Annotated in this window: 39 protein-coding genes (1 of these 39 running past the window's edge); 16 read left to right on the top strand and 23 right to left on the bottom strand. The window is 61.8% G+C overall.

Annotated elements, in window-relative coordinates:
* Positions 1–246, top strand: the final stretch of a protein-coding gene (locus tag GIB19_RS11325; RefSeq protein ID WP_274885990.1) for a diiron oxygenase. The gene continues 681 nt to the left of window position 1, outside the view; the window shows 246 of its 927 coding nt (coding positions 682–927); its start codon lies off the left edge, out of view; the stop codon is at positions 244–246.
* On the top strand, positions 243–1,430 hold the full coding sequence (locus GIB19_RS11320) for an MFS transporter (protein WP_374707408.1): 1,188 nt from the start codon (positions 243–245) through the stop codon (positions 1,428–1,430). Before GIB19_RS11325 ends, GIB19_RS11320 begins: the two co-directional genes overlap by 4 nt.
* An 8-nt stretch (positions 1,431–1,438) precedes the next feature.
* Here the strand turns inward: GIB19_RS11320 and GIB19_RS11315 are convergent, their stop codons facing one another.
* Both GIB19_RS11315 and GIB19_RS11310 read right to left on the bottom strand, forming a co-directional pair.
* A complete protein-coding gene (locus GIB19_RS11315; protein WP_274885989.1) occupies positions 1,439–1,954 on the bottom strand; it encodes a DUF4880 domain-containing protein in 516 nt (171 codons plus the stop codon).
* Positions 1,955–2,389: 435 nt separating this feature from the next.
* A complete protein-coding gene (locus GIB19_RS11310; RefSeq protein WP_027592789.1) occupies positions 2,390–2,701 on the bottom strand; it encodes a DUF6124 family protein in 312 nt (103 codons plus the stop codon).
* 88 nt (positions 2,702–2,789) lie between these two features.
* Here GIB19_RS11310 and GIB19_RS11305 point away from each other — a divergent pair, with 88 nt between their 5' ends.
* Positions 2,790–3,488 (top strand): LexA family transcriptional regulator, encoded by a 699-nt coding sequence (locus GIB19_RS11305; protein ID WP_033693983.1) that lies wholly within the window; start codon positions 2,790–2,792, stop codon positions 3,486–3,488.
* A gap of 192 nt (positions 3,489–3,680) precedes the next feature.
* Here the strand turns inward: GIB19_RS11305 and GIB19_RS11300 are convergent, their stop codons facing one another.
* The 4 genes from GIB19_RS11300 to GIB19_RS11285 are packed head-to-tail and all read right to left on the bottom strand — an operon-like array spanning position 3,681 to position 9,239.
* Positions 3,681–5,633, bottom strand: a complete 1,953-nt coding sequence (locus GIB19_RS11300) for an acetyl/propionyl/methylcrotonyl-CoA carboxylase subunit alpha (RefSeq protein WP_274885988.1) — start codon at positions 5,631–5,633, stop codon at positions 3,681–3,683.
* On the bottom strand, positions 5,630–6,445 hold the full coding sequence (locus GIB19_RS11295; protein ID WP_099454772.1) for a gamma-carboxygeranoyl-CoA hydratase: 816 nt from the start codon (positions 6,443–6,445) through the stop codon (positions 5,630–5,632). The genes GIB19_RS11300 and GIB19_RS11295 overlap by 4 nt, the downstream gene beginning before the upstream one ends.
* 3 nt (positions 6,446–6,448) lie before the next feature.
* On the bottom strand, positions 6,449–8,056 hold the full coding sequence (locus GIB19_RS11290) for a carboxyl transferase domain-containing protein (RefSeq protein ID WP_186703726.1): 1,608 nt from the start codon (positions 8,054–8,056) through the stop codon (positions 6,449–6,451).
* Between the two features lie 19 nt (positions 8,057–8,075).
* Entirely contained in the window at positions 8,076–9,239 is a 1,164-nt protein-coding gene (locus GIB19_RS11285; RefSeq protein ID WP_027592784.1) for an isovaleryl-CoA dehydrogenase, read from the bottom strand.
* A gap of 239 nt (positions 9,240–9,478) precedes the next feature.
* Between GIB19_RS11285 and GIB19_RS11280 the strand changes: the two genes are divergently transcribed.
* Entirely contained in the window at positions 9,479–11,155 is a 1,677-nt protein-coding gene (locus GIB19_RS11280; RefSeq protein WP_274885984.1) for an AMP-binding protein, read from the top strand.
* Positions 11,156–11,275: 120 nt separating this feature from the next.
* Here GIB19_RS11280 and GIB19_RS11275 read toward each other — a convergent pair whose 3' ends face one another.
* From GIB19_RS11275 to GIB19_RS11260, 4 genes are all read right to left on the bottom strand, one after another.
* On the bottom strand, positions 11,276–11,509 hold the full coding sequence (locus GIB19_RS11275; protein WP_099428781.1) for a hypothetical protein: 234 nt from the start codon (positions 11,507–11,509) through the stop codon (positions 11,276–11,278).
* 69 nt (positions 11,510–11,578) lie between these two features.
* On the bottom strand, positions 11,579–19,960 hold the full coding sequence (locus tag GIB19_RS11270; RefSeq protein WP_274885983.1) for a Tc toxin subunit A-related protein: 8,382 nt from the start codon (positions 19,958–19,960) through the stop codon (positions 11,579–11,581).
* Positions 19,961–20,338: 378 nt separating this feature from the next.
* Positions 20,339–20,614 (bottom strand): hypothetical protein, encoded by a 276-nt coding sequence (locus tag GIB19_RS11265; RefSeq protein ID WP_099428783.1) that lies wholly within the window; start codon positions 20,612–20,614, stop codon positions 20,339–20,341.
* Positions 20,615–20,704: 90 nt separating this feature from the next.
* Positions 20,705–20,866 (bottom strand): hypothetical protein, encoded by a 162-nt coding sequence (locus tag GIB19_RS11260; RefSeq protein WP_003251307.1) that lies wholly within the window; start codon positions 20,864–20,866, stop codon positions 20,705–20,707.
* Between the two features lie 141 nt (positions 20,867–21,007).
* Here GIB19_RS11260 and GIB19_RS11255 point away from each other — a divergent pair, with 141 nt between their 5' ends.
* From GIB19_RS11255 to glgB, 3 genes are all read left to right on the top strand, one after another.
* The gene (locus tag GIB19_RS11255; protein WP_274885980.1) at positions 21,008–23,026 is read left to right on the top strand and encodes an alpha-1,4-glucan--maltose-1-phosphate maltosyltransferase; all 2,019 of its coding nucleotides are present in this window, start codon (positions 21,008–21,010) and stop codon (positions 23,024–23,026) included.
* Between the two features lie 213 nt (positions 23,027–23,239).
* Complete coding sequence (gene treS, locus GIB19_RS11250) at positions 23,240–26,557, top strand: maltose alpha-D-glucosyltransferase (RefSeq protein WP_274885979.1); 3,318 nt, start codon at positions 23,240–23,242, stop codon at positions 26,555–26,557.
* On the top strand, positions 26,558–28,768 hold the full coding sequence (gene glgB, locus GIB19_RS11245; RefSeq protein WP_274885978.1) for a 1,4-alpha-glucan branching protein GlgB: 2,211 nt from the start codon (positions 26,558–26,560) through the stop codon (positions 28,766–28,768).
* 53 nt (positions 28,769–28,821) lie between these two features.
* Here glgB and GIB19_RS28390 read toward each other — a convergent pair whose 3' ends face one another.
* From GIB19_RS28390 to GIB19_RS11195, 10 genes are all read right to left on the bottom strand, one after another.
* Positions 28,822–29,655: an RHS repeat-associated core domain-containing protein gene (locus GIB19_RS28390; RefSeq protein WP_446731376.1), complete on the bottom strand. Its 834-nt coding sequence runs from the start codon at positions 29,653–29,655 to the stop codon at positions 28,822–28,824.
* 208 nt (positions 29,656–29,863) lie between these two features.
* Positions 29,864–30,940: an autotransporter domain-containing protein gene (locus tag GIB19_RS11235; protein ID WP_085272610.1), complete on the bottom strand. Its 1,077-nt coding sequence runs from the start codon at positions 30,938–30,940 to the stop codon at positions 29,864–29,866.
* A 317-nt stretch (positions 30,941–31,257) separates the two neighbouring features.
* Positions 31,258–32,052 carry an endonuclease/exonuclease/phosphatase family protein gene (locus GIB19_RS11230; RefSeq protein ID WP_085272611.1) on the bottom strand — a complete coding sequence of 265 codons (795 nt, stop codon included), beginning with the start codon at positions 32,050–32,052 and terminating at the stop codon, positions 31,258–31,260.
* A gap of 64 nt (positions 32,053–32,116) precedes the next feature.
* Positions 32,117–34,270 (bottom strand): glycogen debranching protein GlgX, encoded by a 2,154-nt coding sequence (gene glgX, locus GIB19_RS11225; protein WP_085272612.1) that lies wholly within the window; start codon positions 34,268–34,270, stop codon positions 32,117–32,119.
* Positions 34,271–34,423: 153 nt separating this feature from the next.
* The gene (locus GIB19_RS11220; RefSeq protein WP_099428789.1) at positions 34,424–34,672 is read right to left on the bottom strand and encodes a DUF2934 domain-containing protein; all 249 of its coding nucleotides are present in this window, start codon (positions 34,670–34,672) and stop codon (positions 34,424–34,426) included.
* A 14-nt stretch (positions 34,673–34,686) separates the two neighbouring features.
* Positions 34,687–37,461, bottom strand: a complete 2,775-nt coding sequence (locus GIB19_RS11215) for a malto-oligosyltrehalose synthase (RefSeq protein WP_274885976.1) — start codon at positions 37,459–37,461, stop codon at positions 34,687–34,689.
* Positions 37,458–39,527 carry a 4-alpha-glucanotransferase gene (gene malQ, locus GIB19_RS11210; RefSeq protein WP_274885975.1) on the bottom strand — a complete coding sequence of 690 codons (2,070 nt, stop codon included), beginning with the start codon at positions 39,525–39,527 and terminating at the stop codon, positions 37,458–37,460. The genes GIB19_RS11215 and malQ overlap by 4 nt, the downstream gene beginning before the upstream one ends.
* Positions 39,524–41,266, bottom strand: coding sequence for a malto-oligosyltrehalose trehalohydrolase (treZ, locus tag GIB19_RS11205; RefSeq protein ID WP_274885974.1), 1,743 nt, complete (start codon positions 41,264–41,266; stop codon positions 39,524–39,526). The genes malQ and treZ overlap by 4 nt, the downstream gene beginning before the upstream one ends.
* A 14-nt stretch (positions 41,267–41,280) precedes the next feature.
* Positions 41,281–42,840: a glycogen synthase GlgA gene (gene glgA / locus GIB19_RS11200; protein ID WP_099428793.1), complete on the bottom strand. Its 1,560-nt coding sequence runs from the start codon at positions 42,838–42,840 to the stop codon at positions 41,281–41,283.
* Between the two features lie 545 nt (positions 42,841–43,385).
* The gene (locus GIB19_RS11195; RefSeq protein WP_172960344.1) at positions 43,386–43,553 is read right to left on the bottom strand and encodes a DUF6026 family protein; all 168 of its coding nucleotides are present in this window, start codon (positions 43,551–43,553) and stop codon (positions 43,386–43,388) included.
* 204 nt (positions 43,554–43,757) lie between these two features.
* Between GIB19_RS11195 and gnd the strand changes: the two genes are divergently transcribed.
* From gnd to GIB19_RS11160, 7 genes are all read left to right on the top strand, one after another.
* A complete protein-coding gene (gnd, locus tag GIB19_RS11190) occupies positions 43,758–44,741 on the top strand; it encodes a phosphogluconate dehydrogenase (NAD(+)-dependent, decarboxylating) (RefSeq protein WP_274885973.1) in 984 nt (327 codons plus the stop codon).
* Positions 44,738–46,243 carry a glucose-6-phosphate dehydrogenase gene (gene zwf / locus GIB19_RS11185; protein WP_027592766.1) on the top strand — a complete coding sequence of 502 codons (1,506 nt, stop codon included), beginning with the start codon at positions 44,738–44,740 and terminating at the stop codon, positions 46,241–46,243. The genes gnd and zwf overlap by 4 nt, the downstream gene beginning before the upstream one ends.
* Positions 46,244–46,391: 148 nt before the next feature.
* On the top strand, positions 46,392–48,188 hold the full coding sequence (locus tag GIB19_RS11180; protein WP_274885971.1) for a glycoside hydrolase family 15 protein: 1,797 nt from the start codon (positions 46,392–46,394) through the stop codon (positions 48,186–48,188).
* Complete coding sequence (locus GIB19_RS11175; RefSeq protein ID WP_274885970.1) at positions 48,181–48,456, top strand: HigA family addiction module antitoxin; 276 nt, start codon at positions 48,181–48,183, stop codon at positions 48,454–48,456. Before GIB19_RS11180 ends, GIB19_RS11175 begins: the two co-directional genes overlap by 8 nt.
* A 62-nt stretch (positions 48,457–48,518) precedes the next feature.
* Positions 48,519–48,875, top strand: coding sequence for a VOC family protein (locus GIB19_RS11170; protein WP_099454755.1), 357 nt, complete (start codon positions 48,519–48,521; stop codon positions 48,873–48,875).
* Positions 48,875–49,495, top strand: a complete 621-nt coding sequence (locus GIB19_RS11165) for a TetR/AcrR family transcriptional regulator (RefSeq protein WP_027592763.1) — start codon at positions 48,875–48,877, stop codon at positions 49,493–49,495. The genes GIB19_RS11170 and GIB19_RS11165 overlap by 1 nt, the downstream gene beginning before the upstream one ends.
* Positions 49,496–49,497: 2 nt before the next feature.
* The gene (locus tag GIB19_RS11160; protein WP_274885969.1) at positions 49,498–49,893 is read left to right on the top strand and encodes a DUF4440 domain-containing protein; all 396 of its coding nucleotides are present in this window, start codon (positions 49,498–49,500) and stop codon (positions 49,891–49,893) included.
* Positions 49,894–50,034: 141 nt separating this feature from the next.
* Here GIB19_RS11160 and preA read toward each other — a convergent pair whose 3' ends face one another.
* The 3 genes from preA to hydA form a co-directional block, all read right to left on the bottom strand.
* Positions 50,035–51,309 (bottom strand): NAD-dependent dihydropyrimidine dehydrogenase subunit PreA, encoded by a 1,275-nt coding sequence (preA, locus tag GIB19_RS11155; RefSeq protein WP_085272989.1) that lies wholly within the window; start codon positions 51,307–51,309, stop codon positions 50,035–50,037.
* Positions 51,310–52,677, bottom strand: a complete 1,368-nt coding sequence (locus GIB19_RS11150) for an NAD(P)-dependent oxidoreductase (RefSeq protein ID WP_085272990.1) — start codon at positions 52,675–52,677, stop codon at positions 51,310–51,312. It lies immediately after the preceding gene.
* A 107-nt stretch (positions 52,678–52,784) separates the two neighbouring features.
* Positions 52,785–54,224 carry a dihydropyrimidinase gene (hydA, locus tag GIB19_RS11145; protein WP_265967913.1) on the bottom strand — a complete coding sequence of 480 codons (1,440 nt, stop codon included), beginning with the start codon at positions 54,222–54,224 and terminating at the stop codon, positions 52,785–52,787.
* 625 nt (positions 54,225–54,849) lie between these two features.
* Here hydA and GIB19_RS11140 point away from each other — a divergent pair.
* Positions 54,850–56,340 (top strand): NCS1 family nucleobase:cation symporter-1, encoded by a 1,491-nt coding sequence (locus tag GIB19_RS11140; RefSeq protein ID WP_274885967.1) that lies wholly within the window; start codon positions 54,850–54,852, stop codon positions 56,338–56,340.
* A 31-nt stretch (positions 56,341–56,371) separates the two neighbouring features.
* Positions 56,372–57,655, top strand: a complete 1,284-nt coding sequence (locus GIB19_RS11135) for a Zn-dependent hydrolase (protein ID WP_274885965.1) — start codon at positions 56,372–56,374, stop codon at positions 57,653–57,655.
* Positions 57,656–57,671: the final 16 nt, after the last annotated feature.

Here is a 57,671-nt window from a genome sequence, read left to right as displayed (position 1 = left end):
GACTATATAGTGCAAGTGATAATTCAGGTGCTGGCTGAATTCGGTCGGCCCGATATAATATTTCTGCACTTGGTTTTTAAAAGTCGGCCTGATATTGGAGTGAAAGTTGCTGATGGCCTAGAGGCTAATTGGGTAAAGCGAATGCCCGAGATTTCTGAAATGACGCTTCGAGCAATTCAGGCTACGGATTTACTAGATGATGAGATCTATTTTTCGAAATTCAACGCTGCGGGATTGGTTTTTTGAAGCGGGCTATGGGCTCGGCCAATAATTTTTTTCACTTGATTTTATTGGTTATGTTGTGTCTCTTAGGCGTGTTTCCGTTGGATGTGATCCTTCCATCATTTCCCGCGCTAGCGGATGAGTATCGCGTCGAACCGAAGTATATAGCTTATTCCGTGAGTTTTTTCGCCTTTGGTGTTGCTTTGTCGCAGCTGGTGATAGGCCCATTGTCGGATGTGATGGGGCGTAAAAATTTGTTGCTAGCTGGCCTGGGGATATCCATTCTGGGAGCGGTCGGCTGTATTTTTTCTACAACTTATGAGACATTCATAACGTTCCGCCTAGTACAGGCTGTTGGTTGTGGTAGTTTCGTTTTAGGTCAGGCCCTGGTGCAGGATCTATATGTGGGTAAACGGCGCAACGCCATGCGTATTCTCTTGACGAGCGCAAGTGGGCTGTTTATCTCGTTATCACCAATTGCAGGGGCCTTTATCCAACAGTCTTTTGGTTGGGAAGGTGGTTTTACAGTGTTCGTAGTTATTGCGGTTATTGTTTCATTTCTGTCATGGGTGCTGTTGAACGACACATCAATACTCTGTAGGCGTGCGCTATGCTTACGCATCTTTATTATAATGTTGAGTGACTCGAAATATCTTGCGAATTCAATGCTTTCAGGTCTTGCATTTTCCTGTCACTTTTCCTTTATTGTGATCGCGCCTTTGTTACTAATGGACCTAGTCGGTCTGACGTCTTATCAGTTTTCGATTGTATTTATCGCTTATGGGCTGGCGTACGTAGCCGGAGGAGCAGGTGCGGCTTTCTTGAATAGACGTGTCAGCCCGCAAGCTCAAATCAGAATGGGGTTCATGCTTATCGGCGCTGCGGGAATCATGATTTTGTTTTGGGAGAGAGTGGCAGGGTTAACGGTAGCGGGAATTATGTTGCCGATGATCATATGCACTACCGGGACAATTTTGGTGCGCCCGGCTGCCACTACTCAAGCCTTGGCTCGTTACCCTGAGCAGGCAGGTGCAGCCGCATCACTGAATATGACATTGCTATTCGCAAGTGGCGGCTTTGCTGGCAGTCTCGTTGCATCTGGCCAGAGTGCGCTTCCGATAAGCTTGGGGCTGTTGTTCTTGGCCTGCACAGTAAGCGCATGGCTACTGCTTTTATGCATTAAGGGCGATGAGGTTCAGCGTTGTTAATCGGTTGATTAAGCCCATAAGCCAAACAGCACCAACGCCGCAACACCCAGCCCAACCGCAATCGAACACCCACCCAACGACAGTGCCGCCCGGCCTTGCCGGTACCAACCGTCATGGCCCAGCTGCCGTGCTGGGGCCAGCAGGCTGCGCCAGCGCAGCTCTGTATCGTGAAACGCCTGCAAGTTAGCCTGGTCCGCATCCAGCCAACGGCGAAAGTCGATTCGCTCGCAGGCCGTCACCTGGGGGCTTTGCAATCGCACATACCATTGCCCGGCAACACTCGCCAACACATCGCGGCGGGAGCGGCCTGCTTGCAGTGCCTGGTCCATATGCCGCTCGATGCTTGCCAAGGGCAAATCGAGCCGGGCAGCGATGCTGGCAAAGTCCAGTTGGTCGAGGCGGTTGAGCAGGAACACTTGCTGGACACGCCGAGGCAGCCGTTTCAAGGCGTGCAACAGTTCATTGTCGGCATCGTGCTCTGTGGTTGGGGATTCGTGCTCAAGGGGCAGCAGCAGACGGGTCATGGACAGCTCCTTGCTCAAAGGGGGAGGGATGGGGGCATCTTCCTTGATGCGTAATCAGCGTAGTGGAAACGAGATTGATTCTCAAGTGCTGATTCCGCAAAGTTTTGTAATGAGCGTTCACGGTCTGACACACTTTTGCTATCATGCCGGCCATTCACGATCTTCATTAGCCTGAAGAGCCAAAAAAAAGACCCGGCAAAAAGCCGGGTCAAAAACCGTGATTAGCCTGATGAGGAGATAATCTGAGAGCGACCTAAGCTCCAGGTTATCCAGCAGATCTCGCGATCAGCTGAGTGCAATAATAATCGTTATCATTTGCCAGTCAAATGATATTTCGCTAATTCGGTAAAAAAGTTTTACCGATGCGCTTCCTTGTCCCGGCAATCGGGGCCATTGCCGTTACCCGGCCGTCACGTCTCTCCCTTCCTTTTTTACCTACAGACCCGTCTGCACGGTGCGTTTGTGCTCCAGCAGTGCGCGTGCCATGTCCATCATGTGCATCAAGGCGAAGGTCAGCTCGCGCTGCGTACCGTGCTGGTGCACGGCGGTTTCTTGTGCGGTGGCGGCGGCGCAGCGGAGCAGGGCGATGGCGTGCTCCTGGGCTTGGTCACCGGTTACGCCTTCGTGCAGGGTCCAGATTTTGTTCTCGATGGTGGGGCGTGGCGGGTTGGGGTTGAGGTAGTAGTCGAGGGCGCGGCGGGCCGCTTCGCTGTCGAGATCTGTTTCTTCGTTTTTCGGTGGTTTCATCCTGATACCTGCAAATGCCAATAGGGAAAAGGTTCAGGTCGATACTAATACCTTAAGTATTTTCGTGCTTTCTGATAAATAATACAGGATGTTTATTGAGCGCTTGAAGGCAGTCCGTATCGTGCCAGCGATGAATATGGATAAATGGATTGCCCTCGTCCGTGACCGGATGGAGGAGCTTGGGCTCACCCAAGAGCAGCTAGCCGAACGCGTTGGCGTGTCTCAAGGCAGCGTGGGGCATTGGGTGAACAAACGGCGCCAGCCGAAGATCGAGTCGATGAACCGCACGTTCGTCGAGATTGGCATGCCCCACTACAACGTCAGCTTGCAACTGCGCATTGTGGGCCAGGTAGGCGAGGACCGCGGCAGCTATGACATGGATGACACCGACGATGACCTGGACCTCATGCAATACATCGTGTGCTTCCGCTACCCGGTGCTGGGCTGGGATGAGCTAGAGGGGGCAGAGGCGAGCGTATTCGAGCAGACGGACTACCTGGCCAAGGGCAAGGCTTTCTGGCTGACCGTTGAGAATGAAGCGATGAGCGCCGCCAGTGGCCGCAGTGTGCCGCAGGGGATGCGGATGCTGGTGGACCCTGGGGTGGAGGTTGAGCCGGGGCGTTTGGTTATCGCTCGGCAGCCGGGCAAACCGGCGATTTTCCGTGAGCTGGCTGAGGAAGGTGGGCAGCGGTATTTGAAGGCATTGAACAGCAATTACCCAACGCTGTTGTGCGAAGACGGCTGTGAGTTTTTGGGGGTGGTTGTGCGGGTGCATGGCAGCTTCTAGCGTACTAGGGCTGCTTTGCAGCCCTTTCCGACCGGCCCGGTGCCCTGGCAAGGCCGCTATTGGATGCACGGCTGGGTTGTCGTGGCGCCTGTGAGATCGAGCGCCGCCCGCGCGGCGCTTCGCAGCACAAGGCTGCTCCTACAGGTGTTTCGGGCCAATTATTCCTGTGGCATGGGCGCGCGGCCCCTTGGTTCACTCCACCAGCTCGACCAGCACGGTCCCTTCGCTGACCATATCCCCTTCCTGGCAGAATAGCGCCTTCACCGTGCCGGCATGCGGCGCACGAATGCTGTGCTCCATCTTCATGGCCTCCAGCACCACCAGCGCTGTGCCGGTTTCTACCACTTGGCCCGGCTCGACCAATACCCGCACGATGCTGCCGTTCATGGGCGCGCCCAGGCCGCCTTGGTGGCTGTGGCTGGCCTCGGCTTCGGCGATGGGGTCGAAGGCTTCGATGGCATGCATTTCACCTTCCCAGCGCAGGTACAACGTGCCTCTGCGGCGTATCGCCAGGTGCTGGCGGCGCACCCCCGCCTGGTCGTGCACCAGTTGCTCGCCGTTGAGTTGCCAGGTGGATGTCGCGCTACGTTCCAGTGCCACCGCCTGGTCTTGCCCGGCGCTGGTCAGGTGCAGGCTGCTGCGCGCGGGCAGGCCCAGGCGCAGGCCATTGCGTTCAGCCCACGGCGAGCGGTTGTCGTCGTCCCGTTGCTGGCCGGCCTGGCCTTGCAGCCATGCTTCTGCGGCGGCTTCCCAGAAGGGCGCTGGCAGCGCTTGGGGGGCGGGCAGCAGAACGTCCTGGTGACGTGGGATAAACCCGGTGTCGAGCTCGGCGTCGGCAAACGCTGGGTGCGCGAGGATACGCCGCAGGAAGGCGATGTTGGTTTTCAACCCGCCGATGGCAAACTCATCGAGCATCGCCAGCAGGCGCAGGCGTGCCTGCTCACGGTCTTCACCCCAGGCAATCAGCTTGCCCAGCATCGGGTCGTAGAACGGCGACACCACGTCCCCCTCGCTGACCCCGCTGTCGACCCGGCGCCCTTCGCCCGGCGCCGACTCGCGGTACAACGTCAGCGTGCCAGTGGCGGGCAGAAACTCGTTGGCTGGGTCCTCGGCATACAGGCGCACCTCGATGGCATGGCCAATCAGCGGTACCTGGTCCTGCGTGATCGGCAACGCCTCGCCACAGGCGACGCGGATCTGCCAGGCCACCAGGTCGAGGCCGGTGATGGCCTCAGTGACCGGGTGCTCGACCTGCAGGCGGGTGTTCATCTCCATGAAGAAGAACTCGCCACGGGCATCGAGCAGGAATTCCACCGTGCCCGCACCCACATAGCCGATGGCCTGGGCGGCGCGCACCGCGGCCTCGCCCATGGCCCGGCGCAACTCGGGCGACAGGCCGGGGGCGGGGGCTTCTTCGACCACCTTCTGGTGGCGGCGCTGGATCGAGCAGTCACGTTCGTTGAGGTACAGGCAGTTGCCGTGCTGGTCGGCGAACACCTGGATTTCTACGTGGCGGGGCTTGAGTACGTACTTTTCAACCAGCATGCGGGCATCGCCGAACGACGATTGCGCCTCGCGCTGCGCCGAGGCCAGGGCGTCGGCCAGTTGGCTTTCGTCCTCGACCACTTTCATGCCCTTGCCACCACCACCGGCGCTGGCCTTCAGCAGTACCGGGTAGCCGATACGTTCGGCGGCGGCGCGGAAGGTTTCCAAATCTTGAGCTTCACCATGGTAGCCCGGTACCAGGGGCACGCCGGCAGCTTCCATCAGTGCTTTGGCCGCTGACTTGCTGCCCATCGCGTCGATGGCGCTGGCCGGTGGGCCGAGGAAGATCAGCCCGGCGTGTTCGATGGCGCGGGCAAAGCCTGCGTTTTCTGAAAGAAAGCCATAGCCCGGGTGGATGGCCTGGGCGCCGCTGGCTTTGGCGGCGGCCAGCAGTTTGTCGACCTGCAGGTAGCTTTCGGCGGCCTTGGTGCCGCCGAGGTCGACGCGGATATCGGCTTCGCGGCTGTGCCGGGCGTCACGGTCGGTGGCGCTGTGCACGGCGACGGTGGTCAGGCCCATCGCCTTGGCGGTGCGCATCACCCGGCAGGCGATTTCACCGCGGTTGGCGACCAGCAGGGTGGTCAACGGGGTGCGGCTCATGGGCGCGGCTCCTTGTTGTCGTCGGTTTGCCAGGCAGGGCGGCGCTTTTCGAGGAAGGCGCGTAGGCCCTCCTGGCCTTCGGCGCTGACGCGGATGCGGGCGATAGTATTTTCGCAGTAGCGGCGCAGGGCAGGGCTCAGCTCGCCGTCGTCGACCTCGCGTAGCAGGTCTTTGCTGGCGCGCAGGGCTTGCGGGCTGTTGAGCAGCAGGTTGGCGACCCAGGCCTCGACGTGGGCATCCAGCTCGTGGGCGGGGTACACCTCGGCCAGCAGGCCCAGTTCACGGGCACGCACGCCGCTGAAGCGCTCGGCGGTGAGGGCGTAGCGGCGGGTGGCGCGTTCGCCGATGGCCTTGACCACGAATGGGCTGATCACGGCCGGGGCCAGGCCGATGCGCACTTCCGACAGGCACAGTTGGGCGTCTTCGGCGCCGATGGCCATGTCGCAGCAACTGATCAGGCCCAGGGCGCCGCCAAAGGCCGCGCCTTGCACCACGGCCAGGGTCGGCGCCTTGAGCCGGTGCAGGGCGTACATCAGCTCGCCGAGCTCGTGGGCGTCATCGAGGTTGGTGTTGAAGTCCAATTGCGCAGACTGCTGCATCCAGGCCAGGTCGGCGCCGGCGCTGAAGTGCCGGCCACGGCCACGCAGCAGCAGAAAACGCAGGCTGCTGTCTTCGGCGATCTGGCCGAGGGCGACGATCAGTTCCCGGATCATCTGTGCGTTGAAGGCGTTGTTCTTGTCTTCGCGGCTGAGCCACAGGGTGGCGAAGCCGCGAGGGTCCTTGACCACTTCTAGGGTGCTGAAATCGCTCATGGGTCACATCCGGAAAATGCCGAAGCGGCTCTGTTCGATCGGGGCGTTCAGCGCGGCAGATAACGCCAGGCCGAGCACGTCGCGGGTTTGCGCCGGGTCGATAACGCCGTCGTCCCACAGCCGGGCGCTGGAGTAGTAAGGGTGGCCCTGGTGTTCGTACTGATCGAGGATCGGCTGCTTGAGCTTGGCTTCGTCTTCGGCGCTGAACGGCTGGCCGCTGCGCTCGCTTTGTTCGCGCTTGACCTGGGCCAGCACGCCAGCGGCTTGTTCGGCACCCATCACGCCGATGCGTGCGTTGGGCCACATCCACAGGAAGCGGGGGTCGTAAGCGCGGCCGCACATGCCATAGTTGCCGGCACCGAAGCTGCCACCGATGATCACGGTGAACTTCGGCACCTGGGCACAGGCCACTGCGGTTACCAGCTTGGCGCCGTGCTTGGCGATGCCGCCTTCTTCGTACTTTTTGCCGACCATGAAGCCGGTGATGTTCTGCAGGAACAGCAGCGGGATGCCGCGCTGGCAAGCCAGTTCGATGAAGTGCGCGCCTTTTTGCGCGGCTTCGGCAAACAGAATGCCGTTGTTGGCCAGGATCGCGATCGGGTAGCCGTGCAGGTGGGCGAAGCCGCACACCAAGGTGGTGCCGAACAGTGCCTTGAACTCGTCGAACACCGAGCCATCGACCAGGCGGGCGATGACCTCGCGCACATCGAACGGTTGCTTGGCGTCGGCCGGCACCACGCCGTACAGCTCATCGGCAGCGTACAGCGGGGCGATGGGCGCCTGGCACTGCAGTTTGCCCAGCTTGTGCCAGTTGAGGTTGGCCACGCTGCGCCGGGCCAGGGCCAGGGCATGTTCGTCATTGTCGGCGTAGTGGTCGGCCACGCCGCTGATGCGGCAGTGCACGTCAGCGCCGCCGAGGTCTTCGGCACTCACCACTTCACCGGTCGCGGCCTTCACCAGCGGCGGGCCAGCCAGGAAGATGGTGGCCTGCTGGCGCACCATGATCGCTTCGTCGGCCATGGCGGGCACATAGGCGCCACCGGCGGTGCACGAGCCCATGACCACGGCGAGCTGCGGGATGCCCAGCGCGCTCATGTTGGCCTGGTTGAAGAAAATGCGCCCGAAGTGCTCGCGGTCGGGGAACACTTCGTCCTGGCGGGGCAGGTTGGCGCCGCCGGAGTCCACCAGGTAGATGCACGGCAGGCGGTTCTGCAAGGCGATGGTCTGCGCGCGCAGGTGCTTTTTGACGGTCAGCGGGTAGTACGAGCCGCCTTTGACCGTGGCGTCGTTGGCCACGATCATGCATTCCACACCTTCTACCCGGCCAATGCCAGCAATCACGCCGGCGGCCGGCACGTCTTCGCCATACACCTCGTGGGCCGCCAGCTGGCCGATTTCAAGGAAGGGGGAGCCTGCGTCCAGCAGGCGGTCGATGCGTTCACGCGGCAGCAGTTTGCCGCGTGAGGTGTGCCGATCCTGGGCCTTGGGGCCGCCGCCCTGCGCAATGTGCGCGAGCAGGCCACGCAGGGCCTGGACCTGTTCGAGCATGGCCGCGCTGTTGCCGGCGAATTCCGCCGAACGCGGGTTGATCTGGGTATGCAAGGTAGCCATGTGCGCCCGTCCCTTGTGCTCAGCGGGTTTCGTTGAACAATTCGCGGCCGATCAACATCCGGCGGATTTCGCTGGTGCCAGCGCCGATTTCGTACAGTTTGGCGTCGCGCAGCAGGCGGCCCGCCGGGAACTCGTTGATGTAGCCGTTGCCGCCCAGAATCTGGATCGCTTCCAGGGCCATTTGCGTGGCGCGTTCGGCGGTGTACAGGATGACCCCGGCGGCGTCCTTGCGGGTGGTTTCGCCGCGGTCGCAGGCCTGGGCCACGGCGTACAAGTAGGCGCGGCTGGCGTTGAGCTGGGTGTACATGTCGGCGATCTTGCCTTGGATCAGCTGGAACTCGCCGATGCTTTGGCCAAACTGCTTGCGGTCATGGATGTAGGGCACCACCAGGTCCATGCAGCTTTGCATGATGCCGGTCGGGCCGCCGGACAGCACCACGCGCTCGTAGTCCAGGCCGCTCATCAGCACGCGCACGCCGCCGTTGAGTTGGCCGAGGATGTTTTCTTCCGGTACTTCGACGTCATCGAAGAACAGCTCGCAGGTGTTGGAGCCACGCATGCCCAGCTTGTCGAACTTGTTGCTGCGGCTGAAGCCTTTCCAGTCGCGTTCGACGATGAACGCGGTAATGCCGTGCGCGCCCTTGTCCAGGTCGGTCTTGGCATAGATCACGTAGGTGTTGGCGTCGGGGCCGTTGGTGATCCAGGTCTTGCTGCCGTTGAGCACGTAGCGGTCGCCGCGTTTTTCGGCGCGTAGCTTCATCGACACCACGTCGGAGCCGGCATTAGGTTCGCTCATGGCCAGGGCGCCGATGTGCTCGCCGCTGATCAGCTTGGGCAGGTACTTGAGCTTTTGCTCATGGGTGCCGTTGCGGTTGATCTGGTTGACGCAGAGGTTGGAGTGGGCGCCGTAGGACAGGGCGACCGAGGCCGAGGCGCGGCTGATTTCTTCCATCGACACCACGTGGGCCAGGTAGCCCAGGCCGGCGCCGCCGTACTCTTCCGACACGGTGATGCCCAGCAGGCCCATGTCACCGAACTTGCGCCACATGTCGGCAGGGAACAGGTTGTCGTGGTCGATCTGCGCGGCGCGCGGCGCCAGTTCGGCGGCGACGAAGGTGCTGACCTGGTCGCGGAGCATGTCGATGGTTTCGCCCAGGGCGAAGTTCAGGGAGGGGTAATGCATGCGGGGGCACCTTCTTGTTCTTGAAATTGGGTAACACCGTAGCTCATGGACTTTTCATCGTCCCCTGTGGGAGCGGGCTTAGGTCGATAGATGCGATGTCGTTCTCACCTTTACGTTAACGTAAACCTGCTAACAGGCACTGTCAATCGCCTCATCACCTTTACGTAAACGTAAATCTGCGCCAGAGTATCTCCCGCTTGCTTCAGTCGTGCCCAGAACAACCACAAGAAGGGACACCCATGAGTCAACCGAGCTATACCCGCGGTCGCCAGGACCGGCCCTTGCTGACCCAAACCATCGGCCAGGCCTTCGATGCCACCGTGGCCCGCTGCGCCGATGGCGAAGCGTTGGTGGCGCGCCACCAGGGCCTGCGCTACAACTGGCGGCAGTTGGCCGAACAGGTCGATGTGCACGCCCGCGCCTTGATGGCCCTGGGCGTGAACACCGGCGACCGCGTGGGCATCTGGTCGCCCAACTGCGCCCAGTGGTGCATCCTGCAACTGGCCAGCGTCAAGGTTGGCGCGATCCTGGTCAACATCAACCCGGCATATCGCGTCGGCGAGCTGGAATACGTGCTGCGCCAGTCCGGCTGCCGCTGGCTGGTGTGCGCCGATGCCTTCAAAACGTCGGATTACCACGCCATGGTCCAGGGCCTGGTGCCGGAGCTGGCCAGCGTTGCCCCCGGTGAATTGGCCAGTGAAGGCCTGCCTGAGCTGCGCGGGGTGATCAGCCTGGCTGCCCAGCCGCCGCAGGGCTTCTTGCCCTGGCAAGCGCTGGCCGAGCGGGCAGGGCAGACCACGCTCGAGGCCTTCATGGCCCGCCAGCAAAGCCTGCAGTTCGACCAGCCGGTGAACATCCAGTACACCTCCGGCACCACCGGCGCGCCCAAGGGCGCCACCCTCAGCCACTACAACATCCTCAACAATGGCTTGATGGTCGGCGAAAGCCTGGGCCTGACCTCGGCCGACCGCATGGTGATCCCGGTGCCGCTGTACCACTGCTTCGGCATGGTCATGGCCAACCTCGGTTGCATCACCCACGGCAGCACCATGGTCTACCCCAACGACGCTTTCGACGCCGAGCTCACCCTGCGCGCCGTGGCCGAAGAACGCGCCAGCATCCTCTATGGCGTGCCCACCATGTTCATCGCCATGCTCGACCACCCGGCCCGTCAGGCCATGGACCTCTCGAGCCTGCGCAGCGGCATCATGGCCGGCGCCACCTGCCCGATCGAAGTGATGCGCCGGGTTATCGACCAGATGCACATGGCCGAAGTGCAAATTGCCTATGGCATGACCGAGACCAGCCCGGTGTCCCTGCAAACCGGCCCGGACGACGAGCTTGAGCTGCGCGTGACCACGGTCGGGCGCACCCAGCCGCAGCTGGAGAGCAAGCTGGTGGACGCCGACGGCTGCATTGTTGCCAGGGGCGAAATCGGCGAGCTGTGCACGCGGGGCTACAGCGTGATGCTCGGGTATTGGGACAACCCGCAGGCCACGGCAGATGCCATCGACCCCGCTGGCTGGATGCATTCAGGTGACCTGGCCGTGATGGACGAACAAGGGTATGTGCGTATCGTCGGGCGCAACAAGGACATGATCATCCGCGGCGGCGAGAACATCTATCCGCGCGAGTTGGAGGAGTTTTTCTATACCCACCCGGCAATCGCGGATGCCCAGGTGATCGGCATCCCGTGCAACCGTTACGGCGAAGAAATCGTGGCCTGGATCAAACTGCACCCCGGGCACAGCGTCACGGTCGATGAGCTGCAGGGCTGGTGCAAGGCACGCATCGCGCACTACAAGGTGCCGCGGCATATCCGCTTTGTTGACGAGTTCCCGATGACCGTTACCGGGAAGGTGCAGAAGTTCAGGATGCGGGAGATCAGCGTTTCGGAAATCAACAGGACCTGTTGATTCAAGGCACCCGTCTTGTTCATAACAGCTAATGCGAGCATGAACCGACGTTGACCCTCCGTGCACCAGGCTGCGTACACACTGAAACCACTTAGTGTGTACGCAGCCTGGTGCACGGGGCTATTCAGTCTCGTTTATCCTATTCAGCAAGTTACCAACGGTCTCAAGTTCGGACAGTTCACTATGGGAAATGTTGAGCCCGTTGAACCCTCTCGCCAGGGCCTTGGCCCATCTATTTCCATCTCCATTAATGTCAAAGAGCGATGTTGCCTCGTCGATGTCGTCTTTATAGCCTAGATGCTCTTCCAGGAACGCTTGGAATGTCTCAAGCGTTGTGTTTTCTGTTGTGCTCATTGTGGTGTCCTTGTGTGGGTTAAAATGCAAAATCTGTTTACGGCCCGGGGCTGTTAGCATTACAGGTTCTCAGTCAAGGGGCACGTCTGTTATGGGGAGTGTGTAGCTTTCGTTATTGACCTCGCTTTTTAATGTGAACGTATTATTTTTTTTGTCGATACTGATCAGGGTACCACGGGTGTAATAGGCGTTGCCGTTCCCTGTCCATCGGGGGATTCTGATTTCCTTGTTCATGTTTTTTTCCAGGTACGCAATCTTCTTGGTGATCAGGTCAGCCTCTTGATCTTTTTTAAGCCTGTAAGCGTCTTCGGCTTCCTTGCGGGCGTCGGCGGCTTTTTTCGCTGCGGCTTTTGCCTCGTCGGCCGCGCTTTTGGCTTCCACCGCCGCTTTTTCTGCGTCATCCGCTGTTGTTGCGTTGTCGGCTTTTTCTCTGGCAGTCTTGGCTTTGCTGGCTGCGGTTTTGGCTTCGGTTGCCGCTGTATTGGCCGTCGCCAGTTGATCTGCAGCTTCGGTGGCTTTGAGTGCATCGGCGTTGGCGTCGTCCTGCGCGGCCTGACTCCACGCAGCGGCCTCCTGATCAGCCTTCATGGCCTCGGCCAAGGCGCTAGCTCGGCGCTGGATTTCAAGACCCTGCGCAGCCAGGCTTGCAGCGACTGCGTCAGCGGCTGCTTTGAGTGCTTCGTCTCTCGCCGTTTCTGCTTTGGTGGCTTCGGTATTGGCTTCGTTCACCTTGCCAGAGGCCGACGCCGCTTCGGTTTTTTCTCTGGCTGTTGTGGCTGCTTTGGCAGCGTTCTGCGCAGCAGTGACCGCCTGCGTTGCTTTGAGCTTCTCGCCCGCTGCCACAGAGGCAGTCAACGCGGGGGCAGCGGCAGCGGCCTCGGCGGCGAGCATTGCTGCGATGGCCACCTGTTCGGCTTTCTTGGCGCTGACAATTGCATTGTGGGCATTGCCAGTCGTTTCCGATGGATTCTCAGTTGTTCCAGATGGATTTTTAGTCGAGGCGGGGATGTCGGCGACGTTGACACCGGTTTGCTGCAGTAAAGTTTTTACAGCCTTACGAAAGTCGGCCGAGCCGTCCAGCGCGGAGTAGATGACATGCACTTTAATATCCTCGAGCTTACAGGTGTCACCCTCAAGCAAACTGGAGTTATTTTTCGCGCCACGCGGAAATTCGAGCCTCCAGCTGGAAAGCAATCCGGTGCCTTCGAATGGCTGGTAGCGAGACTTATCGGGAATTGAGGGTTGTAGGTCATAGCTGATGAATTCTTTTTTAGTTGCCCAGATGGCAATCTTCTGGCCAGGGTTCAGGTTTAGCAATACGTTTTTTGGGTTGCCACCTTCGACGCCGTAAAGGTAATTTGCGCCGTCGGAATCATCTTTTAGCAACACCCTGTTGGCTGTCTGGTAGAGCATGCCCGAGGGCGAAGTGGGTACAGTGCCCTTACGGTATGTGAACGTGAGAAAGATGTGCTCGATCCTGCGCATATAATGGCCGGGGAAGTGCTTGTCGAAGTGGTGGGGGGCCAGTTCGAAAAGAATCTCATCTTTTTCCAGTGCTTTTTGAAGTGTCTCCTTGCTGAAGCCGAGGTCCTTCACCAGGGAGAGCTCAGCGTGAATATCCAGTGGCCGATGGTTCTCACGAATGGCGGCTAAGTCCATCTCCATCAGATCGCGCTCCAGTGCCTCGCCGGCGAGCATGCCACGCCAGTTGTCGAGCCAGCTGTCGGTTCTGATCCAGGTTGTGCTGAAGTCGCCCAGTTCGTACTGCAGGCAAGATTCGGCCATCAGGCACAACGAGAGGGTGGCATCGTAGGCGCTGCTGTAGATATCCGCCATGCGTCCGATCAGCCAGAGATACGTCGGGTAGCTGGTGAATACGGAAGTCATAATTTCATGTTCGGTGCGGTGAGCCGCTAGGCGGGTGCGGGCCTCTTCCATGGCGATGGAAGCGGCGCGGACACGGATGTCACCCTCTCGTAGTTGCTTGTCGATGACCTTCAGCTCGAATGACGCCTGGTCAGCTTCAAACTGCCATTGCTGAGAGCGCAGTTGGTATCCGGCGCGCAGGCGCAAGTCGTCGCCCACCAATTCCGATATCTTGCCCAGCGCTTCGAAAGTTATCGCCATCCTGGCCATCCCTTGATTAGGCTGGGCGTTGCCGAACGCCATGCCGAAGATTTTGGGAATCGTGTCTAGGATACCGGCCTTGTACTGGAATGGAATCGAGGTTGCATAGCATCCTTGGGCTACACCGCCGAGTGCCATGGCCGCGGTTTCCAGCTCGGTGATGCCTTCATTCACCAGCCCTTGGTAGTAGGCTTGCTTTTTCAGCACCATCTGCTGACTCGCCATTACGGTATCCCGCTCGCGCTTTGCCAGTTCCAGCGCCTGCTCTTGCAGGCGGCAGGGGAATTCCAGCAGCTTGATGATATGTTTCTTGCTGGCCAGGGCGAGTTTTTGTGCCGCCTCACTTTCATAGAGCCGCAGCTGTGTCTGCCCCAGCTCGATCAACTGCAACACGGCCTCTCCTGCGCATTTGCGTACCTCCTCGTAACGGCAGGGTGGCACCACCCGGGCAACGGTCACCGTGCTGCTTTGGTCCTGCTCTGCGTTGCCATGGCCTAAGGCGAGCAGACCGATGACGTTGGGGTCGAGCATGATCGAGGCCGGCTTGCCATCCAGGGTCAGGCCGTGGCGCAGGTTGAATAGGCGATTACGCAGCAAATTGCGTAGCTCGACGAGTTTGTTGTTGAGCGGTGGTGTGAAGGCGTCTGTGCAGGCATCGGCCAGGGAGGGTGCTTGGGTGGGTGCGCTCGATAGGTTCTCCGGCAGCACGCCGATTAAGCGCAGGGCTTTGTCGTAACACAGGGCAGCCTCGACCAGTGAGTCGGGGTTGAGCATGCGGTACTGGTCGTCACCCTGGCGTTGCCAGTTTTCCACCACGAACAGGTGCAGTGCCTTCCGGTATCTCTCCGGTTCGGCGTAGGCCAGCAGGTAGGGGTCGTTTAATTTGTCGGCGGTTGCATAGGTGTTGAGGTCGAGCAGTGGTTCGGTGAGCCAGTGCCGTGGTGGGTTATCATCGTCGGGTACCCAGGTACGGTACGGGTCGAACAGGTGGCGGGTGCACGAATGCCAAGCCAGGCGGTATTCGCGGTTCTGGCGTTGCAGCCAAGCGATCAGGAACGGGACGTGGAAGAACAGTTCCCAGAAGTAGAGGCCATTGGCGCTGCGGAAGTCGACTGTGGTGGCCGAGCTGCCGGGTTCCAGGCGTGGCTCTGTCAGATGCTGGGCTTTCCACGAGAGGGCCTGCTCAAACGACTGCGTGGCCAAGGCTACCAGTTGCTTACCGAACAAGGTGTTGAGGCGCAGGCTTTGGACGCTCAGTTTGTGCTCTGTGACTGCTTTCTCATTGGCTTCAGACAGGTCAAGATACAGTGCCTGCTGGTCGTTACGCCTGATGAACACGCTGGGCACAGAATCATCCCGTTTGCTTACCAAGGTGTAAACTTCTTGCACAGAGGCGAGCGATTCGTCGTCGAACGCTTCATCAAAGACTTCAAGTTTGAGCGTGAGTTCAGTGATATCCCGATTAATTGGGTATTGGCAAAGGGCCTGGGATTGGTCATTTTTTAGCAGCACGTCCTCGAAGACCATGATGTGTGTGGGGTCGAGGTAGAGCAGGATTCTGAGGCAGCTTTCAGGGTGGTAATGCCGTAACCGAAGCGCAGCCTTTAACAGGTTTTCTGGCAAGGCACTGTCTGCCTGCTTTATTTCCTCGACTTCTTTGCTGATAAAAGCGGTGATAGCGTCGGCCGCACTGCTGAGCGTTGATTTTCGAGCCCGGGCAATGGCTTCGCCATAGGCCAAGCGGCCTTGGTCATTGGTGTTTTCGGATATGCCGAGTTGTGAGTAGTATTCGGGCAGCGTCGTGTAGCGGGTTTTTAATAGTGCCTGCTTTAAAGAATTGAAGAGAGTTGGGTTTTGGCTGGGGAGAGTGTTGAGTTGGCTAAGCGCAGGGGTTTTGAGCCGTTGCAAATCTTCTTTAGGTAGGGTCCAGGTTGCATGGGGTGCATTGGAGGGTGAAATGGTTAGTTTCGACCTTAGACGTGAGAAAGCAGTTTGTTTGTATGATTTTGTTATAAGTTCTGCGCTGCTAAGTACGGAATGATTTGTGGCAGGATTATGTATACTGTATTTTAAATAATTGATCGTATGAAGTTTTTGAGCGATTTCTTTATCTATGGTTTCGTGGAGCTCTTGTTGAGCTAGAGTGCTTTCAAGTGAAAACACAGTTAGTGTGGTGTAACGTGCTGTGAATAGTGTGTCTCTTGTGTCTCTTGTGTCTGTTGGCAGCTTAGAAATGTAAAGCCTTATTTCATTGGATTTATAGCAGCTTTTTGATAGGAAAGTTGCCTTTGTGATAAGTTTGTACTGCTTCGTGTTGCCGGCTATTTCGTGGAGTTCGATTGTGATAGTTGCAATTTTTTCACCCTTATTTTTAAGTTGATCTTCATGGTCGTATCTGATGACTGTAAAGGGCTCTGAGATAAAGAGTGTTGCAGGTAACCATGTATCCTGCATTTCGGCCGAAATGTTGATGTGTTTCTGATCGTTGGATAATGGGGCTTTAATGTCTATTGTTCCTAAGGATGGAATACCATATTTCTCGGTCAGGGTGTCCTGTTTCGAGGCGGTGAGCCACGACAGTTGCTTCTTGGTATTGTCCTTCGGTTGCAGCTCGATAAGTGGGCCTTTGTACGGGTGCTGAACCGTTCGTGGGTCGTTAAACAAGTCAAACCAATTTTTTGCTAAATTTTCTTGGATGGGTTTTTTTTCGTTGTCAATGTCTAGCGATTTGCTTTCCAGTAACAATAGGTCCTTCATCACAATAAAGTAATTGTCATCTTTTATGGCGCGCGAGGAGGCATTGAATAATAGTACGGTCAACCAGGGATCATCCAGTCGATCACCTTCAATGTTAACCATGACCATCAGGCCAGGTTTGAACTCTTTGGTCTTTAGATATTTGTTTTCCGATAATTTGAATTCGAATTTTCCCTTGTCATCATGCCCATCCAGGCATAACAGTTCATTGGTAGGGGTCCACATACCGTCTGTCTGCTGGTAGCTGAAACAGACCCGCAGGGCGTAGTAGTCGCTAGCTTTGCTGTCGTCGCCCATGGGAATTGCGCTGTTATCGCGCTCCACCCAAACGGCATAGCGACGCCCTGCGATAACAACCGGGCGAACCAGGTCGATATAACCACGCTGGTCCTCCGTAATCCGTTCTTGCGTGGCGTCAAACGCTCGCTCGTTAGCCTTCTCTTCCTCATCAGAGCCTTTTCCTTTGACATATTTCGAAGCTTTGGGAAGTGGGGTTACTGCCATCTGCCCGTTGACCGTAAATGTGATTTTTTCCCACTCGCTCCACGCCAGCATGCTTGGCGCACTTGTGGCGTCCTTCTTGTCGCGTTTGGACATATCCAATGTTCGCCAGTAATACTCGGTAGGCTCGACGTTGGTCTTGCCGATGAAGTGATAAATATCCTTCAACGGTGAAGTGCCGTTGGCATACACCGAAATCGGCTGAATATTGCTGACCTTCTCAAAGGAACTGAGGTAATCCAGCATCGCAATATTGACTTCATCCTCCGTGCACTTGCCCTGGGAGAGTGCGGTTTCCAGGTCTTTGAACGCGGTGGTCTTGCGCTGGCGACGGGTGGGGTCGATGAAGTTTTGCGGTTCGTTTTGCGCGTCCTTGCGCAGCTTCCAGCGTTCGTAACTGCTGCTGAAATTTTCCCACTCGTCATGTTCATCTCTGGTGATCTCGGTGTTGCGGTAGCCGTTTTCCAGGTGCGAGTGAATCTGATGCAGGTAGCGCTGCAGGCTGGCGGTGGCCGAAAGTGTGCGAGTAGTGAGCGGTTCGTGGGACACCTGCAGGTCGATCAGCAGGTAGTCGGCCAGGGTCTGCGGGCTGATGACCCAGTCACGCGCGACGTCCTTAGGCGCCCAATGGACGATCATCCATTGCATCAGCGCGTCACGCCAGGCGATGCTCAGTTGTGCGTCGAGTGCCTTGCGCTGCTTGTTGGAACAGCCCTTGCGAAGGGCGATGGCAGCTTGCTCGAAAGGCGCGTAGTCCTTGGCCTTGGGAAGTGTGCCCAGTTCGAGCAGGGTGTCTACCGCAAGGTGGTGCTTTTTCGCCTGTTCAAGTAGGCGCAGTAGCCGATCAAGTTCCTGCAGCGTCGAGGGCGGCGCCGTGCCTGCCAAGGCGGTAAGCGCGCCGCTGGGTTGGCCGAGCAGCCGTTCCAGCGCGCTCCAGGCGTTATTGCCCCGGGTGCCCTCCAGCGGGCCGCCGGTCTCGGTGTCAAACTCGGCCAGGTATTTCAACACATCGGGCTCCCCCTGACCCGGTGCCAGCCCGGCCAGCAGAGCTTTGTAGCGACTGAATTGATAGACGGTGGTGAGGTCGAGGGGGCGCCAGGTGTTCTTCTTCTTGCCTTTGAGGGCGAACCAGCCAGGGTTCAGCGAGACTTGCATGAGCATCTTGGCGCTGAGGTTGAACAGCTTCATCACGTCGCTGTGGCGCTGCAGCGTGGACCACTGCAGATAGTCGCTGGCCGTGAAGCAACTGAGTGCAGTGGAGCCCTTGGGGCATTGCTGGGCAATGGCTTTGATCCTGTCAGTCAGTGCTTGGGGGTCGATCTTTGCCCAACGCAGCAGGGGCTCTACAAGGTCCTTGGCCTCAAGCCCCAGCGCGTTGCGCAGTGCCTCGTGCAGGGCGTCGAGGCTCTGGGTAGTGTCGGTCCTGAATGCGTTTTCCCATGCGCTCGAAAGGTAGGGAACCTGTTGACTCAGCAGCCTGGCCAGTCGCTGGGTATCCATCCCTTGCTGCTGCACCCACTCCATGGCCTGGGTCACGCCGGTGATCACGTCGACGATGTCCGCTTGGCCGGTTTCCCCCAGTAAGCTCGGCTTGCCGGCCAGTTGCTGGCGGTAGATGGGTTGTTCGTCCATCAACAGCTCAAGCAGGCACAGCCCTTGCTGGGTGGAGGTGCCGAACACGCGTGCCAGGGCAACGATCCGGTAGCAGGCCGAAACCACCGCCAATGACCGTGTTGGCTTCGCCAGGCCCTGGGCGGTGGTGACCCAGCCGAGGATTACACGCAGCAAGGCGTCGTCCAGGTTCAGCGCCAGGCAGAGCTGCTTCACGGTCAGCCCGTCGTCACCGCTGGTGGCCAGGGGATCGAACTCACTGTCGTCGAGGGACAATATAGGCGCTGCGGGCTTGATCTCGTCATTGTTGGCCGGTGCGAACAGCTGGTCGTAGAACGACGCCTGTCGGTCAGTAGCGTAGGGCGAGATGGCATCGATGAGCGCGGCATATTGCCAGGGGGTGACCTGGTATTTCTGTTGCAAATGGCGGAATTGGCCCAGGGCGCGCAGGGTGTTGCCAGTCAGGTGGTAGTCTGCCTGCTGACCCTCTGCGCGTAGCGCGGCCATTACCAGCCCATCGCACTCTGCGGCGCTCAGGCCCAGGGCACGCTGTACGCGCAGGATGCGTAGCATGCGGTCAAGGTGGGCGTCCGTGAGGCCGGTGATTGCCACGGTCTTCTTCGCCGACGGCTGCGCTGACTGCGACTCGCTGAGGTACAGCGGTGTGCCTGCATTGTTGATGAATGTCGCGCCGTGCACCGCGCTCGATGCAGCGGCTGCCGAGGCAACATAAGCGCTGCCTTTCACGGTGGTATTGCCCTCACCGACAGCGTCTACGGCCAACAGCTTGCGCAGCTCTCGCCGGGTAAGCCCCAGCGCTTTGGTCAGCTTCTGTGTGGTATCGATGGACACCAGTGTCAGGTTGTCCTGACTTTTTTGGCTCAGCAAGAGCGCCTGCAGTTGTGGTGCGCAGCCGTTGCTCAGCAGGGTGGCGGAGCGCAGGGTCGCCAGGGCGAGGTTGTCGAAGATGAAGGCGGGGTAGCCTGCATCGGGGCTGTTCAACACGTCCAAAAGCAGTAGGTTTTTGGCTGCCAGGGTGGCCTTGATCGACTCCCAGGCATAGTGGAAGGGCACGTTGGCGTTGTACACCCCCTTGGCAACCGTCGGCTGCAGCGATTGCTTCGCAGTCAGGGCCTCTTGAGCACGGCTTTCCAGCAGGCCCAACACAAGACGTACCTTGGGCAGGATTTTACGGGTGGTCTTGTCGTCGAGTGTTAACGCCAGCAGGTCAGGGCGCCGCTTGAGCAGGGTGATCGGCTCGCTGGCCTTCGCCCGCACCTCGAACGCCAGGATCAATTCCTTGAGATGGACTAGATAGGCCAGCCGGCTGTTGTTAGCCATCAGCGCTCCGGGGGCACAGCGGGTCTGGTCATCCGTGAACAGGCCCATGTAGGTAGCGGCGTCTGGACGTTTAGCGGGGGCTGAGTTGCTGCTTGCCGAGGTGATGTCGTTCATGGCAGTGACCTTGACGTTCCGTGCAGAGGTCCGGACAGGACCGATGACCCGAATCTACTCGCGGTCGAGAACGTGCACACCTGGCAAAAATGCTAGTTTTGATGGTGCATTCGAAGGCCATAACGGCTTTCAGTGGCTTGGCTTTCTGGGCGCGTATCGCCCACTTGAGGGTGCCGTGGTATTTGGGTTTTGTTGATGAGTATCCGGTGACGGTGACGGGAAGGTGCAGAAGCTTAGGATGCGGGAGATCAGTTTGGCGCAGATCTCAACGCTACCTGCGGGTTGATGTGTTGGCCGAACTGGCCTTTTCGCGGGTAAACCCGCTCCCACAGGTACATCACCGCTTACATGGGCTGTGATGTATCTGTGGCAGCGGATTTATCCGTCAAGGGGGCAGTGTAATTGCCTCTTTGTCACTGCCGACCACAGCGCTTCTGCCAACAAACCAACGGTCATATTTGAGTTTTGGCTGAAACTGGTTTCAAAGGCATGGCGCAGCTCCCTTAGCGCGTCTTCAAGGACGTCTTGATCAAACGCCTCAAGCACAGTGGATGAGACAAGCAGAGCCGCGTCGGCCTTGGCACCCCGAAGGCTTTTCAGAACGTAGGCCTCATACTCTGCCCGCTCAGCGGGTGACATGACGTCTGCTTCCATGGGGAGTCTCCTGTTCTGGTTGGAGTCTCATCATCGAAGCAGCGTGCAGACACCGCTACTGGCAAAAATATCAGTAGCGGTGGTCTACCCTTAAGCCTTCACCGGTGGCTCCTGGCTCGGCGGGTCGCCCACCGTCGGCGGCACGGTCGGCTTGATCGGCAGCTCGTCCGGGTCCTCCTCCGGCACGGGTGGCGGCAAGCTGGGGTCGTCGATGTTCGGATCGGGGGTTTCCGGTGGAATGGGAATGTTCATGGCCTGACCTCGCGTGGGTGAATGAAGAGGTGCTGCAGGCTCTGACTGTCAGGGGCTGCCGTTCGCTCAATTTATTTGAACCCCTACGCCCGCGCCCGGCTCTGAACCCTTACCGCCACCAGCCTAAGGGAGCAAGGTCCGATGTCACGAAACGAGCCCTTCGAAAGCGTGCCCATGGCGAACGATCACCCAGACCAGGCCATCAGCCTGGCCCAGGCGCTGCTGGCGCCGCGCATCGTGATCGAAAGCACGCAACCTGCGCTCGACGGCGGCACGTTCGCCACCAAGGCCATCAGCGGCCAGGCGGTCGCGGTCAGCAGCAAGGTTTACAGCGACGGCCATGACCGCCTCGCTGTGATGCTCAACTGGCGCCAGGCCCACAGCCGACGCTGGCACTACGTGCCTATGCATTCGCCCGGCAATGACCTGTGGCTGGGCGAGTTCACCCCAACTGAGCTGGGCCCGCACCTGTTCAGCATCGAGGCGTGGATCGACCCGTTCGCCACCTATTGCCACGACCTGGAGAAGAAGTACCACGCTGGGGTCGAGGTCAAGCTGGAGCTTGAGGAAGGCCGTCTTCTGTTGGGCAAAGGCGCAGAACGCAGCGAGGGCTTCTTGCGTGAACAGATCGAAGCCTTGCAGGCACGGCTGCCGGCACTGCCGGAGGATGACCAGGTGGCGCTGTTGCTGGGCCCCGAAGCCACACGGCTGATGACCGAAGCCGAGCACCGCAGCTACCTTACACGCAGCAGTGAGTTCCCCGTCGACGTCGACCGCCCGGCGGCGCAGTTCGCCAGCTGGTATGAATTGTTCCCGCGCTCGATCACCGACAGCCCCGAGCGCCATGGCACCTTCAACGACGTGCACGAACGCCTGCCGATGATCCGCGACATGGGCTTTGACGTGCTGTACTTCCCGCCCATTCACCCAATTGGCAAAAAACACCGCAAGGGCCGCAACAATGCCTTGCAGGCAGAGCCCAATGACCCAGGCAGCCCTTACGCCATCGGCAGCCCGGAAGGCGGCCACGACGCCATTCACCCAGCGCTGGGCACCCGCGAAGACTTCCGCCGCCTGGTGGCCGCCGCCGCAGAGCATGGCCTGGAAATCGCCCTGGACTTCGCCATCCAGTGCTCGCAAGACCACCCTTGGCTCAAAGAACACCCCGGCTGGTTCAGTTGGCGCCCCGACGGCAGCATCCGCTATGCGGAAAACCCGCCGAAGAAGTACCAGGACATCGTCAACGTCGACTTCTATGCCCCAGAGGCCGTGCCTTCGCTGTGGTTGGCCCTGCGTGACGTGGTGGTTGGCTGGGTCGAGGAGGGCGTGAAGACCTTCCGCGTCGATAACCCGCACACCAAACCGTTGCCGTTCTGGCAATGGCTGATCGCCAATGTGCGCAGCCAGCACCCGGACGTGATTTTTCTGGCCGAGGCCTTCACCAAGCCGGCGATGATGGCGCGCTTGGGTAAGGTCGGTTACACCCAGAGTTACACCTATTTCACCTGGCGCAACAGCAAGCAGGAGCTGCGCGAGTTTTACGAAGAGCTCAACCAGCCGCCGTGGAGCCTGTGCTACCGGCCCAACTTCTTCGTCAACACGCCAGATATCAACCCGTTTTTCCTGCACACCTCGGGTCGGGCGGGTTTTCTTATTCGCGCGGCCTTGGCGACCATGGGCTCGGGGTTGTGGGGTATGTATTCGGGCTTCGAACTGTGCGAAGCCACGCCGCTGCCCGGCAAAGAGGAATACCTGGACTCGGAGAAGTACGAAATCCGCCCGCGTGATTTCACCCAACCCGGCAACATCATTGCTGAAATCGCCCAGCTCAACCGCATTCGCCGGCAGAACCGCGCCTTGCAGACTCACCTTGGGGTGGCGTTTTTCAATTGCTGGAACGACAACATCCTGTACTTCGCCAAGCGTACGCCCGAGCGCGATAACTTCATTTTGGTGGCGATCAGCCTCGACCCGCACAACGCCCAGGAAGCCAGCTTCGAGCTGCCGCTGTGGGAGTTGGGCCTGGACGACAACGCCGACACTGTTGGCGAAGACCTGATGAACGGCCACCGCTGGACCTGGCATGGCAAGACCCAGTGGATGCGCATCGAGCCTTGGCATCAGCCGTTTGGTATCTGGCGTATTGAAAAGGCCCGTTAGGCCTTCAAACCGGGGGCCGCTGTGCGGCCCATCGCCGGCAAGCCGGCTCCCACAGGGGCCGGCGTCGGCTGCAAGCTTTTGCAGACAAATGACAGGCCCGGTGCTGCCTGTGAAACCAGCACAAAACCTGTGGGAGCTGGCTTGCCGGCGATGGGCTGCGCAGCAGCCCTAAAACCAGGTAGCGCGCATCCGCAGAATTGAAAGGAGTCACCCATGGCCAAGCGTTCCCGACCAGCAGCCTTCATCGATGACCCGCTGTGGTACAAGGACGCGGTGATCTATCAGCTGCACATCAAGTCGTTCTTCGACGCCAACAACGACGGCATCGGCGATTTCGCCGGGTTGATCAGCAAGCTCGACTACATCGCCGAACTGGGCGTCAACACGCTCTGGCTGCTGCCGTTCTACCCCTCGCCACGGCGCGATGACGGCTACGACATCGCCGAATACAAAGCCGTGCACCCCGACTACGGCAGCATGGCCGATGCCCGGCGCTTCATCGCCGAGGCGCACAAGCGCGGCCTGCGGGTGATTACCGAACTGGTCATCAACCACACCTCCGACCAGCACCCGTGGTTCCAGCGCGCCCGCCTGGCCAAGCGGGGCAGCAAGGCGCGCGACTTCTACGTGTGGTCGGATGACGACCAGAAGTACGACGGCACCCGCATCATCTTCCTCGACACCGAGAAGTCCAACTGGACCTGGGACCCAGTCGCCGGCCAGTACTTCTGGCACCGCTTCTATTCGCACCAGCCAGACCTGAACTTCGACAACCCCCAGGTGCTGAAGGCGGTGATCGGGGTGATGCGCTTCTGGCTCGACCTGGGCGTCGACGGCCTGCGCCTGGACGCCATCCCCTATCTGATCGAGCGCGACGGCACCAACAATGAAAACCTCCCCGAGACCCACCGGGTGCTCAAGGCGATCCGTGCCGAGATCGACGCCAACTACCCCGACCGCATGCTGCTGGCCGAAGCCAATCAATGGCCCGAAGACACCCGCCCGTACTTTGGCGAGGGCGATGGCGACGAATGCCACATGGCCTTTCACTTCCCGCTGATGCCGCGCATGTACATGGCCCTGGCCATGGAGGACCGCTTCCCGATCACCGACATCCTGCGCCAGACCCCGGAAATCCCCGCCAACAGCCAGTGGGCGATCTTCCTGCGCAACCACGATGAGCTGACCCTGGAGATGGTCACCGACCGCGAACGCGATTACCTGTGGAACTACTACGCCGAAGACCGCCGCGCCCGCATCAACCTTGGTATCCGCCGCCGCCTGGCGCCGCTGTTGCAACGTGACCGACGGCGCATCGAACTGCTGACCAGCCTGCTGCTGTCGATGCCCGGCACCCCGACCTTGTACTACGGCGATGAACTGGGCATGGGCGATAACATCTACCTGGGCGACCGCGATGGCGTGCGCACCCCCATGCAATGGTCGCCGGACCGCAACGGCGGGTTCTCTCGCGCCGACCCGCAGCGCCTGGTGCTGCCACCGATCATGGACCCGCTGTACGGCTACCAGACGGTCAACGTCGAGGCCCAGTCCCACGACCCGCATTCGCTGCTCAACTGGAACCGCCGCCTGCTGGCGGTGCGCAACCAGCAGAAGGCGTTTGGCCGTGGCAGCATCCGCATGCTCACACCGAGCAACCGGCGCATCCTCGCGTACATACGCGAGTACACCGACCAAGAGGGCAACAGCGAAGTGATTCTTTGCGTGGCCAACGTGTCCCGCGCCGCCCAGGCCGCAGAACTCGAGCTGTCGCAATACGCCGATAAAGTACCGGTGGAGATGCTGGGCGGCAGCGCCTTTCCCCCGATCGGCCAACTGCCGTTTTTGCTGACATTGCCGCCCTATGCTTTTTACTGGTTCCTGCTGGCATCGCACGACCGCATGCCCAGCTGGCATATCCAGGCCACCGAGGGGTTACCCGAATTGACCACACTGGTGCTGCGCAAGCGCCTGGAAGAGCTGCTCGAGGCGCCTTCCAGCGAGATGTTGGAAGGCTCGATCCTGCCGCAATACCTGCCCAAACGGCGCTGGTTCGCCGGCAAGGAAGGGCCGATCGACCAGGTTCGCCTGCGTTATGGTGTGCGTTTTGGCACGGCCACCACGCCGGTATTGCTCGGCGAACTGGAAGTGCTCAGCGATGGCGTCGCCAACCACTACCAACTGCCGTTCGGCCTGTTGCCCGAAGAGCAGATCAACAGCGCCTTGCCCCAGCAGTTGGCATTGTCGCGCGTGCGCCGTGGCCGACAGGTTGGTTTGATCACCGACGCGTTCGTCCTTGAGCCATTCATCCGCGCTGTACTGCGGGCCTGCCAGGAACGCCACCGGCTGCCCTGTGGCAATGGCCTGGGCGAGCTGCGTTTCGAGTGCACCGAACAGCTTGCCAAGCTGGGGCTCACCGAAGAGAGCCCTGTGCGCTACCTTAGCGCCGAGCAGTCCAACAGCTCGGTGGTGGTTGCCGATCGGGTGGTGCTCAAGCTGATTCGCCGGGTCAACCCAGGCATTCATCCAGAACTTGAGATGAGCGCCTACCTGACTGCGGCGGGCTTTACCAATATTTCGCCGTTGCTGGGGTGGGTCAGCCGCGTGGACGAGCACGCCACCCCGCACCTGTTGATGATCGCCCAGGGCTACCTGAGCAATCAGGGCGATGCCTGGGCCTGGACCCAGAACACCCTGGAACGGGCCATCCGCGACGAGATGGAACCGACCAGTTCTGCCAGCGAAGCCCACACCGATGCTTTGGCCGAACTCGATGGCTTTGCTGCCTTGTTGGGCCAGCGTCTGGGCGAGATGCACGTGTTGTTGGCAGCGCCAACCGAAGATGGGGCCTTTCAGCCGCGCACAAGCGATGCCCAGGACAGCGAGCGCTGGAGCACCCAGATCACTGCCGAGCTGACCCACGCCCTCGACCTGCTGGCCCAGCACCGCGACAGCCTGGACAGCGACAGCCAGGCGTTGGTCGACGACCTGCAGCAACAGCGCGACGGCCTGACCCAGCACATCGACAACCTCGCCCGCCAGGCCCAAGGCGGCCTGTTGATGCGCGTGCATGGCGACCTGCACCTGGGCCAGGTACTGGTGGTGCAGGGCGATGCTTACCTGATCGATTTCGAGGGCGAACCGGCGCGCCCACTGGAAGAACGCCGGGCGCGTCACAGCCCCTACAAAGATGTCAGCGGCGTGCTGCGATCCTTCGACTATGCTGCTGCGATGATTCTGCGCAACGCCTCTGCGGTGGACCTTTCCGACCCGGCGCGCAAGGCTCGGCAACGGGTTGCCAGGCACTACCTGCACCAATCCCGCCATGCGTTTGTCGAGGCTTATGGCTTGACTACCGCTGCCATGCCCCACGCCTGGCAACAGGCCGAAGGCGAGCGCGCCGCGCTGGAATTGTTCTGCCTGGAAAAGGCCGCGTACGAAATTACATACGAAGCTGAAAATCGACCGAATTGGCTGGCCGTGCCTTTGCATGGCTTGCATGGACTGATCAGTACCTGGGGAGAGTCATAGATGAATGCAACCACGCGTGATACCGGCGGTCTTCGGCAACGGGACCTCGACGCCCTGGCCCGCGCCGAGCACGCCGATCCATTTGCGGTACTTGGCCCCCATGGCGACGGCGCCGGCGGGCAGTGGGTCCGCGCCTTCCTGCCTAATGCCCTGAATGCGCGCGTGCTGTCGCGCCACGACGGCCGCGTGCTCGCCGAAATGGTGCAGGCCAGCTTGCCTGGCCTGTTTACCGCGCACCTTGATGACGCACAGCCCTACCTGTTGCAAATCGGCTGGGCCGGTGGTGAGCAGGTGACCGAAGACCCGTACAGCTTTGGCCCGCAGTTGGGGGATATGGACCTCTACCTGTTCGCCGAAGGCAACCACCGCGACCTGTCCGGGCGCTTTGGTGCCCAGCCGATGCAGGCCGATGGCATCGACGGCGTGTGCTTCTCGGTGTGGGCGCCGAATGCGCGGCGGGTGTCGGTGGTGGGTGACTTCAACAATTGGGATGGCCGCCGCCACCCCATGCGCCTGCGCCACAGCGCTGGGGTGTGGGAGCTGTTCGTGCCGCGGCTTGGCGTGGGTGAAACCTACAAGTTCGAAGTGTTGGGCAAAGAGGGCGTACTGCCCCTGAAAGCCGACCCGCTGGCCCGCGCCACCGAGCTGCCGCCGAGCACCGCGTCGAAGGTCGCAGGTGCGCTCAGCCACCCCTGGCAAGACCACGACTGGATGGCGCAGCGTGCACAACGTCACGCCTACAACGCACCCCTGTCGATCTACGAATTGCATGTCGGCTCGTGGCAGTGCGAGCTGGATGACCTGGGCGAGGTGGCGCGTTACTACAACTGGCGCGAGCTGGCCGAACGCCTGGTGCCCTATGTGCAGGCGCTGGGCTTCACCCACATCGAACTGATGCCGATCATGGAGCACCCGTTCGGCGGCTCCTGGGGCTATCAGCCCCTGTCGATGTTCGCGCCCACCTCACGCTACGGCAGTGCCGAAGACTTCGCCGCCTTCATCGATGCCTGCCACCAAGGCGGCATCGGCGTGATCCTCGACTGGGTACCGGCGCATTTCCCTACCGACGAGCACGGCCTGGCCCGCTTCGACGGCACGGCCCTGTACGAATACGAAAACCCCCTGGAGGGCTACCACCAGGACTGGAACACGCTGATCTACAACCTTGGGCGCAACGAGGTGCGTGGCTTCATGCTGGCCTCGGCATTGCTCTGGCTCAAGCAGTTCCACATCGACGGCCTGCGTGTCGATGCGGTGGCGTCGATGCTGTACCGCGACTACTCGCGCAAGGCCGGCGAATGGGTGCCTAACCGCCATGGTGGGCGCGAGAACCTGGAGGCCATCGATTTCATCCGCCACCTCAATGGCGTCGCGGCGCACGAAGCCCCTGGCGCGTTGATCATCGCCGAAGAATCCACCGCCTGGCCCGGCGTCAGCCAGCCGATCCAGCAGGGCGGCCTGGGCTTTGCCTACAAGTGGAACATGGGCTGGATGCACGACACCTTGCACTACATCCAGAACGACCCGATTCACCGCACTTATCATCACAACGAGATGAGTTTCGGGCTGATCTATGCCTATTCCGAGCACTTCATCCTGCCGATTTCCCACGATGAGGTAGTGCACGGCAAGCACTCGCTGATTGACAAGATGCCAGGCGACCGCTGGCAGAAGTTCGCCAACCTGCGTGCCTACCTCACGTTCATGTGGGCGCACCCGGGCAAGAAGCTGTTGTTCATGGGCTGCGAATTTGGCCAGTGGCGCGAGTGGAACCACGACAGCGAGCTGGACTGGTACCTGCTGCAGTACCCTGAGCACAAGGGCGTGCAGCGCCTGGTCGGCGACCTTAACCGCCTGTACCGCGAGGTGCCTGCGCTGCATGAGCAGGACTGCCAGCCCCAGGGCTTCCAGTGGCTGATCGGTGATGACGCGCAAAACAGCGTGTATGCCTGGCTGCGCTGGAGCAGCAATGGCGAGCCGTTGCTGGTGGTGGCCAACTTCACCCCGGTGCCGCGCGAGGGGTATCGCATTGGCGTGCCGTTTGGCGAGCGTTGGGAAGAGCTGCTCAACAGCGATGCCGAACTGTATGCCGGGTCCAACGTGGGTAACCTGGGGGCAGTGTCCAGTGAGGCATTGGCCAGCCATGGGCAGCCACTGTCGCTGGCCCTCAACTTGCCACCTCTGGGCGTACTGGTGATGAAACCGGCCTGATCAACCTGATGGAAATGGTAGGAGCGGCTTTACGGGCACGCTCCTACCATTGATCAACGGGTTAGGCGGAACGGCTCTTCCGTTAATTTTCGGGTCAGATAGTTACGCTGCTCATGCTGACTTCGTCGGATTTCGCGAACCTGACTTGATTCAGCGATCCGCCCTATCATGCTGTCCAAAAGAATATCGTCTCCTAAATTTATCAGCCTGCTCATGTTGTTACGCCACGTCTGGTACCTGTACGTCTCGGTCGGAAATTGGTCCCATTGGGCGTGATGAGTCCAGTTAGCGAACTGGCTGCGCCAAGCGTGTTCTTGCAACCGTGTCATGGATATATGTTTCCATGCAGAATCCACTTCTGTATTTTCTAATGATTGCAGGGGTTCCGTATATGTCCAGCTGTTAGAGCGAGGTCTCAGGTTAGTGCTGGATGGGAGGGCGCTTTGTTCCGGTCCCTGGGTGATCGAATTATTTGGTAAAGACGGGCGCCGTTGATGCACCACTGGGGTTGGCAGACTATTTAGGTTCGGAGAGGTGTGGACGTTGAAACGGCCTCGACGATATTCTTGGTCAGACGGCCACCTTAAAGCTGAAGGTATAAACTTATGGCCAGACGGGTCGGTTTTGTTTATGGGGTCGTTGGCACAGTAGGCATAGGCGTTAAAGGATCCTGCACCAAAAGGGCTCCAGGCATCAGGTGACTGAAAGCGCATAATGCCTGGGTTGTAGGCGCGGTAACCATTTCCCAGAAGATAAAACTTCGCCGTACAGTGCCGGTATTGGCCGTTGAAACTTAACAGCAAGTCCTTGGTGCTATAGCCGTACGGTGTGAAGCATGAGCACGTGAAAGGCTGACGGTCTATGGCAGAGGTATTTTGACCAGGCATGTTTATCATCCTCTCCTGCTCGGATGTTGGAAATCTTGGCGGTCGTAGAGCGTTTAAGCAACTGACAAAATTGACAGTGCCAAAGTACAGTTTTGTATGGTCAGTCGGGGCCCTATCGCTGGCAAGCCAGCTCCGACAGGTGCACCACTGGCCTTGAGCCCTGTGGAAACTTGTGGGAGGAGGTTACCCGCAAAAGGGCCGCGCCTGCCTACCACCGCATCCGCACCCCAAGGCTGCCGATCAGCCCATTGAGGTCATTGTCATCCACATCGCTGCTGTAATCCGCACTCACGAACAGCGCCACATTCGGCGTCACCCGGGCCACCAGGCCCAACCCTAATTCCACGGTGGTCGAGTACCGCGAGCTGGAGATCTTGTCGACCTGGTCCAGCTTCACCTCTTCAGCATTGCTGAAGTCATACCAGACGTTGGTGCGTACATAAGGTTCGATGGGCATGCCGCGCACTTCGTAGCGCCCGGACAATTTGGCACCGACCCGGCCGCTCCAGCTGGGCTGGCTGTCGAACGCCTGCAATGTCTCTTCCTGCACGCGGCTGCCGGGGAAAAACTGTTGGTTGATCAACTGCGCCTGTGGCTCGATCACCCAACCGCCGCCCAAGCCGATCGGGAAGCCGCCTTCCAGGGAGAAGGTCATGGCATGGCCGCTGTCGTCCAGGCGCTGGCCGCTTTCGCCACGGCCATTGATGTCGATGCGCGAACCCATGGCCACGGCATCCAGGTGCCAACCCCGTTCATGGGTCATGCTCCAGTACACCCCCAGGCTCTCGCCACTCAGGTTCACCGCATTGCGTTGCTTGTCGCCCAGCAGCGGGCGAATACCGTTGAAGCTGCTTTGCAGGTTGTTGTGGCCGACAAAAATACCCGCGCGGTGCACATTGCCTGCGCCGGTCTCGCGCAGGAACAGGTCTGGGCCAACCAGCAGTTGCTGGCTGGGGGCTTCGAGCTGGTCAGGCGGTTGTGCACCGGTGCGCGTGGCACCCGGGAAAAACTGCGACCACTGGCTGGCGACCAGGTCCGGTGCCGCTTGCCCGTGGCGTTCGGTCATTTTTTCCGAGAACGCGTTCAATGTGCCGAGGCTCACGCCGCTGGCGCTGACCGGGTCGAGCGATAGCTGCGGCATCGCCGGTTGTTGCAGGAAGCTGGGGGAGGTTGGGTCGTCCTGCAGTTCGAATGCGAAAGTTTCCACTGGGGTTGCCAGAAGCAGCGACGTGGAAACCGCGTAGAAAATGCTGTCGAAGCGCAAGGGATTCGAGGTTCTTTTCATGGCGGATCTCCGTTTATTTTTGTGGTACAGCCCAAGGACCTGGCCTGTTGTCACGAGCTGTACGGCAAAAACAGTGGGCGACCCAAACCAGCACGCCTGCTTTCGCAAACGCGCACGAAGGCGCGAGCTAGAGGCCCGGCGCGAGATCTTTACGACTAGATAATGTTCAGCTAAGGAGAGGGAGCGGCTTGCGTCAAGAAAGCGTGAAGGTTGTGTTCATTGCACATGATTTGGTTCAAGTGGCTGATTTGTTGAGTTAAATAGTCGGGTATAGCAAGGTTCGCTATTTGCCGCTGCCTGGCTATGAAGAATGATTGCTACAGCTTGACCTCGACCGACAGCGGCAGATGGTCGGAGAGGTGCGTCCAGGGTTTGTGCCCCAGAATCTGCGGCGCATGGCTTTGCGCGTTACGCAGGTAGATGCGGTCCAGGCGCAGCAGCGGCATGCGCGCCGGGTAGGTACGTGCGAGGTGGCCGTGGTGGCGTTCGAACGCTTCGTGCAGGTCGTTGCGCAGGCCCAGGGTGCGATTGCCGCGCAGCTTCCAGTCGTTGAAGTCGCCAGCGATGATAACGGGTGCACCTTCGGGTAGAGACTCGAGCAGCCTGCGCAGCAACTGCAGTTGCTGTTGGCGATGGCTCTCCAGCAGCGACAAGTGCACGCAGATGGCATGCACCTGATGCGGGCCAGGCACGTCGAGGACGCAATGCAGCAAGCCGCGACGCTCGGGGCCGGTGATCGACACGTCGAGGTTGCGGTGTTCGATGATCGGGTATTTCGACAGCAGGGCGTTGCCGTGGTGGCCGTCGGGGTATACGGCGTTGCGGCCGTAGGCGAAGTCGCTCCACATGCTGTCAGCGAGAAATTCGTACTGGGACGTCTGCGGCCAGCCGGGGTAGCGCGCGGCGTGGCGATCGTGGCTGCCGAGCACCTCCTGCAAGAACACGATATCGGCCTGGGTACTGCGCACCGCTTCGCGCAGTTCCGGCAGGATGAAGCGCCGGTTGAAGGCGGTGAAGCCCTTGTGGGTGTTGACCGTCAGCACCCGCAGCCGGTGCACGGCTGGGGCCTGGTCAACAGTGGCGAAACCGGGGCTGCTGGCTTCGAGCTTCACAGGGGCTCCCACAAGGTCATCATCGGGGCGGTTTAATGCTAGGACCTGCCTAGGGTAGGTGGGTTCACTCTTCCTCGTGCTGCAACACCATCAACAACATCGAGCGCCCCTTCACCTCGAAGGTACTCTCGAACTGCAAGTGCTGGCCCTTGCGCAGTTCTGGCCGATCCGTGTCGACCAGGCAGCTCCAGTAGTCCCCTTCGGGCACCGCCGGCAGCTGGAACGGCACGGTATCGTGGTGGGCATTGACGATCAGCAGCACCGTCGCCTCGGCGCCGGGCCGGGCGATGCCGCTGACCTGTGCACGCCCGTCGATCAGCATGCCCAGGCAGCGGCCATGGGGGTCTTCCCATTGCTCGACGCTCATCTCGCTGCCATCCGGCGCCAGCCAGGTGACATCCTTCACCCCGATCGCCTCGTTGTAGTCGCCGACCAAAAAGCGTGAGCGGCGCAGCACCGGGTAGGCCAGGCGCAGCCGGGTCAGGCGCTTGACGAAGGCCAGCAGCGCGGTGCCGTCTTCGTCCAGGTCCCAGTTGACCCAGCCGATCTCGCTGTCCTGGCAATAGGCGTTGTTGTTGCCATGCTGGGTGCGGCTGAACTCGTCGCCAGCGACAATCATCGGCGTGCCCTGGGCGAACAGCAGGGTGGCGAAGAAGTTGCGCATCTGGCGCATGCGCAGGGCGTTGATTTCAGGGTCTTCGGTAGGCCCTTCGGCGCCGCAGTTCCAGGACAGGTTGTTGTCGGTGCCGTCCTGGTTATTCTCGTCGTTGTCCTCGTTGTGCTTGCCGTTGTACGACACCAAGTCGCGCAAGGTGAAGCCATCGTGGGCGGTGACGAAGTTGACCGAGGCATAGGGGCGCCGACCACGGTTGTTGAACATGTCCCCTGACGCGGTCATGCGCGAGGCGAAGTCGGCCAACTGGCCTTCGTCACCTTTCCAGAATGCCCGCACGGTGTCGCGGAAGCGGTCGTTCCACTCTGCCCAGCCCGGCGCGAAGTTACCCACCTGATAGCCGCCAGGGCCGCAGTCCCAAGGTTCGGCAATCAGTTTGACCTGGCTCAGCATCGGGTCCTGGCGGCACGCCACGAGGAAGCCGTGGCGTTCGCTGTAGCCGTCGTGGTAGCGGCCGAGGATGGTGGCCAGGTCGAAGCGGAAGCCATCCACATGCATCTCGCCGGCCCAGTAGCGCAGCGAGTCGGTGACCAGTTGCAGCACGCACGGGTGGCTCAGGTCGAGGGTATTGCCGGTGCCGGAGTCGTTGATGTAGTAACGCTTGTCGTCGGGCATCAGCCGGTAGTAGGAGGCGTTGTCGATGCCGCGCATGGACAGCGTCGGGCCACGCTCGTTGCCCTCGGCGGTGTGGTTGTAGACCACATCCAGGATCACCTCCAACCCGGCGTCATGCAGGTGCGCGACCATCTCCTTGAACTCGGCGATCTTGCCGCTAGCGAGGTAACGGGGGTGTGGTGCGAAGAAGGCGATGCTGTTGTAGCCCCAGTAATTGTTCAGGCCTTTGTCCAGCAGGTGCTGGTCGTTGACGAAGGCATGGATCGGCAGCAGCTCGATACTGGAAACGCCCAGCTCTTTGATGTGCTTGAGCAGCTCGTCGTTGGCCAGGCCAGCGAAGGTGCCGCGCAGTTCTTCCGGCACCGCCGGGTGGCGCATGCTGATGCCGCGAGTGTGGGCTTCGTAGAGGATGGTGCGCTCCCAGGGCACCTGCACACGCTGATCGCGGCCCCAGGTGAAGGCCGGGTCAATGACTTTGCATTTAGGCACGAAGGGCGCGCTGTCGCGTTCATCGAACGACAGGTCGCCGTCGGGGTGGCCGATGGTGTAGCCGAACAGTGCCTCGGACCATTTCAGGCTGCCGACCAGTTGTTTGGCATACGGGTCGATCAGCAGCTTGTTGGGGTTGAAACGGTGGCCGTTCTCGGGCTCGTAAGGGCCGTAGACGCGGTAGCCGTAGACCAGCCCCGGATGCGCGTCGGGCAGGTAGCCGTGGTAGATCTCGTCGGTGTATTCCGGCAGCTCGATGCGTTCGATTTCCTGCTCGCCGGTGGAGTCGAACAGGCACAGCTCGACCTTGGTGGCGTTGGCCGAGAACAGGGCGAAGTTGACCCCAAGCCCGTCCCAGGTGGCGCCGAGGGGGAAGGGCATGCCTTCGCGAATGCGCGAGGGGGCGACCGAGCGGGTTTTCTTCGGGGTACGGGGGCTCATGGCAGTCCTCGAGTGACCGTGGTGGAAGGGGAATATGTAGGCCTGACCGGGCCTCTTCGCGGGGCAAGCCCGCTCCCACAGAGCCCCCACTGCCTCAAGCGTGGTGATGATCCTGTGGGAGCGGGCTTGCCCCGCGAAGGGGCCCGTTCAGGTTTAACCGGCGGCGGGCTTTTTCACCGCGCGTGGCTTCTTCACAGCTGCAGGTTTTGCAACCGGTTCTGCCGCTACCTTCGGCTTGGCCGCGGCTTTCTTGCGCGGTGCTGCCTTGGGGGCAAGTGCTTCAGCTTCGGCAAGCTTGCGCGCCATCTCCCAGTGGCGTTCCTCCTCACCCACAGGCTTACCTTCCGATTCCCAGATCTGGTAGGCAAATTCACGGATACGTTTCTCATCGACACTCATCATGACGCTCCTGATGCTCAAGATTGTTGTATCAACACATTGACCGGAAATTCCGACAGTACGGCGCTCAACAGCAGCTCCTTTGTAGGGCTGACCGCAGCACTGGGGAAAAGTCCCGTCGAGTTGGCAGGCGACAAGGCAAACGGCAGTATCAGCCGGGTGTCGTCCCAGTTATGGGCCGGGATCAACGGTGTAGGGGCGCCGCCGAGTAGGCTGCTGGCCAGGCGTGGCGCAATGACAATGGCGCGTTCGTCGTCACCCAGGCGGGCAAAGGCCAGCACCTTGTCGGCATGCCGACCCTGCACGGTCAGCGGCAGGTAGGCGCCACGCCGGAACAGCTCGGCATGCGCCTGGCGGCAGTCCAGCACCCGCGCGATCAAGGCCTGCTTGATGCGGCCGTCGCGCCAGTGCGCCAGCAGCTCGGCGGGGGTAGTGGCGTCGTCCAGGGTGCGGCGCCTGAGCGCGTAATCGACGGGGCGGCGGTTGTCCGGGTCGACCAGGCTGAAGTCCCAGTATTCGTTACCCTGGTACAGGTCGGGCACGCCGGGCACGGTCATGCGCAACAGCGTCTGGACCAACCCATTGAGTGCGCCAGGGCAGGCGATGAGCTGGGCGGCATCGGCCACGGACTTGCGCAACTGCTGGTTCTCCTCATCCAGCAGCAGGCCGTCGATGTAGCTGGCGCAGGCGGCCTCGTAGGCCTCGTTCGGGGCATTCCAGCTGCTGCGCAACTTGGCTTCACGCAGGGCCTTTTGTTGCCATTGCCGCAGGCGCTCGGCGTACTGGCGCAGGGCGCCGTCATCGTGCGGGTCCAGGTCCAGCGGCCAACTGCCCAGCAGCGTCTGCAGCAGCATCAGCTCATCGCCAGGGCTGGGGGCCAGGCCGTCGTCCAGTTGCGCCCGCAGCGGCGCCGCCAGCTCGCGCCAGTGCTCCACGCGGCTGGCCAGCCACGGGCCGCGTTCGCTGAGCACGGCCAGGCGGGCGCGGGTGTCTTCGCCGCGCTTGTGGTCGTGGGTGGCGGTGGCCAGCAGGCTGTCCGGGAAGTCGCGCAGGCGCCGCTGGGCTTCGTTATGGAACACTTCGCTGCCTGCGCTGAAACGCTCGGCCTCGAAGCCCACATCATTGCGCGACAGCAACCGGGCGCTGCGGTAGAACGCGGTGTCTTCCACGGCCTTGGCGGCGCTGGGCGCGGTCAGTTGCTGGAAGCGCACACAGGCATGGCGCAAGTGCTTGCGTGGCCGGCCCGGTGGCAGGCGGCGCCAGGGCTGGCCACCGAGCCATTGTTCGAGCTGGTCGAGCAGCGGCCAGTCCGCTTCGCTGAGGTCTTGGCGGGCATTGGCCAGGGCTTGCTGGAAGAAGGCTTCATCTTCTGCAGGGCGGCCGCAGGCGTTGAAGTAGGTGCGGTACACCGGGTAGTGCGCGACCAGCGCCTGCAACGCCCGGCGGATTGCGCCCAGGGTCAGGTCGCGGGTCATCAGGTCGTCGCGGGCCACCTGCAGCAGGGCCTGGGCCACCGATTCGCAGTCACCGGCCAGGCTGGCATTGAGCACCAGGTGGCGTGCCAAGCGTACTTCCTCGGGGAAGTCAGGGCGCTCGCTGACGTTGGCCCACAATTCGGTTAACGGCGCCTCGCCGGCCGGGTCGTGTTGCAACAGCGAGACCTGGTTCATGAACTCGTAGCCGGTGGTGCCGTCGGTAAGCCAGTCCTGGTGCAGGTGCTCGTCGGCGCCGAGGATTTTTTCCACGTAGAGGGGGAAGTGTTCCAGCGCCGCGTTCAGCGGCCGCCGCGCTAACAGGCTGTCGACCCGGCGGCGCAGTTTGCGGCAATAGCCGCGGGGGTCGGCCAGGCCGTCGATATGGTCGATGCGCAGGCCATCCACCAGGCCGCGCTCGATCAGCTCGAACAGCTTGGCGTGGGTGGCCTCGAACACCGCTGCACGCTCGACCCGCAGGCCGCCCAGCTCGTTGATGTCGAAGAAGCGCCGCCAGTTGATGTCGTCGGCGGCGGTGCGCCAGCTGGCCAGGCGATAGGTCTGGCGTTCAAGCAGCAGGTGCAGGCGTTTGAGGCCCGCTTCGCTGCGGCTATCGAACGCGATCAAGGCCGATTCGAGGTCGGCGCCGTCGTTTACCAGGCGTGCCAGCTCAGCCTGCAAGGGCAGGGCATCGTTCAGCGGTTGGGCACTGTCGCTCAGCGCGGTGAAATGCGCGGCCAACGCCTGCAAGGCGGGCTCAGGGCTTTGCGCAAGGATCCAGCCATAGTCGATTGGGCAGATCGGGAAGCGATGGTCGTAATGGGCAACTTCCAGCACGCCGTGCTGCTTGTCGAAGGTCAGCGGGATCTCGCCTTGCTTCAAGGCTGCGCCGTAGTCGCTGCCGAGGAAGGGCAGCAGTAACTGGCCGGCCAGCAGCGGGTCGCTGGAGTGCCACTGAATGTCGAAAAACTCCGCATACGGGCTGCGCCGGCCCCAGGCCAGCAGGCTTTGCCACCAGGGGTTGTCGGCACCGCCCACGGCCATGTGGTTGGACACGGTGTCGAGGATCAGCCCCATGCCGTGCTGGCGCAGGGCAGCGACCAGGCGCTGCAGCGCCGCCTCGCCGCCGAGCTCCGGGTTGACCTGGGTCGGGTCGACCACGTCGTAGCCATGGCGTGAGCCGGCGCGGGCTTTGAGGATCGGCGAGGCATACAGGTGGCTGATGCCTAACTGGGCGAAGTACGGCACCAACGGCACCGCGTGGTCGAGGGTGAAGTCGCTGTGAAATTGCAGGCGTAAGGTCGCGGTCAGGGGTTTCATCGGTCACGCTCCCAGGCTTGTTCGCGGGCCTGGGCCAGCAGTTCCAGGCGCCGTGCGGCGTCTTCGTCGTCGAGCAGTTCGCGCACCGGCAGGGCAAAGCGCCGGCGCCAGTTGGGGTGGCCTGCAGTGGTGCCAGGCAGGTTGGGTTGCTCGTCGCAGCCCAGCAGGTCTTCGAGGGGCACTAGCACCAGCGGGGCGCGGGTGTGGCCGACGTAGCGGATGGCGGCGTCGATCACCGCGTCGTTATCGGGTAGCGGGCCGTAGTTGGTCTCCAGGGTACGGCGCAGGCCGTTGTGTTCTTTTTGGCGGTCGTGACGCCACTGCAGTTCGGTGGCGGCATCGATCAAGTGCAGGCGATGGAACCAGTCGATGTCACGGTTTTCCAGCCAGCCGGCCAGCGGCGCCAGGTCATGGGTGCCGGTGGTGGCCAGGGCGCTGTCGGGCCAGTCGAGAATGGGCTTGAAGTGGCCAGGTTGGGTCTGTTCGAAAGGCAGCACGCGCATGCCCAGCACGGCCTTGTCGGCCAGCTGTTCGCGCAGGCCATCGGGCACGGTGCCGAGGTCTTCGCCGAGGATGACCGCCTGGTGCCGAACCGATTCCAGCGCCAGCAGGCGCAGCAGGTCGTCGAGCGGGTAATTCAGGTAAGCGCCTTCGCTGGGTTTGGCGCCACGCGGGATCAACCACAGCCGGCGCAGGCCCATGACGTGGTCGATGCGCAGGCCGCCGGCGTGGGCGAGGTTGGCCCGCAGCATCTCGATGAACGCGCGGTAGCCGTTGCGTTTGAGGCCTTCGGGCGAGAACGCGCAAATGCCCCAGTCCTGCCCGGAACGGTTGAGAATGTCGGGCGGCGCGCCGACTTTTAGGTTGGCCAGCAACTCGTCCTGGCGGCTCCAGGCCTGGCTGCCGGCGCCGTCGGCACCCACCGCCAAGTCGGCGATCAGGCCAATGGTCATGCCATTGCCACGTGCGGCCTCCTGGGCGCGTTGCAGGCTACGTTCGGTCAGCCACTGGCAAAAGGCGTGGAACTCGACCTTGGCCGGGTAGGCGTTGGCGAAGGCCTCGACTTCGGGGTGGTAGGGGTCGTGCCAGGCGCGGGGCCAATTGCGCCAGTCAGCGCCCAGGCCATGCTCCACCGCTTGCGCTTGCAACACTTCGAAGCGGCAATGGTGTTCCAGAGCTTGGCCAGCGGCCGTGCGGTAGCTGTCGAAGTCCTTGCGCAGCGGGTGGTCGCCCTGGCTGAAGTCCTGGTACAGGGCTTCGAGCAGGCGCAGGCGAGCAGCAGCGGCGCGCGGCCAGTCGACCAGCGGCTGCTGCTCCAGGTCTTCGAGCACCTGTTCCAGGCCGCAGGCTTCGATCGCCATGCGCACGGCGCGCTCGCCGAACAGGGCGGCTGGGCTGGCATAGAGGGTATTGAGCAACAGGCGGCTGGAGGGCGAGTAGGGGCTGTAGTGCTCCTGGTCGATGGCCGACAGCGCGTGAATCGGGCTGATCGCCAAGGCATCGGCGCCGCGCTCGGCGGCGGTGCGCGCCAGTTGTTCCAGTGCCAGGCAGTCGCCATAGCCACCATCGCCAGTGCGCCGCAGGCTGTACAGTTGCACGGCCAGGCCCCAACAGCGTGGGGGCGGTTGCGCCACGCTGTCGGCCAGGCTGTAGCAGCGTGAAGGCGCCACGGCCACGGTGCAGGTGCGGCCGTCGATTTCCAGTGCGTGGTAGCCGAGGGGCAGCTCGGCAGGCAGGCGCCCATGGTTGTCCAGGGTGAGGGTGCGCTGGCTGTTGTCTTCCAAGGTGCAACGCACGGTGCTGTTGGCGCTGAAGTAGCGGCCCAGCGCCAGGGGTTGGCCAAGCTCGACGGTCAACAAGGGCGGCAGGTGTTCGCTGTCTTCGGCGGCCTCCACGGCGCGCAGGCTGGCTTGGATGGCGTTTTCGTCAGCGGCGGGGTGGCCGAGGCCTTCGAGGACATTGCGCAGTACGTCATCGCTGACTTGCTGCGGCCGGGCATTGGCATCGATCCAGTCGCGGCTAAGCCCGACGCGGGCCGCCAAACGGTGCAGGGCGGTTTCGCTCATGGGCGCTCCTGGCCAGGGGGAAGCAGGCTGACCACGCAGCTGTACGCGGCCAGGGACGTATCGGGGTGGCGGGTGTCACTGCTGTCGAACAGCCGGCTTTCGGCGGGCGGCAGCGCGACGGCTTGGGGGCTTGCGGACAGGTTGAGGTCAATGCGCAAGGTATTGCCGTCGCCCAACTGCCAACGTGCGGTCAGCGCTTTGTCGCCGTGCACGTCAGCGCCCAGCGCGCGGCTGCCCGGCAAGTGCGGGATGACATGGCGGCGGCGCAAGTCGAGCAACTGATGATAGAGGCCATGCCAACCGGCAATGACGTCCTTGTTTTGCGGCCGTGAAGAAGCGAAGGTTTGCGCGGCATTGGGGTCGGGGATGCGTTCACGCTGCTCGGGGTCGGCGAAGGCGGCGAAGTGGGCGAACTCGCCCCGCCGGCCTTCGCGCACCGCATCGGCCAATTCGTCATGGAAGTCGGTAAAGAACAGGAAGGGGCTGCAACTGCCATCATCCTCACCCATGAACAACAACGGGATCATCGGCGCCAGCAGCAACAGGCCGGTGGCTGCCCGCAAAGCCTGCGGCGGGCAGAGGCGGGTCAGGCGCTCACCCAGTGCGCGATTGCCGATTTGGTCGTGGTTTTGCAAGAACAGCACGAATGCGCTGGGCTCAAGATGCCCGCTTGGCTCGCCACGCGGTGTGCCATGGCGGTTGGCCTGGCCCTGGAACACGAAGCCTTCCGACAGGCAGCGGGCCAACTGGTCGATGGGGCGCTGTTTGTAGTCGGCGTAGTAGCCTTCGGTCTCGCCGGTCAGCAGTACGTGCAGGGCGTTGTGGCCATCGTCGTTCCACTGGGCATCGAAACCCTGCTCCAGCAAAAAGGCCTGGTTGTGCTCGTTCTCCAGCACCAGCCAGATATGCCGGCCGGGCGCCACGGCAGCACGCACCCGCTGCGCCAGCTCGACCAGAAAGTCCGGCTGGTCGATGGCATGCACCGCATCCAGGCGCAGGCCGTCGCAGCGGTAGTCGCACAGCCACATCAAGGCGTTCTGGATGAAAAACTCACGCACTTCTGCGCGGCGGAAGTCGATCGCCGCGCCCCACGGCGTTTGCCGGTCTTCGCGAAAGAACGGGCTGGCGTACTGGTGCAGGTAATTACCATCCGGGCCAAAGTGGTTGTAGACCACGTCCACCAACACCATCAACCCTTCGCCGTGCGCCTGGTCGACCAGCGCGCACAGTTGCTGCGGGGTGCCGTAAGTGTTTTGTGGCGCGAACGGCAGCACGCCGTCGTAACCCCAATTGCGTTCGCCTGGGAACTGCCCCAACGGCATCAGCTCGATAGCGCTGATGCCGATTTCGGCCAGGCGCGGCAACTGCCGGGCAACCCCGGTGTAGCCGTCCAGCACGCCGACGTGCAATTCCTGGATGACCGCCTCATGCCACGGCCGGCCCTGCCAGGGGTGTTGCCAGGCATAGCTAGCAACATCCACCACCTCACTGGGCCCTTGCACCCCTTCAGGCTGGTAGCGCGACGCGGGGTCGGCGACCAGCAATGTGCCGTCCACCCGGTAACGATACCGATCACCGGCCTGACACGGGGCAACCCCCGTGTACCAGCCATCATTGTCGGGCAGCAGTGCTACAGCAGGCTGCTGCTCCAGTTCCACGCTCACGCTGCGCGCATCCGGCGCCCAGAGGGCGAAGCGCGCCGACGTGGCGTCCAGCAAGTGTGCGCCATGCCTGTGCATCTTCGGTTCTCCGCTCAGTAATGGCTGACCTGTGCCTGCTTGACCAAGTCCTCGTAAAGGCGGGCGTAGGGTTCCACCGCCTGGCACCAGTTGAACGGCTGGGTCATCGACAGGCAGCGCATGGCGTTGAGCAGGTCTTTCTTGCCGTAGACATAGAAGGCGCGGCTGAGCGCCTCACGGTAGCTCTCGACGGTCGATTCGTTGAACAGGAAGCCGGTGACACCGCACTCGATGGTGTCGGCCAGGCCACCGGTATTACGCGCCACCGGCAGCGACCCGAAGCGCTGCGCGTACATCTGGCTGAGGCCGCATGGCTCATAGCGCGAGGGCATCAGCAGGAAATCACTGCCGGCGAACATGCGCCGGGCATCAGTTTCGTTGAAGCCGATGCGCACGCCGATGCGGCCTGGGTGACGCAGCGCCAGTTCGCGCATGGCCTGTTCTTCTTCCGGTTCGCCACGGCCGATGATCGCGATCTGCCCGCCTTGCTCGACGATGTAGTCGGCCACGCCCAGGGTCAGGTCCAGGCCTTTCTGGTAGACCAGGCGCGAGACCACGGCAAACAACGGCCCTTCGGAAGGTTCCAGCTCGAACAACTGGCGCACCGCTTCGGTGTTACGCGCCTTGCCGGCCCAGTCGTTGATGCTGAAGTTGTGTTGCAGGTGTTTGTCGGTGGCCGAATCCCAGCTTTCGTCGATGCCGTTGGGGATGCCACCTAGCAGGCCTTGCTGGGCCTTGGCCGAGAGGAAACCATCCAGGCCGCAGCCAAACTCCGGCGTGGTGATTTCCCGGGCATAGGTGGCGCTGACCGTGGTGATGTGGCTGGAGTAGGCCAGGCCCGCCTTGAGGAACGACAGCTTGCCGTAGAACTCCATGCCTTCTTGCTGCATGGCATGCTCGGGGATCGCCAGTTCCGGGCTGCAGCCACGGCTATAGACGCCCTGGTAGGCCAGGTTGTGAATGGTGAACAACGTCGGCGTGTTCAGCCCGCGCCAATGCATGTAGGCCGGGGCCAGGCCGGCGGGCCAGTCGTGGGCGTGCACCACTTCGGGCTTCCAGTGGATCATGCCTTCGCCTGCGGCAATTTCGGCGGCGGCCAAGCCCAGGCGGGCGAAGCGGATGTGGTTATCGGGCCAGTCGCGACCATTGTTGGCACCATAGGGAGTGCCGTCACGCTGGTACAACTCAGGGCAGATCAACACATAGATGACCAGGCCGTCAGCCAGGTCCATGCGCCCGATCTTGCACGGCGGCAGCGCCGCATGGCCGCCCAGTTCGCCGACAATGTGAATCGGGTTGTCGCTTTCCATCACCTGGCGGTAGCCGGGGATCAGTACCCGTACATCATGCAAATGCGCCAAGGCGCGGGGCAGGGCGGCGGAGACATCGCCCAGGCCGCCGGTCTTGACCAGGTCGGCGATCTCCGAGGTGACGAACAGAATCTTGCGTTTGTTCGGGTTGTGCTGGCGCTGGGCGCCGGGTGCCTTGCCTGTCGTGGCGAAATCCGGGGTAAGCGGCTCGCGGTTGTCCGGGTTGAATGAATCTACGTGAGGCTCGACAGCGGCACTGATCATACTTCTCTCCGTCCCTATGCTTGGCCGGGTGCTGGCACCCGTGGTGTTATCTCGTGTTGGTTCTCTCTAATACAAAACTGTGTAGTGCTATCCATGCCCCTGAGTCGTGCGCACAGGCTCAACGCGATCAGCATTCCGGCCGACGGCGATTGGACTGATTGGGGTTGGCGGGCCCTGGCTGGGGAAGCCCCCTTTGCACGTGCCCTACTTAATTCCTGACCCACCGCCGTTTGTGAAAGTTCGACTTTTCTACGTCACTCTTCCTCTGAGCAAATGGCGGGCCGAAAGCTGAGTGTAGGAGAGAAGAAGTAAAAAAGGTGACCCACTGGTCACTTTCGTTATGGCTGATTTAGACGCAAACGTTGGCGAATGTGACTGGATGTGAACAGGGGTGATCAAGGGTGGGGCACGGGGTTATCGACATGCATCATTGGGTCGCGCAAGGCAAAAGAGTGCGCCATTTTGGTGCGTGCTAATGGAGGTTTAGAGAGGGGTGCGGTGCAGCAGCGTGGGAGCTGTTCAGCTCCCACTGGAGGAGGGGGGAATCAGAGAGTGACGACGTTCTCGCTGGCGCGTGCTTGCTCGAGCATTCTGTGCAACTGAGCGACCTGCTGGCGCAGCTGGTCACGTTCGTCCTTCAATTTGCGCAGCTCATCACGGCGCACGGACACATAGAGGGTCTGGGTTGGAGCAGCAGGCATCAAGGTACCCATGAACACACCTCGCGGTTTTGGCTGGTGACAGATAAAGCGTAGTCGCTTCACGCGGGGCGCATTCTGAATTCTTTCACCGCCCGTGGGAACTTTTTTGTTTATCGTGGTCTTGCCGTTCGTCGCTGAACCCTTCGGCGGTACGCTGGACTAATCTGAAACGCTGAACTGTAGTCGTCATCTATTTCGCAAGGGGAGCATCGGCTCATGCAACTGGGAATCGTCGGGCTGGGCCGCATGGGCGGCAATATTGCAAGGCGCCTGATGCGCGCCGGCCACCGCACCGTGGTGCACGACCGCAACCGTGACGCTATCGTGGGGCTGGAGGGCGAGGGAGCCCAAGGTGCACACGACCTCGGTGCACTGGTACAGAAACTCAAGGCACCGCGCGCGGTGTGGGTGATGCTGCCGGCCGGGGAGCCTACCGAGCAGACCATCGCGCAACTGGCCGAGCTGCTGGAACCGGGCGATGCGATCATCGACGGTGGCAACACCTTCTATAAAGACGACATGCGCCGTGCGGGCGAACTGGCCAAATGTGGCCTGCATTACCTGGATGTCGGCACCTCGGGTGGCGTGTGGGGGCTGGACCGTGGCTACTGCATGATGATCGGTGGCGAAAAGGACGTGTTTGAACGCCTGGAGCCGCTGTTCAAGGCGTTGGCACCCGGCGTTGGCGACATCCCGCGCACCCATGGCCGCGAAGGCGAGCACCAGCGCGCCGAGCATGGCTACATTCACGCCGGCCCGCCCGGCGCCGGTCACTACGTGAAAATGGTCCACAACGGCATCGAATACGGCCTGATGCAGGCCTACGCCGAAGGCTTCGATTTGCTGCGCAGCAAAGGCGGCAACGAGCTGCCGGAAGAACAGCGTTTCGACCTCAACGTGGCCGAAATCGCTGAAGTCTGGCGTCGTGGCAGTGTGGTCACCTCCTGGCTGCTCGACCTCACCGCTGACGCCTTGGTGGCCGACCCGCAGTTGGCGCAGTTCAGTGGTTCGGTGTCGGACAGTGGCGAAGGCCGCTGGACCATCGACGCCGCCGTTGAGCAAGCCGTGCCAGTGCCAGTGCTGTCCAGCGCGCTGTTCGCCCGCTTCCGCTCGCGCCAGCAGCAGGGCACTTACGGTGACAAGATCCTCTCGGCCATGCGCCTGGGCTTCGGTGGCCATGTCGAGAAGAAAGGCGAATGACTAAACAGACGATCCCTGCTGCACCGCCTTGTACCTTGTTTCTGTTTGGCGCCAATGGCGACCTGGTCAAGCGCCTGCTGATGCCGGCGCTGTACAACCTCAGCCGCGACGGGTTGCTGGACCGCAACCTGCGCATTGTCGGCGTCGACCACAATGCGGCCACTGCCGAAGCGTTCGCCGACCGGCTGCACGCGTTCATGCTGGAGCGGGACAAGGGCAGTGAGGGGGGCGCCAAGTGCCTGGACGAAAAGCTCTGGGCGCGCCTGGCCAAACAGCTCGACTACCAGACCGGCGACTTTCTGGACCCGGCCACTTACCAGGCCATCGCCAAGCGCATCGACGCGACCCGGCATGGCAACGCGATTTTCTACCTGGCGACATCACCACGCTTCTTCCCCGAAGTGGCCCAACGCCTGGGCCAGGCCGGCTTGCTCGATGAGTCCGGCGGGGGCTTCCGTCGGGTCGTGGTGGAGAAACCTTTCGGGACCGACCTTGCCAGCGCCGAGGCGCTCAACGCCTGTTTGCTGAAGGTGATGGGCGAGCGGCAGATCTACCGCATCGACCATTACCTGGGTAAAGAGACGGTGCAGAACATCCTGGTCAGCCGCTTCTCCAACGGCCTGTTCGAGTCGTTCTGGAACAACCACTACATCGATCATGTGCAAATTACCGCCGCCGAGACCGTTGGCGTCGAGACCCGGGGTGCGTTCTACGACAACACCGGGGCCCTGCGCGACATGGTCCCCAACCACTTGTTCCAGTTGCTGGCGATGGTCGCCATGGAGCCGCCGGCCGCCTTTGGCGCGGATGCGGTGCGTGGTGAAAAGGCCAAGGTGATCGGTGCCATTCGCCCGTGGTCGACGAAGATGGCGCTGAAGAACTCCGTGCGCGGTCAGTACAGCGCTGGCAAGCAGGGGCGCAAGCGCTTGGCCGGTTACCGCCAGGAGGCCAACGTAGCGGAAAACAGCCAGACCGAAACCTACGTGGCGCTGAAGGTGATGATCGACAACTGGCGCTGGGCCGGCGTGCCGTTCTACCTGCGTACCGGCAAGCGCATGAGCGTGCGCGACACCGAGATCGCCATCTGCTTCAAGCCTGCGCCGTATGCGCAGTTTCGCGAGTCGGAGCTGGAACGGCCCAAGCCCAACTACCTGAAAATCCAGATCCAGCCCAATGAGGGCATGTGGTTCGACTTGCAGGCCAAGCGCCCAGGGCCGGAGCTGGTGATGGAGAACGTCGAGCTGGGTTTTGCCTACAAGGATTTCTTCAAGATGACCCCGGCGACGGGCTACGAGACGCTGATCTACGACTGCCTGACCGGCGATCAGACCTTGTTCCAGCGCGCCGACAACATCGAGAACGGCTGGCGCGCGGTGCAGCCGTTTCTCGATGCCTGGGCCAAGGAAGGGGAGGTGCATGAATACCCGGCGGGTGAGGATGGGCCCGAGGCTGGCAATGAACTGCTGACCCGGGACAAGCGGGAATGGCACCGCCTGGGGTGACCTGATCAAGCGGTGTTGCCTGTGCCGGCCTCTTCGCGGGCAAGCCCGCTCCCACAGTCTTGAGCACTGTGCAGAACCTGTAGGAGCGGGCTTGCCCGCGAAGAGGCCAGTACAGGCAACAGACCCGGCTCAATTGAAAGGAGACCCAATGCCCGCAGCTATCGAAGACTACGCCCTGCTCGGCAATTGCCGCAGCGCCGCCCTGGTCAGCCGGGATGGCTCGCTCGACTGGCTGTGCCTGCCGCGCTTCGACGCCCCGGCGGTATTCGCAGCGCTGTTGGGCAACGATGAAAACGGCCGTTGGCGCCTGGCCCCCTGCGACCCGGTCGAACACACCAGCCGGCAATACCTGGACGACACCCTGGTGCTGGAAACCACCTGGGTCACCGCCTCAGGCCGGGCCCGCGTGCTGGACTTGATGCCTTTGGGCGAGGTCAACGCGGTCATCCGCATCGTCGAAGGCCTGGCTGGCGAAACCAACTTCGAAATGGACCTGGTGATGCGTTTCGACTACGGCCGCAGCGTGCCGTGGGTGGAACGGCTCGACCCCTTGACCCTCAGCGCCGTCGCCGGCCCAGACCGGCTGATCCTCAGCAGCACCGTGCCCCCGCATGCCCGCGACCACCACACCGTTGCACGTTTTCGCGTGCGTGCCGGTGAACGCCAGGTCTTCAGCCTGCGCCACCAGCCCTCGCACCTGCCTGTTCAGCCCGATTGCGATGTCGACACCGCGCTGGGGCAAACCATCGACCAATGGCAGGCCTTTGCCGCCCGCTGCCCGGAGGTCGGCCCCTATACCGCGCTGGTGCGTCGTTCGCTGCTCACGCTCAAGGCGATGACCTACGCGCCCACCGGCGGGATCGTTGCCGCGGTTACCACGTCGCTGCCCGAACGTATCGGCGGTGAACGCAACTGGGACTACCGCTTCTGCTGGCTGCGCGACGCCACCATGACCTTGTTGGCGTTCATGAACCTTGGCTACTTCGACGAAGCCCAGGCCTGGCGTGAATGGCTGCTGCGTTCAGTCGCCGGCAACCCCGAGCAGATGCAGATCATGTACGGCCTGGCCGGCGAGCGCGACCTGCAGGAATACACCTTACCGTGGTTGGCCGGTTACGAGCACTCGCAGCCGGTGCGGGTGGGCAACGCGGCGTCGGGGCAGCGGCAGCTGGATATCTACGGCGAACTGGCCGATGCCATGAGCCAGGCAATCAAAGGCGGTTTGCCCCGCCACCCACGCAGCGCCGCGATTGCCCGGTTGATCCTGCCGTATGTCGAGCGCATCTGGCGCGAGCCCGATGAAGGTATCTGGGAAGTGCGCGGCGGCCGGCAGCATTTCGTGCACTCCAAGGTGATGGCCTGGGTGGCATTCGACCGCGCCGCAGGGTTGGCCGACACCACCGAAGAAGACCGCGCGCGCGGGCGGCATTACCGCCAGGTGGCGGATGAGATCCATCGGGAAGTGTGTGAGAACGGGCTGGACCCCAGCGGCACATTTTTCGTGCAGGCCTATGGCGCCAACGAGTTGGACGCCAGCCTGCTGCACATCGCCTTGACCGGTTTTTTGCCAGCGGATGACCCTCGTTTTCTGCGTACCCTGCAGGAAATCGAGCAGCGTCTGCTGAAAAATGGCTTGCTGTTGCGCTATGACACCGACAGCTGCAGCGATGGCCTGACCCCGGGCGAGGGCACCTTCCTGGTGTGTTCGTTCTGGCTCGCCGACGTCTATGTCCTGCTGGGCCGGCAAGCGCAGGCGCAAGCCTTGTACGAACGGCTGAGCGGCCTGTGCAACGACCTGGGTTTGCTGGCGGAGCAGTACGACCCGGCCGGCAAGCGAATGCTGGGCAACTTCCCACAGGCGTTCAGCCATATCGGCATCATCAACACGGCACTGAACCTGCACCGTGCGCAGTGCCCGGCGCGGGACCGGGCGCGGTGTGGATAGTGTGCTACCTGCATGTGTGCGTGAGGACGTTCTGCCGGCGTTGGGCCTGACGGTGAAAGCCTTTGCGTCGCACCTGGGGTTCTCGCGTGAAGCGCTTTCTCGGGTGTTGCATGGCCGTGCCGCAATGTCTCCAGACCTCGCATTACGCCTGGAAATGGCCGGTATCAGTACGGCCAGGCTCTGGCTTGCCATCCAGGCCGATTACGACATTTGGCAAGCGCGTCACCGTCAGCAGCCCGTGGTCACGCGATTGTTCCAGGCTGCCTGATTCGATTGGGCGAAACGACCGGAGTAGACTGGGGCAATTACCTCTCTCAGCAAGGACTATGCATGAGCGTTCGTGGCCACGATCGGCAGATCGACAACATCGAATTCAACGTCGGCGATATCGCACGGAGCAAGGCTTTTTACGGCAGCGTGTTTGGCTGGCGTTTCACCGATTACGGGCCCAGCTACACGGAGTTCAGCGATGGTCGCCTGACCGGGGGCTTTACCACGGGTGAGCCGGTGCGCCCGGGTGGCCCGCTGGTCATCCTGTATGCGGACGATCTAGAGGCAACGCAGCAGCGGATCGAGGCGGCGGGGGCGCTGATAAGCCGGGCAACGTTTGCGTTCCCGGGGGGGCGCCGGTTCCATTTCGTGGACCCGGACGGCTATGAGCTGGCGGTGTGGACGGCCCAACCTTAATGGCCAACCACAAGATCGAGATCCGTCGGCGCAATATCGAGAAAATTCTTCAGGCGGCGGAAAAGGTGTTCGCCGAAAAAGGCTACGGCGCTACCTCTATGGGTGATATCGCCGAGCAAGCTGAGTTGCCCCGCTCCAACCTGCATTACTACTTCAGTACCAAGGACGAACTGTTCCGCGCGGTGCTGCAGGACCTGCTGGATGTGTGGAAGCAGGACGCGCTGTGCTTCGAAAATTTCGATGACCCACGGGTGGTGCTCACCAGTTACATCCGGGCCAAGATGGGCCACTCGCGCTCGCGCTCGCTGGGTTCCAAGATCTGGGCTGAAGAAATGCTGCACGGGGCGCCTGTGCTGGGCGTGAGCCTGGATGAAAGCCTCGTGCCGTGGGCAAAGCTGAAGGAGGCCAAGATCCGCCGTTGGGTGGAAGAAGGGCGCATCCTGCCGGTGGAGCCGTCTGCACTGCTGTACATGATCTGGGCATCGACCCAGCACTATGCGGACTTCGGTTATCAGGTGGCGTTGCTCAATGGCGGCGAGGCGTTGTCGGACAGGGCGTTTGAAAACGCGGTGCAGACGGTGACCAGCGTCATCCTGCGCGGCATTGGTTTGGAACCTTGAATATGAGCTTGAGTGAACGGGCTGTACGCAGCATCCACGATGTACATGATCTGATCCATGCCGTATTCACCCGGCCCGCTGCGCAGACCGAGGCGCTTCGCAACGAGTTGATGGCGGTGTTTGCCGACAACTTCAGTATGGTCACCACGATGGGCGCGATTGTTGATCGCCAGCAGGTGGGGCAGTTGTTCGAGCGGGGGGCCGGCGCTCGGCCAGGGCTGGAAATCGAGGTCAGCGACGTGCAGGTAGTGTGGGAGGCGGGAGCGAGTGTGGCGGTGCGCTACAAGGAGACCCACCGGTTGCAGGGGCAGGAGACTGCGCGGTATTCGTTGGCGATTGTTGAGTGTGGCGAGCAGCGCGTGGTGTGGGTGTACCTGCATGAGACGGCGGTGGTTTGACCAGAGTTGGGGCCGCTTCGCAGCCCTTCGCGGGGCAAGCCCGCTCGCACAGGATTTCTGCCTGCCTGAAAAAGCACACAACGCCTGTGGGAGCGGGCTTGCCCCGCGAAGGGCTGCGCAGCGGCCCCGGCCTTTTCAGCCTCAGCTCGCCTCGCGATAGGGGTTACGCGGATCCTGTGTCCAGTTCAGGTAAGGCTTGCCGGTATCCTGCGCCACCATGTCGATGCAGTTTTCCACCGGGCAGGTGATCTGGCACAGGTTGCAGCCCACGCATTCCTCCTCGATCACGCTGTAGACGTGGGTGCCGTCGGCCTTGGCCGTGCTGGCAATGGCCTGGTGCGAGGTATCTTCACAGGCGATATGGCAGCGACCGCACCCAATGCAGGCGTCCTGGTCAATGTGCGCCACTGACTTGTAGTTGATGTCCAGGTACTTCCAGTCGGTGGTGTGCCCCACCGCCTGGCCTCTGAACGCTTCCAGGTTGCGGTGCCCATGCTGGTCCATCCAGCGCGCCAGGCCATCTTTCATGTCTTCGACAATGCGGAAGCCGTGCAGCATCGCTGCCGTGCACACCTGCACGGCGCCACTGCCCAGGGCAATGAACTCGGCCGCGTCTCGCCAGTTGCCGATACCGCCGATGCCACAGATGGGCAAGCCGCGTGTTTCCGGGTCGCGGGCGATTTCCGCGACCATGTTCAGCGCGATCGGCTTGACCGCCGAACCGCAATAGCCGCCATGGGTGCTCTGGTCGCCGACAATGGGGTGGGCCACCATGCGGTCCAGGTCCACGCTGGTGATCGAGTTGATGGTGTTGATCAACGACACCGCATCCGCCCCGCCACGGTGAGCGGCGCGGGCCGACTGGCGAATGTCGGTGATGTTGGGTGTGAGCTTTACGATCACCGGCAGGGCGCAATAGGTCTTGCACCAGCGGGTGACCATTTCCACATACTCCGGCACCTGGCCGACTGCCGCGCCCATGCCGCGCTCAGGCATGCCGTGGGGGCAGCCGAAGTTCAGCTCGATACCGTCAGCGCCCGTGGCCTCCACCAGGGGCAAGATGAACTTCCAGGATTCTTCCTCGCACGGCACCATCAACGACACGATCAGCGCACGGTCGGGCCAGTCCTTCTTCACCTGGGTGATCTCGCGCAGGTTGATCTCCAGCGAGCGGTCGGTGATCAGTTCGATGTTGTTGATCCCCTGCACCTGGCGGTTGGGGCCGTAGTGCGCCGAGTAGCGCGACGACACGTTGACCGCCGCCGGGTCTTCGCCCAGGGTTTTCCAGACCACACCGCCCCAGCCAGCCTCGAAGGCGCGGACCACGTTGTAGGCCTTGTCGGTGGGGGGCGCCGAGGCCAGCCAGAATGGGTTGGGTGCCTTGATGCCGGCAAATTCGATAGACAAGTCGGCCATTTACGCTGCCTCCACGTTGAGCATGAGTTGGGCATGGATGGCTTCAGCGGCCAGCTTGCCGTGCTGCACAGCCTGGACGGTGAGGTCCTGGCCCAGGGCGGTGCAGTCGCCGCCCGCGTAGACGCCCGCCAGGCTGGTGCGCATGTGCGCATCGACGCGGATGCGTTCACCCTCGCGGGCCAGTTGCGCCGCCACGGGGTCGGCGAGGCTGGCGTCATCGAAGCGTTGGCCGATGGCCTTGAAGATCGCATCGGCGGCCAGCTCGAAGGTTTCCCCGGTGTCGCGCAGGCGCCCGTCGGCAAGCTCGGTGCGGGCGAAGCGCATGCCGCGCACCTGGCCGGCATCGTCCAGCAGTACCGCTTCGGGGCGCGCCCAGGTGTGCAGGCGCACTTGGTTGGCCTTGGCGATGTCTTGCTCGTGATCGGTGGCGCCCATGTCGGCGTGGCCGCGGCGGTACACCAGGTTGACGTCACGGGCGCCCAGGCGGCTCATCTGCACGGCCATGTCGATGGCGGTGTTGCCGGCGCCGATCACCAGGCAGCGGTCGGCCAGCGGCAGTTGGCTCAGGTCATCGGCCTGGCGCAGTTCGCGGATGTACTGCGTGGCGGCGAGCACCCCAGGTGCCTCTTCATCGGCCAAGCCGAGCTGGCGCACCGCATTCAGGCCCAGGCCCAGGAACACCGCGTCGTATTGATCGCGCAGCTCGCCCAGGCCAAGGTTGTCCCCCAGGCGTTGGCCGTGGCGGATTTCTATGCCACCGATGCCCAGCAGGAATTCCACTTCGCGCTGGGCGTAGTCGTCTACCAGTTTGTAGCGGGCGATGCCGTATTCATTGAGGCCACCGGCTTTTTCGCAGGCTTCGAACACCACCACGTCATGCCCATGCATGGCCAGGCGGTGCGCGCAGGACAACCCCGCAGGGCCGGCGCCGACCACGGCGATGCGCTTGCCGGTGGCGGGTGAGCGGGTGAAGGGGTGCTCGGTGAAGTGCGCGTTGTCCAGCGCATAGCGTTGCAACTGGCCGATCAGCACCGGTGCGCATTCTTGGGCGTTGTTGCGTACGCAGGCCTGTTGGCAGAGGATTTCGGTCGGGCAGACACGGGCGCAACTGCCGCCGAGAATATTGGCCGAGAGAATGCGTTCGGCGGCGCCTTGCAGGTTCTCATCACTGATGCGGTGGATGAACGAGGGAATGTCGATTTCGCTGGGGCACGCATTGACGCAGGGCGCGTCGTAGCAATACAGGCAGCGTGCGCTCTCCACGGCGGCCTGGCGGGCGGTGAGGGGAGGGGCGAGATCGCCGAAGCGCTCGGCCAGCTGGTCGGCGCCGGCCCGGGGGCGCGGCAAGTGGTTCAGGGCATCGATCACGGTTGTAGCCTCTCTTTTCTTTTTTGGATGTGGCAGTCAACGGCAATACGGCGCCGCCCGGCCTCTTCAGGGCCGGTACGGCAGTGCAGGTGCAGTGCGGGTAATGCTCAGCGCTGAACGGGTGTCGGGCGCTGTTGCTCGGCGCGGCGGCCCAACACCTCGTACACCGAGGGGTAGGCCGGGCGCTCCACGTAACGACCGGCGCCAGGTTCGGCGCGCAAGTCGCCATCGGCCCACAGCACACGGCCCTGGCTGATGGTGTGGCTGGGGATGCCGCGAACGGTGCGGCCTTCGAAAATGTTGAAGTCCACGCGCTGGTGGTGGGTTTGCGCCGAGATCGTGCGCGTGCCCTGCGGGTCCCACAGCACCAGGTCAGCGTCGGCACCGACGCGGATCGCGCCCTTGCGCGGGAACAGGTTGAAGATCTTGGCCGTGTTGGTGGAGGTCAGCGCGACGAACTCCTGCATCGACAGGCGCCCACTGTTGACCCCCGCATCCCACAGCACCGCCATGCGGTCTTCGATACCGGCGGTGCCATTGGGGATGCGGCTGAAGTCGTCGCGGCCCATGGCCTTTTGTTCGGCGCAGAAGCAGCAGTGGTCGGTGGCGGTGGTGTGCAGGTTGCCCGACTGCAGGCCGCGCCACAGGGCTTCCTGGTGTTCCCGCGGGCGGAAGGGCGGGCTCATCACATAGCCTGCGGCCGTGGCCCAATCCGGATTGCGGTAGACGCTGTCGTCGAGCAGCAGGTGGCCTGGCAGTACCTCACCGTACACCGGCTGGCCTTTGGCCCGGGCGTAGGTGATCTCGTCCAGGGCTTCGCGGCTCGAGATGTGCACCACATACAGTGGCGTACCGATGGTTTCGGCAATACGGATAGCCCGGCTGGCCGCCTCGCCTTCGACCTGCGAAGGGCGCGACAGCGGGTGTGCCTCTGGCCCGGTCAGGCCTTGGGCCAGCAGCTTTTTCTGCAGGTGGTAGACCAGCTCGCCGTTCTCGGCATGCACGGTTGGCACCGCGCCCAGTTGCAGGCAGCGCTCGAAGCTGGCGACCAAGGTGTCGTCGGCCGCCATGATGGCGTTCTTGTACGCCATGAAGTGCTTGAAGCTGTTCACCCCGTGGTTGGCGACCAGTTCGCCCATCTCTTCTGCGACCTGCTCGCTCCACCAGGTAATGGCGACGTGGAAGCCGTAGTCGCAGGCACTCTTTTGCGCCCAGCCACGCCAGGTGTGAAAGGCCTCCAGCAATGACTGCTGCGGGTTGGGGATGACGAAGTCGATGATCGAGGTGGTACCACCGGCCAGGCCGGCAGCGGTGCCGCTGAAGAAGTCTTCGCTGGCCACGGTACCCATGAAGGGCAGCTGCATGTGGGTGTGCGGGTCGATGCCGCCGGGCATCAGGTACTGGCCACTGCCGTCGAGGATTTCGCAGTCGGTGGGCGGTTCGAGGTTTGCGCCAATGGCCGCTATCAGGCCATCGACACACAGGACATCGGCGGTGTAACGCTCTTCGTGGGTGATCACGGTGGCACCACGGATCAACAGGGACATGCCGTCTTCCTCGCAGGCTGACCGGTCTGGGCCGGTTCTTGAATTGTTATACGCCAGTGACTGCCGGTGATCGAAGGCTAGCCTACAATCCTGTCAGACCTGACAAGAATGGAATCTAGATGGTGATTTGGGATTGTTCAAGAAAATAATTTATGAGCTTATAACTTTCATAACTTATTGATATTTAGATAATTATTGTTTGAATCACCAAAATGGTGAGGCCTTTCACCATTTTGACGCACTTGACAAGAAGCCAAATTGGTCAAGATTTTCCATGCAAAATCAGCTGCTTGATAGCGGGCCAGAAGACGCCTGCCGCGCGGTTGAAAAAACAGGCTGCACCGGTTTGAAACACGCGCCGGGCGCAAGCCTGGCTTGAGCGGGCGCAACAGGCAGGCGAAGGGATAACCGTGCTTTCGCTTTGCGTCGATAAATGCCTTGCAGTTCAGTTGATTACCTCCGGTCGGCGGCGGCCACCCGGGACGGCTCAGGCCAACCCGGCACGTAATTTGAGTACGGCCACAACCGCCAGGCCGGACCGGAGGAGCAGTACTGGTGGTGTGTGTACTCCGGCCATCGCTTTAGCCCGATGAGCAAACAATTAGAAAAACCTGGAGAAGGCCCCATGCAACAGAGCAGATCGCAAGTGATCGAGCAGGATGGCCTGTTCGAGCTGGAGGCAGGCACTGACGTGCTCGACAGCTCGCGCTACAACCACGACATCGCACCCACCAAGGTGCACCAACGCACCTGGAACAAATGGCACATCACCGCCCTGTGGGTGGGTATGTCCATCTGCGTGCCCACCTACACCCTCGGCGGCGTGCTCACGGCCTACTTTGGCCTGAGCGTGGGCGAGGCGCTGCTGGCGATCCTGCTGGCCAACCTCATCGTGCTGATCCCGCTGACCCTCAACGCGTTCCCTGGCACCAAGTACGGCATCCCGTTTCCGGTGCTGTTGCGTTCCTCGTTTGGCATCCTCGGCTCGAACGTGCCGTGCTTGATTCGCGCGGTGGTGGCCTGCGGCTGGTTCGGTATCCAGACGATGTTCGGCGGCCTGGCCATTCACCTGTTCCTCGGCTCGATGTTCGATGGCTGGAAGGCCCTGGAGGGCACCGGGGAGGTGATCGGCTTCATGATTTTCTGGGCCCTCAACTTGTGGGTGGTGTTGCGCGGGGCGGAGTCGATCAAGTGGCTCGAAACGCTTTCGGCGCCGTTGCTGGTGGCGGTGGGCGTGGGCCTGCTGTTCTGGGCACTGCCGCACATGTCGATGACCGAGTTGCTGGCGCAGCCGCCCAAGCGGCCAGAGGGCGCTAGCGTGGTCAGCTACTTCTGTGCCGGGCTCACCGCCATGGTCGGTTTCTGGGCCACGCTCTCGCTGAACATTCCCGACTTCAGCCGGTACGCCAAAAGCCAGAAGGACCAGATACTGGGGCAGATCTTCGGCCTGCCGCTGACCATGTTCCTGTTCGCGGCATTGGGTGTGGTGCTGACTGCAGCGTCCGCGTCGCTGGTGGGTGAAACGGTGTCTGACCCGGTCAGCCTGATCGGCAAGATCCAAAGCCCGGGCTGGGTGGCGCTGGCGATGGCGTTGATCGTGATCGCCACGTTGTCGACCAACACGGCGGCGAACATCGTCTCGCCCACCAACGACTTCCAGAACATCGCGCCACGCCTGATCGGGCGAAGCCGCGCGGTGTGGCTGACCGGGTTTATCGGCTTGGCGCTGATGGGCCATGAACTGCTCAAGAAGCTGGGCTGGATCGTCTCGGACCTGAGCCTGGAAAGCGTTTATTCGAACTGGTTGCTGGGTTACTCGAGCCTGCTCGGGCCGATTGCCGGGATCATGGTGGTGGACTACTTCCTGATCCGTCGCCAGCGCCTGGATTTGGCTGGGTTGTACCGCGATGACGTGTATCCGGCCTGGAACTGGGCTGGGTTTGCCGCCTTCGGCGTCCCGGTGGCGCTGACCGTGATGTCGATCGGCAACAGCAGTTTCAGCTGGTTCTACGACTATGGCTGGTTCACCGGCTCGCTGCTGGGTGGGGCGTTGTACTACGTCCTCGGTGGCTTGGCGGCGCGCAGCCCGGCGCGGTTGGCCAAGCCGTTGCCTTGATAAACAACAAAAAAGCCTGAGGGGAAAACCCATGACTCCAGTCCACGATATCCTCAAGACCACCGCCCGCCACGTCGACAGCGCACGCCTGTGGCAATCGCTGATGGACCTTGCCCGCCTCGGCGCCACGGCCAAAGGCGGTGTTTGCCGGCTGGCGCTGACCGACCTCGACCGCCAGGCCCGCGACCTCTTCGTCGAGTGGTGCGAGGCAGCCGGTTGCACCGTGAGTGTCGATGCGGTCGGCAATATTTTTGCCCGCCGCCCGGGGCGCAACCCCAAGCTGCCACCGGTGATGACCGGCAGCCATATTGATACCCAGCCCACCGGCGGCAAGTTTGATGGCTGTTATGGGGTGATGGCCGGGCTGGAGGTGATCCGCACCCTCAACGACCTCGGCGTTGAAACCGAAGCGCCGCTGGAAGTGGTGGTATGGACCAACGAGGAGGGTTCGCGCTTTGCCCCCTGCATGATGGGCTCTGGGGTGTTCGCCGGTAAGTTCACGCTGGAAGAGACGCTGGCCAAGCGTGATGCACAGGGGGTGAGTGTTGGCGAGGCGCTCGATGCTATCGGCTACGCCGGCCAGCGCGCGGTACTCGGCCACCCGGTGGGGGCTTATTTCGAAGCGCATATCGAGCAGGGGCCGATCCTTGAAGACCAGGCCAAGACCATCGGCGTGGTGTTGGGTGCGCTGGGCCAGAAGTGGTTCGACCTGACCTTGCGCGGGGTCGAAGCCCATGCCGGCCCAACGCCTATGCACTTGCGCAAGGATGCCTTGGTGGGCGCAGCCGCCGTGGTCGAGGCAGTCAACCGTACGGCCCTTGGGCACCAGCCACATGCCTGTGGCACGGTGGGTTGCCTGCAGGCCTACCCAGGGTCACGCAATGTGATCCCGGGTGAGGTGCGCATGACCCTGGACTTCCGTCACCTTGAGGGCGAGCAACTGGGCGCGATGATTGCCGAAGTGCGCGGGGTGATCGAAAGCACCTGCGCCAAGCATGGCCTGGCGCATGAGCTGATCCCTACGGCGGATTTTCCGGCGCTGTATTTCGACAAGGCCTGCGTCGATGCCGTGCGCGATTCGGCAGGTGCGCTGGGCCTGCCGCACATGGATATCGTCAGTGGAGCGGGGCATGACGCGATCTTCCTGGCCGAATTGGGGCCAGCGGGGATGATCTTCGTGCCTTGCGAGAATGGCATCAGCCACAACGAAATCGAGAACGCCACACCGGAGGACCTGGCGGCGGGGTGTGCGGTGTTGTTGCGGGCCATGCTGGCGGCGTCGGAGGCGATTGCCAGTGGGCGGTTGGCGGCGTAGGGGCGGTATGTCTTGA

Origin of the sequence: Pseudomonas sp. ITEM 17296, from assembly GCF_028895205.1 — a bacterium.
GTDB classification, from domain to species: Bacteria; Pseudomonadota; Gammaproteobacteria; order Pseudomonadales; family Pseudomonadaceae; genus Aquipseudomonas; species Aquipseudomonas kermanshahensis.
The sequence above is the reverse complement of the archived record's forward strand: the minus strand, read 5'-3'. Positions and strand labels throughout refer to the sequence as shown.

Excerpts from the sequence above, each read along its gene's own strand:
- GIB19_RS11315 (WP_274885989.1), bottom strand. The coding sequence starts at position 1,954 with ATGACCCGTCTGCTGCTGCCCCTTGAGCACGAATCCCCAACCACAGAG.
- GIB19_RS11310 (WP_027592789.1), bottom strand. The coding sequence starts at position 2,701 with ATGAAACCACCGAAAAACGAAGAAACAGATCTCGACAGCGAAGCGGCC.
- GIB19_RS11305 (WP_033693983.1), top strand. The coding sequence starts at position 2,790 with ATGTTTATTGAGCGCTTGAAGGCAGTCCGTATCGTGCCAGCGATGAAT.
- GIB19_RS11300 (WP_274885988.1), bottom strand. The coding sequence starts at position 5,633 with ATGAGCCGCACCCCGTTGACCACCCTGCTGGTCGCCAACCGCGGTGAA.
- GIB19_RS11295 (WP_099454772.1), bottom strand. The coding sequence starts at position 6,445 with ATGAGCGATTTCAGCACCCTAGAAGTGGTCAAGGACCCTCGCGGCTTC.
- GIB19_RS11290 (WP_186703726.1), bottom strand. The coding sequence starts at position 8,056 with ATGGCTACCTTGCATACCCAGATCAACCCGCGTTCGGCGGAATTCGCC.
- GIB19_RS11285 (WP_027592784.1), bottom strand. The coding sequence starts at position 9,239 with ATGCATTACCCCTCCCTGAACTTCGCCCTGGGCGAAACCATCGACATG.
- GIB19_RS11280 (WP_274885984.1), top strand. The coding sequence starts at position 9,479 with ATGAGTCAACCGAGCTATACCCGCGGTCGCCAGGACCGGCCCTTGCTG.
- GIB19_RS11275 (WP_099428781.1), bottom strand. The coding sequence starts at position 11,509 with ATGAGCACAACAGAAAACACAACGCTTGAGACATTCCAAGCGTTCCTG.
- GIB19_RS11270 (WP_274885983.1), bottom strand. The coding sequence starts at position 19,960 with ATGAACGACATCACCTCGGCAAGCAGCAACTCAGCCCCCGCTAAACGT.
- GIB19_RS11265 (WP_099428783.1), bottom strand. The coding sequence starts at position 20,614 with ATGGAAGCAGACGTCATGTCACCCGCTGAGCGGGCAGAGTATGAGGCC.
- GIB19_RS11260 (WP_003251307.1), bottom strand. The coding sequence starts at position 20,866 with ATGAACATTCCCATTCCACCGGAAACCCCCGATCCGAACATCGACGAC.
- GIB19_RS11255 (WP_274885980.1), top strand. The coding sequence starts at position 21,008 with ATGTCACGAAACGAGCCCTTCGAAAGCGTGCCCATGGCGAACGATCAC.
- treS (WP_274885979.1), top strand. The coding sequence starts at position 23,240 with ATGGCCAAGCGTTCCCGACCAGCAGCCTTCATCGATGACCCGCTGTGG.
- glgB (WP_274885978.1), top strand. The coding sequence starts at position 26,558 with ATGAATGCAACCACGCGTGATACCGGCGGTCTTCGGCAACGGGACCTC.
- GIB19_RS28390 (WP_446731376.1), bottom strand. The coding sequence starts at position 29,655 with ATGCCTGGTCAAAATACCTCTGCCATAGACCGTCAGCCTTTCACGTGC.
- GIB19_RS11235 (WP_085272610.1), bottom strand. The coding sequence starts at position 30,940 with ATGAAAAGAACCTCGAATCCCTTGCGCTTCGACAGCATTTTCTACGCG.
- glgX (WP_085272612.1), bottom strand. The coding sequence starts at position 34,270 with ATGAGCCCCCGTACCCCGAAGAAAACCCGCTCGGTCGCCCCCTCGCGC.
- GIB19_RS11220 (WP_099428789.1), bottom strand. The coding sequence starts at position 34,672 with ATGATGAGTGTCGATGAGAAACGTATCCGTGAATTTGCCTACCAGATC.
- GIB19_RS11215 (WP_274885976.1), bottom strand. The coding sequence starts at position 37,461 with ATGAAACCCCTGACCGCGACCTTACGCCTGCAATTTCACAGCGACTTC.
- malQ (WP_274885975.1), bottom strand. The coding sequence starts at position 39,527 with ATGAGCGAAACCGCCCTGCACCGTTTGGCGGCCCGCGTCGGGCTTAGC.
- treZ (WP_274885974.1), bottom strand. The coding sequence starts at position 41,266 with ATGCACAGGCATGGCGCACACTTGCTGGACGCCACGTCGGCGCGCTTC.
- glgA (WP_099428793.1), bottom strand. The coding sequence starts at position 42,840 with ATGATCAGTGCCGCTGTCGAGCCTCACGTAGATTCATTCAACCCGGAC.
- GIB19_RS11195 (WP_172960344.1), bottom strand. The coding sequence starts at position 43,553 with ATGGGTACCTTGATGCCTGCTGCTCCAACCCAGACCCTCTATGTGTCC.
- gnd (WP_274885973.1), top strand. The coding sequence starts at position 43,758 with ATGCAACTGGGAATCGTCGGGCTGGGCCGCATGGGCGGCAATATTGCA.
- zwf (WP_027592766.1), top strand. The coding sequence starts at position 44,738 with ATGACTAAACAGACGATCCCTGCTGCACCGCCTTGTACCTTGTTTCTG.
- GIB19_RS11180 (WP_274885971.1), top strand. The coding sequence starts at position 46,392 with ATGCCCGCAGCTATCGAAGACTACGCCCTGCTCGGCAATTGCCGCAGC.
- GIB19_RS11170 (WP_099454755.1), top strand. The coding sequence starts at position 48,519 with ATGAGCGTTCGTGGCCACGATCGGCAGATCGACAACATCGAATTCAAC.
- GIB19_RS11165 (WP_027592763.1), top strand. The coding sequence starts at position 48,875 with ATGGCCAACCACAAGATCGAGATCCGTCGGCGCAATATCGAGAAAATT.
- GIB19_RS11160 (WP_274885969.1), top strand. The coding sequence starts at position 49,498 with ATGAGCTTGAGTGAACGGGCTGTACGCAGCATCCACGATGTACATGAT.
- preA (WP_085272989.1), bottom strand. The coding sequence starts at position 51,309 with ATGGCCGACTTGTCTATCGAATTTGCCGGCATCAAGGCACCCAACCCA.
- hydA (WP_265967913.1), bottom strand. The coding sequence starts at position 54,224 with ATGTCCCTGTTGATCCGTGGTGCCACCGTGATCACCCACGAAGAGCGT.
- GIB19_RS11140 (WP_274885967.1), top strand. The coding sequence starts at position 54,850 with ATGCAACAGAGCAGATCGCAAGTGATCGAGCAGGATGGCCTGTTCGAG.
- GIB19_RS11135 (WP_274885965.1), top strand. The coding sequence starts at position 56,372 with ATGACTCCAGTCCACGATATCCTCAAGACCACCGCCCGCCACGTCGAC.